We start from the raw sequence: 56,365 nt of genomic DNA on the forward strand, positions 1-56,365 counted from the left end.
GCTCTTAGGATAAGCATGTATTGAGGGAATATGCGTCTAGGCGTATGCCAGGGATTGACTTTTCCTGAAGACTAAAGTATGATCTAAGTGTATTACTTGATATAGTACACGTAATTCTTTGTGTACACTTATCCAAAGCAAGGAACGTTTGATAAGGAGTGGATGGATTGAGAACCTCAAACATTAAGATTTTGGCACATCTTAGTGCATTTTTTGCCCCGGTCATTCTTCCGATTGTTTTTCTGTTTCTTTTTCGTGACGAAGAAGTAAAAGTGACCTCATTACAGGCATTGATTTTTCATTTTTTAATCGGAATTGCCATATCCGTTTCCCTTGCACTCTCCATTATTTTAATAGGTATTCCTTTTTTGATTTACTTCGCTTTTCTCTATGTGTTTGTTCCTATCAAAGGAGCGATCGAATCATCCAGGGGAAACATGTATTACTATCCATGGATCGGACGATTGTTTCAATAATAAGCGACCCAAGCGCTAGTTTTCAAAGTAGCCCTCCATGCCGCAAGCGGCGCCATCAGAGGATGAAAAGTGTCTTTGGGTGGGCGTAATGTTTTGCGTGAGACAGCGACTTTGGAGGTCGTCTCGCTTCCTTTTTGGTATGGGGTATATGCTTTGCGCGTAATAGCGACTTTGAAGGTCGTCTCGCAACATTTAATTATAATTCCATGCGAGACGACCTTCACGGAGCATGAGCGCAAAGCATAGACCCATTGAGACGACCTCTACGGAGCGCGAACGCAAAGCATACGCAAACCAAACTACACATTTTCAAGATAGGAGGTGAATGCATGTGGCTTGACGTGGATCCACGATCAAGTACTCCCATCTATCAACAAATCGTGGATCAAATCAAAGAAGCGGTGGCACGGAAAGTCCTTCAACCTGGTGATAAATTGCCTTCAGTCCGGGAGCTATCGGCGATGATCACGATCAACCCGAATACGATCGCGAAAGCCTATCAGCAATTGGAGAGGGAGGGGGTTCTTGAAGTGCTGCGGGGAAGAGGGACATTCATCGCCGAAAGGATTGTTCACGTAAACAGGGAAGAAAGGCTACGCCAGATACGGGAGACGATGGAGAAACTGCTCATCGAAGCGCATTATCTTCAATTGACGACGGATGATCTGATGGAACTCTTCAAAGAGGTCATTCGCCAATGGAAACAGGGGAAGGAGGAACGTTAAATGTCCACATATGCGATCGAGACGGAACAACTGTGCAAGCGATTGGATGGAAAATGGTTGGTCGATCATCTGGATCTGCGTGTGCCGGAGGGGAGTATCTTCGGTCTGATAGGTCCTAACGGTGCGGGTAAAACAACAACCATCCGCATGTTGATGGGGATTCTGAAACCTACGTCCGGCAAGGCATGGGTCTTGAGTCAGGATATCAGCGAACCTTCGGGAACATACCGGACGAGAGTTGGGTACGTATCCGACTTTTCAAATTTCTATCCCCATTTTCGCGCAGGTTAATTATTAGAATTTTGCAAACGGGTTTATCGTTATTGGGATCAAAAACGATGCCGGGCGCTGATCGATGCGTTTGAACTTCCTGTTGAAAAGAGAATCCGTACGTATTCCAAAGGAATGAAAACACAGTTAGCTCTGATTATCGCTTTATCGATCAGACCTCAACTCCTCATCATGGATGAACCGACGAGTGGGCTGGATCCGGTCGTGAAACAACAATTTTTGCAACTGATCATGCAAGAGGTGGCGGATGGGAATACGACCGTTTTTTATTCGACACACCATCTGCAGGATTTGGAACGAATCGCAGATTACGCGGCAGCTATCTATAAAGGAAAAGTATTATTTTCAAGGTCGTTGGAGGAGATGAAACAAACGACCCGGAGGATACAAGTCGTTTTTCCTAACGGTTTGCCTGCGGAGATCCGATCTCTTCCTCAAATCCTGCACATTGAAGAACAAGGGAAAATCTATTCCCTGATCGTGAGTGATCACTTCCATGAAACGATGGAACGGATTCGTTCGTTTGATCCTCTTTTCGTTGAAGCGTTGGATCTCAATTTTGAAGAACTTTTTGTCTATACGATGAAGAAGGAGGGATATGTTCGTGAGCGTATCGTTCTTGAATAAGGCGCTTCTTTGGAAAGAATGGCGACAGAACCGTGGATATTTTTGGATGTTGTTTCTCGTGATGGCTTGGGTACCCATAGGTGTGACATTATTTTCAATTGCGATGCAACCTTTTACAGATCTGGCGTGGGGAGGAGATCCGCATAAAGCGTGGTCACGCATCATCTCCTCGCTGGTTCAAGGTCATGCCTCACCGTTTTGGGCTTTTTGGAGCAGTTTCTTTCTTGGAGCCACCTTGCTTGGCCAGGAACGAACGGGAAACACGATCGAATTCCTCGTGACGGCTCCTGTCAGCAGAAGGGCGATCGTCTCGGCCAAATTTTTCATGGGAACGGGAATGATCCTTCTGATCATGCTGCTCATCGGCCTGTTTATGATCATTATGCCGCTCTTTCTACCTGCGCACTATACGTTTCATGATGTTATTGCCTGGTGGTTACCGACAACATGCGTTCAGCTTGCGATCTTCGGGGTCTGTTTTGCAGTATCTACCCTGTCGGGGAAAGCCATAAGTAATTATTTATTATCAATGATCGTCTTATGTCTTCCCCTATGGATTGGGAGTGGAGTCGCATCGATCCTGCGTAGCATTTATCTGAATAGCTATAAGTATGCTTCCATTGTAAGTATATTCGAGCATTGGGGCACCATGATGTTTCTTCCCTCCTACTTGTTTATACCAGGAGCTACAGAGAAAACAGGATTCCTGCATGTGCTTGCATTTCTTTTGGTCACAGTCGTATCCTATATCCTCTCTTGCTGGCTGTTTGAACGAAACCCACTTGAGAAAAATGGTCAAACACTCATATTCGGAAATTTCCTTCGAGTTGCACAAATCGGTTCAGCAATCTTCATCGCATTCTTTTTGGGAGAAAAACAGACTCTGATCCTGCAGGGCGGCTGGGATATCTTCTTTCTTTTCGCTTTGATCGGATTCTTCGCGACGTACTTCATCTGGAAGGTGATTTTCCTCTTGATGAGAAGATGGGGATATGATGAGATATCCATATGAAATGAAATCAGCGAGATATGATAGAGGCTGTTCCCAAAAATCACAATTGATTTTATTTGGAACAGCCTCTTCTGTTATTGATTTTTTGTGAGTGATGAAGCTCTTTTGTTTTAAATATATTTTCGGGCTGCCGGAAGAACCTAAATACCCGATCACGAAAATCATACAACGAAAAATATTTTATTTTAAAAATAATATTAATTATTTAATATAGAATGAAGGTTTCCATAATATATGATATTATATATGAAGAGGGGAGGAGTGAAAAGAATGAGGAAAGTGAAGATCAAATTTCGTGGAATGTTGCAAGTGATCGAAGCTGGTGTGAACACGGCAAACCATATCGTTGAGTTGCAAGGGAAACGTTATGACGCTGACAAGCTCCCTTTGGATGCCCCCGTGTCGGGAACAATTTATGGTGTCCTCCTGAATTACAAGGGGGCACTCGCCACACTTGGGAATGCTGTCAATGAACCCCCTTATAAGGTAGCACCCAAGGCACCTGTCTTATATATCAAACCAGCAAATACGGTCATAGGTTACGGTATGCCTATCCCGTTACCTGATCATGTTCCGGCACTAGAGATCGGTGCAACCCTGGGCGTTGTGATCGGCCGAAAGGCTACTCGTGTGAGTGAGGAACAGGCGTTAACTTATGTAGACGGTTACACCGTGGTCAATGATGTCAGTATTCCGCATACGAGTTTGTACCGACCGGCTGTAAGCCAAAAATCTCGTGATGGCTTTTGTCCGGTAGGACCCTGGGTGATTGAACGCGATGCCGTCGTAAATCCAGATGCATTAAGGGTGCGCGTGTACATCAACGGTGAGTTGCGGCAGGAAAATACCACCGCTAACCTGATCCGTCCAATCCCGCGATTGATTGCTGAAATTACGGATTTTATGACGCTGAACATTGGAGACACGCTTTTGGTGGGGGTTCCTGAAGATGCACCGCTTGCGAAGGCGGGTGATCATGTGCGCATCGAAATCGACAACATTGGTATTTTGGAAAATACGGTTGTGCATGAACGCGAACTCTACAAGGAGGCTAAATGATGAAACGAGCGCGAATTGCCTATCTGGGCGCGATCCATGAGGCTGTTGAAATGGACGGTCGCCTCAAACTGGATGATGGTCGTATTGTGGAGGAACATCAAGTGGTTTGGTTGCCACCCGTGCAACCTCGTACGGTGTTCGCCCTCGGTCTGAACTATGCGGATCACGCAAAGGAACTGTCGTTTAAAGCTCCAACTGAACCGCTTGTTTTTCTGAAAGGGCCTAATACGTTCGTCGGTCATCGGGCCCATACCCGTCGTCCGTCGGATGCGACTTACATGCACTATGAGTGTGAACTGGCTGTCGTAATGGGTCGTACGGCCCGTCATGTCAAACGCGAAGACGCTTATGATTATGTATTGGGTTATACTGTGGCAAATGATTACACCATTCGCGATTATTTAGAAAATTACTATCGGCCCAACCTGAGAGTCAAAAACCGTGACACATGTACGCCGATCGGACCATGGCTGGTAGATGCCAAAGATATTGCCGATCCGATGAATTTGACCTTGCGTACTTATGTGAACGGAAAGTTGACACAAGAAGGTAACACACGGGACATGATTTTCAGCATTCCCGTTCTGATCGAGTATTTGAGCAGTTTCATGACGCTTAATGCCGGAGATATCATTTTGACCGGAACTCCCGAAGGATTGATCGATACAAAAGTCGGTGACGAAGTTGTTACGGAAATCGAAAGCATAGGGAGATTGGTCAACACGATCGTTGGGGATGAATCTTTTAATGAAACTAACATGTAAAGGAGTAAAGTCATGCCACATTTTATCGTCGAATATACCAATAATATCAAGGCCGAAGCGGATATACCCGGTCTTCTCAAAAAGATCAATGATGTTTTCATCTCATATGACCATATTTTCCCAATAGGTGGAATTCGCTCGAGAGCCATCGAACTCAAAGATTATTGTGTGGCCGATGGAGCAGAGGACGATGCGTTTGTCCATGCTACTTTAAAGATTGGCGCAGGTCGATCCGCAGAAGATAAGAAGGCAGTCTGTGATGATCTCTTCGAAGTTATGAAGGAACATTTTGCAGACTTATTCTCTAAACGTTACTTGGCATTGTCAATGGAGTTGATCGAATTTAGTGAGTTCGGTACTTATAAACACAACAATATCCATGCTCGTTTCAAAAAATAGGTTCCGTCATTACGCTGCTGTTCAATTTTCAAGCAAACTTAGATGAACTGAAATGATGGATACCACAATCGCGCCGTACCGGGACTCTCGGTACTATCGATCCTACACGAATAATCAAAGATGTTTGCCATACTCATAAGTTAATTTGCAATGAAGTCTGGTGTTGTGCGATTGTGGTTCAATACTTTTTAAGATTTTATTATCCATCAATATACCTTATTTTCGGAAATGATAATTAATACAATAATTTCGAATAGTCTATTGACAATCATATATGATTTTATATATTATATTCACAGGGTTATTAAATAAGGCTAAAATCGAGAAGGAGGCTAAGAGCTTGGACGATTGAACTTATAGAAACTTTATGGGTAGATTGCTATTGATGTAACCGTTATCACGAGAGTGGTAGACGAAGAAGTACTGGTATGACAGCGAATGCATGTATGTATCGCTGAATCCTAAAAGAATTTTGATATCAATTGTTCGTTAAATCTTTGTACAATTTACAATAGACGTGATAGTATCATTTGGAGAAAAAACGATGTATTGAATCATATATTATTTCATATACTTTTTCGGCATTAAGAAAACGTTTCAAAAACATCAAGCAATGAGTAGGTGTTAATTTAGATGAGCAAGGTTAGAGTTGATCGAGTTCTTCACTACATTAACGGACAATTTGTTGAAGGAGTTTCGGGCAAACGTTTTGAGAATATGAATCCGTTTAACAACCAGGTGTTAAATGAAGTGGCAGAGGGTTTCAAGGAAGATATAGATTTAGCGGTACAAGCGGCACGAAAGGCTTTCGACCAAGGGCCATGGGGGAAGATGAGCGTCACCGATCGGTTAAAATATATTCTCAAGATTGCAGATTTGATCGAGACCTACAGTGAAGAATTATCGTATCTCGAATCGCTGGATACGGGTTTACCAATTAGCCAAACCAAGAAAATGGCGGCTCGTGCGGCGGAAAACTTCCGGTTTTATGCGGAAATGGTGAAGAGCCGGATGGTGGGAGAGGCTTATCAAGTGGACGGAGATTTCATCAATTATACGATTCATAAACCCATTGGAGTTGCAGGTTTGATTACTCCCTGGAATGCTCCCTTTATGTTAGAAACTTGGAAAGTGGCTCCTGCATTGGCTACAGGTAATACCGTTGTTTTAAAACCAGCTGAATGGTCACCGCTTACGGCGAATAAACTCGCTGAAATCATTCATGAAGCCGGACTGCCGGAAGGCGTCTTTAACGTTGTACATGGTTTTGGGGAAACGGCTGGAGCATCTCTAGTCGCACATCCTAACGTTCGCTTAATCTCTTTTACTGGAGAAACGACAACTGGATCGGAAATTATTAAAAATAGTGCGGATACTTTGAAGAAAATTTCTATGGAGCTTGGTGGAAAATCACCGGCGATCGTCTTTGCCGATGCCGATTTAGAAAGTGCATTGGACGCAGTGGTATGGGGGATTTTCTCCTTCAATGGTGAACGTTGTACCGCAAATTCGCGTCTCTTCTTGCAAAAGCCCATTTATGATACGTTTGTTGAAGCATTAAAAGAACGTGTCTCCAATATCGTTGTCGGTGACCCTATGGATGAGTCTACAGAAGTGGGACCTTTAATTCATAAAAAACACTGGCAAAATGTGATGAACTATATTGACATTGCCCGTGCGGAATGTGCAGAAGTGTTCAGCGGATCGATTCCAGATGCATATCGAGCGGGTAATTATGTAGCGCCAACGCTTCTTTTAAATTGTCATAATCAAATGCGTGTAGCGCAAGAAGAGATCTTTGGACCGGTCATGGCTGTAATTCCTTTCGATACGGAAGAAGAAGTATTGCAGATGGCTAATGATGTAAGATATGGTCTGGCCGCTTACGTTTGGACAAGTGATATTAAACGTGGACATCGCTTGGCACAAGCGATAGAAAGTGGAATGGTATGGATCAATTCACAAAATACAAGGGATTTGCGGATTCCTTTTGGAGGAACCAAACATAGTGGAATCGGGCGTGAAGGTGGACACTACAGCTTTGAATTCTATACAGAAACCCAAGTGATTCATGTCGCTATTGAGAACCACCATATCCCTAAATTCGGAAAAACAAAAAAGTAAGAAATATTAATAACAAATAGTAAAAATCAGGGGTGATCAAAATGCCGGCTAAGACAGGACAACAATATATTGAACGAGTGGACAAAGCGCGATCCAATGTGTGGATTGATGGAAAGAGGGTAGAGGGGAAGATTTCTGAACACCCTGCATTCAAAGGGGTCATGAAAAGCCAGGCTGCTCTCTACGACATGCAGCATGATAAAGATAAACAGGATTTTATGACTTATAAATCACCGACAACAGGTGAACGAGTAGGAACATCTTTCCTACAACCCCGGACCAAAGAGGATTTGGAAAAACGCCGCAAGATGATTCAAGAATGGGCCCGTTTCAACGGAGGGATGATGGGGCGTTCTCCAGACTATATCAATGCCGGATTGATGGCTTATGGAGCGGCAGCGGAAATGTTCGGAAAACAGGATCCCATGTTTGCCGAAAACATGCGGAATTATTATGAATACGCCCGTGAAAACGATTTATCGTTAACGCATACGCTAATCCAGCCTCAAGTCAATCGGGCAGTCAATTCGGCACAGCTTCCGGATCCGTATATCGCGGCGCGTATCGTTAAGAAAAATTCGGAAGGGGTTGTTATTCGGGGAGCACGCTTGCTGGCGACACAAGGGGGAATCACCGATGAAATCATGGTGTTTCCTTCAACGGTTTTGAAGCAGTCAGATGATGAAAAACCATACGCATTTGCCTTCTGCATTCCGAATAATACACCCGGATTGAAATTTATTTGTAGAGAATCGTTTGATTACGGGAAATCCGCTTTCGATCATCCGTTGGGTTCCCGTTTTGAAGAAATGGATACGATTGTAGTCTTTGATGATGTAACTGTTCCGTGGGATCGCGTTTTTGCCCTTGGGGATGTTGAAATTTGCAATCGGGCCTATATCGAAAGTAACGCTCAAGTTCACATGACTCACCAAGTCGTATCTAAAAATATTGCGAAAACGGAGTTCATCCTTGGCATTCTACAGTTAATGGTAGAAACCATTAATATTGGTCAGTTTCAACATGTACAGGAAAAAATGTCTGAGGTCATCATTGTCCTTGAAATCATGAAATCGTTGATGATTGCAGCAGAAACGAATGCCCAAGTAGATAAGTGGGGAATTATGACACCGGACTTTAAACCTTTAAATGTTGCCCGAAACTATTTCCCCAAAATGTATCCCCGGTTTATGGAGATCATGCAATTGCTTGGAGCGAGCGGTTTGATGGCGATTCCAAATGAAGCAGACTTTAACTCTGAACTTCGTGCAGATCTGGATAAGTATTTGCAAGCCGCAAATTCGGATGCTTATAACCGGGTTAAACTGTATCGATTAGCATGGGATACATGTATGAGTGCTTTTGGGTCGCGCCAAACGCTGTATGAGCGCTTTTTCTTCGGAGATCCCGTCCGTATGGCTAGCGCTTTATACAACTGGTATGGTAAACAAGAATACGTGGATCGTGTCAAGGAATTTTTACAGCGTTCTGAAGAACTCGTGTTGAAGGGATAATTATCTATATATAAAAAATTCATAATAATTAAAATTAATTGGATTTAATACAAATGAGAAATCTATTCCACTTCGTTCAACAAATAAAACGATTGAACCCAAAGCTATAGGAAGATGTAAAAAATGAGTAAAAGGAGAGAGGTGTGTTATAAATGAAATTTGACATTATTCGTTTAGCGCATGCCGAATTCAATGTAACTGATTTAGAACGAGCGAGGGATTTTTATGTCAATGCGCTTGGATTTATTGAAACAGAATCAGATTCTCATCATATTTATTTACGTGCTATCGAGGATGCCAATCATCACTGTCTTGTCTTGACGAAATCAGATGTACCGAGTGTGAATCATATCTCCTTCCGAGTCGGAACGGAAGAAGAATTAGATCGATTGACCCATTTTTTTGCTACCCAAAACTTGCCGATTCGTTGGCTTGAAAAAGAAGAAGAAAGGGGACAAGGGAGAGCCATCCGAATCCAGGATCCCGGCGGTATTCCTGTCGAGTTCTTCTGTGAGATGGAAAAGGCTGAATGCATGCTTCAGAAATTTAATAAGCACTATGGAGCGAAAATCAAGCGCATTGATCACGCGAATTGTAACGTTCGCGACATTGATAGGGTGAATCAGTGGTATACAGAGAATTTGGGATTCAAGTGTTCCGAATACACGGTTACAGGTCCGATCGACAATGAACGGTTATGGGCTTCCTGGTTGCATCGTAAACCAAGTGTGCATGATTTAGCTCTGATTCATGAGAAAGGACCGCGCATTCATCACATTGGGTTCTGGATGGAAGATTCGAAATCGATTCTCGATGCTTGTGATTATTTATCGAGTTGCGGTTATTATTCGAGCATCGAGCGCACTCCGGGGCGTCATGGCACCTCTAATGCATTCTTTGTTTACCTTCGTGACCCTGATGGCCATAGATTGGAATTATACACCAGTGACTATTTCACAGGTGATCCGGATTGGGATCCGATTAAATGGCATCTAAGCGATCCGCAACGTGCGACTTTATGGGGAGCAGAGCCCCCTATAAGCTGGAAAAAGGAAGCGATGCCTGTTCAAAATATCTTAACCGGTGAATTAATGGAAATCGGTGAGCCCATGATATACAGCGAAATTAGAAATTAAACAGTTTCATTCCTTACCGACAGTCAGTTGGACGATCTCATGTAACCCAAAAACCAAGATCAGATCCTCCCTTGAAGAAAGGGAGGCCAGACTTTAGACAAAACTCCCTCTATTTTTGTGGCAACGAGGGAGTTTTGTCTGCAATCTGAAACACCCCCAAGGGGGTATTCTTTTTAAGGGGAACTTAGCCAATACGTTTTTCAATCATTTTCACTTTCCGATTCATTCCCCATCTTTTTTTGGAATGCCTTTGCAGTAGCCATAAAATGTTTCCTTACTAGCTCTTCGATTTCCCTTGAAGGGGCTTTTTCCTTAATCATTTGTATGATAAGGGCATGTTCCCCAATGGATTCCCGAGCACGATGAGGTACATAGGAAAAACCATATTGACGAAATCGCGGCATGAGTTCCCAAGTAGACTGAATCCTTTCTATGAGTAAAGCATTACCGCTATGTTCAACAATAATCCCATGAAATCTACGATTTAAAATTCCAAATTGATCAAGTTCAAAATGAAAAAGAGCCTCCTTCATTTCTTCATTCATCTGCTCGAGAAGTTTAATGGATTCTTCCGTGATGGATCGGGAGCTCAGAGCGGTTGCAAACCCCTCTAAGACTGCTAATACCGATAAATTATCCAAATATTCAGACTCATTTACGGTACTCACAATTGCTCCACTGTACGGTTTATACTGAATCAAGCCGTCGGCTTCTAATTGACGAATCGCCTCCCTTACGGGAATGGGACTTAATTGTAGTTCTTTAGCAATCTGATCAATAACAATGCGATGACCTGGTCCATAGATTCCGTCTAGAATGCGCGAACGTAGAATTTCATAGGCATATTGCTTTTTACTAATGATGTTCTTTTTCTTTTCCATGACTGAATCATATATTAAATCATTTATGATATCAAGTGGTTTATAAACAAGTACATCAGCTTAATAAGATGCAAATCAATTCATTGGTGCAGGAATATATGTTCGCATGACGAATGATTAGGTTAAAGATAAGAGGTGAGAAAAATATGGGAGTCGCATTTCGCTTTGTTCATACAGCGGATTTGCACTTGGACAGTCCGTTTATAGGAATCGGGCAATCCTCCCCCGTCATTCAAGAAAGATTACGGGAGGCAACATTCGCGGCGTTTCACCGCATCGTCGATCTGTGCATTCGTGAAAACGTTGATTTTTTAACGATCGGCGGGGATGTGTTCGACGGAGCTAACCGCAGTTTGCGAGCACAAGTGCGCTTTCGTGATGAACTGAAGCGTCTGGGTGAGGCGGGTATACGCTCATTCGTTATTCACGGGAACCATGACCATCAAGGTGGGGAACGGATACGTCTGGAGTGGCCCGAGTTTGTGCACATCTTCTCCGCCCAATCGGTGGAAGCCGTTCCGGTCTTTCGTGAGGGACAGGAAATCGCGCGCATCTATGGGATCAGCTATCCGCACGCGGAGGTTACGGAAAATTTGGCAAAACGGTTTAAAAGGGATGCGGACGCACCTTACGCGATCGCGCTTTTGCATACAAACGTGGGGAGCGAAAATGAACATGCCAATTACGCCCCCTGTACGCTCAGTGATTTGAAAAAATCGGGGTTTGATTTTTGGGGACTTGGTCATATTCATAAACGCGCTTTGTTGCACGAGGAACATCCAGTCATTCTTTATCCGGGCAATCCCCAGGGACGCCATCCGAATGAAACGGGGGCACGTGGATGTTATCTGGTCGAGGTAGACGAGAATGGCCATACGGTCTGCACGTTTCATGAGACGGACGACGTCCGCTGGGTCATTGAGGAAATCACGATCGACGGACTGACAAGGGAAGAGGAATTGTACGCTCGATTATTGGAACAAATGGATACGGTTTATCGACAACACCGGGGGCGTACCGTGATCGTGCGCATACTGCTCAAGGGTCGGGGGCCCCTCCATTCTTACGTCAAAGTACGAGACATGAGGGAAGACCTTCTCGCAGCATTACGCGAAAACGCCCCGGTCGATGAGGATACATACATTTTCTGTGAATCGATTCAAACCCGAACAAAACCTCTCATCGATAAAGAGATCTTTCGCAATGATCCAGGTCTGCTTGGAGATGTTCTGGCATTGGCTGAATCTTGTCGCACGGAGGAAGGAAGACTTGATTTCTTGAGGAAAGCGATTCAACCTCTCTTCGAATCGGCTTCGGCGAGGCAGGTACTGGAACAACCAAGCGATGAAGAACTTCTTCAGTGGTTAGCGGAGGCTGAAGATGTATTATTGGAACTGTTAGGGAAGGAAGAGGATTAATGCGAATCATCGATTTGCACATTGACGGATTCGGCCATTTTCAAAATCTGCGAGTGGAACTGTCTCCCGGGTTCATGGTGATCGAAGGACCGAATGAGGCGGGAAAAAGTACATTGCTCGCTTTCATCCGCGGACTTTTGTTCGGTTTGGACAAATCGCTCGTACGCCGGTACGAACCGCTTGGAGGCAAATCTTATGGTGGAAGGATGAGGGTTTGCGACCACAACGGACACACCTATACATTGGAAAGAACATTCGGCCGCAAAGGGGAACCGGTCATCTACCTTCCGGATGGAACACGCGAGGGAAAATCTTTTCTTCCCATACTGACGGGTCCCATTCATTCCTCTGTCTTTTACAACGTGTTTGCTTTCGGACTCAACGAATTAGAAAAGCTGGAAAGCCTGCAGCATCAAGAGATCCATGAGAGGATATACAGCACAGGTATGGGGCTAAGTTCGGTCTCACTCGCGGATCTTTTTCGCTACCTGGAAGGAGAGATGGAGAAAAGATACAAACCTCGGGGCAGTACGCAAGTGATTGCCGAATCATTGCGCACATTAAAAGAATTGCAGAAGAAAATCAGAAGCTATCAAGATTTACCAGAATCGTATAACCGATTGCAAGAGGAATGGCGCGAGATTGAAATACAATTGTCCCGGCTTGAGAGAGAAAGAAAAGAGAAAGAAGAAAGCATCGCGCACGCAAAGATTTTGCTAGAATTGCGACGCGTGCTGGATGAACGAAACGAAATCGTTGCGCGTCTCCACTCGTTGCCGCAAACCGGTCGTTTTCCCGCCGACGGACTTACACGTTTGGAGCAGATTGAACAAAGGGAAGCGGAACTACGTGTGGAGGAACTTCACTTACAAGAAGAACGGCGTGAGTGGAATAGCAAATGGGACAAACTTGCTTCCCCATCCGTTTTTCTGGCGCACGAGAGGGATTATCTCCGCCTCCGTTCCCTGCGCGAATCCCTGGCAGCCGATCTCAATGAACGTGCTGCCAAGGAAGAATCTCTCGCGATGATGAATCGCGAATTGCATGTACTTCTTGACAAGCTAGGTGATCGACGTTCTCTCGATTGGATTGAGCGACTGGATACATCGCTGCCGCAGCGGGAGTGGATTCGCATCCAGGAAAAGCTGCTGTCAACTGCAGAACAGGTAGTTAAGGACGTATCTGAACGTTATGAACGGGCCAAAGAAGAATATGATCAAATACAAAACGAATATACGGAAAAGCTGAATGAAATCCGTGCTTTTGAGTCTTCCTCCCCCTACACGAAAGAGCAGATCGAAGAAAGGGAACTCCTCTTGCAAAGAGTCAGCGAACTGCGACAGGATATTACGATGTTGCAAAAGGATGAAGCGCAATTGTGTCGTTCACGGGAGGAGCGGACGAAGACACTTGCTCTTTTGATGAACAATGGGAAGGAAACAAGTTCCGCGTATCGTTGGATCGGTATAGGCCTGACGTTTGTGGGAGTGTTTAGCATTCTCTTGGCCTGGTGGTTTTCCGTTTCAGTCGTTGCTGGACTGGGAATCGGAGCGATTGCAGGCGGAGGATTGATCTTCTTCTTGAAACGAAAAGGTGAAGAACAATCATCTCCCCGGCAGTTTATATCGGAGACACAGAAGGAATTAGAGCGACTGGACCAGGAGATCGCCCACATACGAACGATTCTGGAGGAGAAAAGAGATGAAGCGCGGGACTGTGTGTACAGACTGACAGGTGAAAATCAGCTATCGGAAGAGAAAATGAAATTCCTTTTTAAGGAAATTAAAGAATTACGTGCAGCCTGGGCGCAACTGAATTGGAGAAAAGCGGCACTCGACGATTTGACAAAAAAGAAGCTGCAATGTGAGCAGAGGATCCGCTCACTTGCAACTTTATTGGAAAAAGAACAGAGGGAACGGGACAAACGATTCGCTGAATGGGACGCATGGCTGACGGAGCAAGGGTTGCCCCCGGGGCTGACGGCGATCAGCGTATTGGAAGTGTTTCATGTGATCGAACAAGCCCAACAGCTCGTGAAGCGGAAGCAAGAAGTGAGCAAAATTCTGAAAGAAATAAACGCGAGGATCAAGGAGACAAGGGATCTTTTGCAAACGTTTCTTGAAAATATAGGAAGAGCACCTATCGATGAAGGGCAGGAACTCGTTACTTTCGATTCTTTAGAGCAAGAGTATGTGCAGGCAAGTAAGAATGAACAAGAGAGAACACATCTTCTCACTGAATGGGAGAAGTTGGAGAAAAGGTTGCACATTTGGGAAAAGCAAATGAATGATCTGCGAGAAAAAAAAGAGAAGCTGTTCGGAGTGGCGGGTGTGAAGGATGAAGAATCGTTTCGAAGGTGCGCCCAACTATGGGCAGAGAGATGTTCACTAGAAAAAGAGTTGACGATCATTGATGCGCGACTAGAAACGATTGCGGGGTCAAAAGCACGATTAGAAAAACTTTTGCCATCATGCATGGAAGACGAGATCATGACGCTTCAGTCCCGGATTGCCAAGTGGGAAGAAGTAATCGAAAATGAACGGATCATGGTTTCGCAGTTGCAACAACGCAAGGGGGAGTTAAAACAACAGAGAGAAGAGATGGAAAACAGCCATGAATTAGCCGATTTGCGACTGCAAGTCCAACAATACAAAGAAAAAGTGAGAGTGGAGGCACACGAGTGGGCGGTCTTTGCGATTGCCAGAGCTCTTTTACAAGAAGCGAAAGAACGTTATGAGCGGGAAAAGCAGCCTTCCGTGTTGCGCAAAGCGTCTGTCGCATTTCAGACGATCACGCAGGGGCAATTTCGACACATCTGGAGCCCTTATCATGAGCAACAGCAGATCGAGGTGGAGACGGCGGAGGGAAGGCGTCTGGAATTGCAAATGTTAAGCAGGGGTACGGCCGAACAATTGTATCTCTCGATGCGGATTGCCCTCATTCAAGAGATGGCGGAACAGGGAATCGAACTGCCTGTTGTCATGGATGATATATTTGTCAACTTTGATCCGATGCGTCTCCGCTCATCGCTCGCTGCATTGCGTGAATTGGCGAAAACGCATCAAATCCTGTTTTTTACTTGCCATCCGCATATGGCTTCTCAAATGGTGCAGGAGATCCCTGGGGCTTCGCGCCTTTGTCTTGAAGACCGTCAATTGACCCCCGCACGGTAAGAATGTTATTTAACTGCTTGCATGCGATAAAAATCAAAACCCTCGGCTTCTCTTGGGCCGAGGGTTTTTGAGGACAGCTTCACGTAACGGCTTCGCTCAAAGATCATTTGATTTTTTTGTTGTTTTTTCCTTTTCTTTCTCCTTCTCCTTGTTTTTATCTTGAGCCGTTTTCGCTTGATCCTTCTTGGGCTCTGTCTCTTGTTGCGGTGGTTTGATATAAGGAGTAGGACCGGTTGCGAAAGATTCCGGAGGGAGGTCGGCTTCAACGCGGCTGATCACTTCGCGGAAGAGACGAGCCGGAATCTCACTTCCCCCGCGGTTTAAATAATGATCGATATCTGTATGATCAAACCCCATCCAGACCGAAGCGAGATAACGCGGTGTATATCCGACAAACCATGCATCTTTGTTGCCTGATTCCGTTTCGATCATCTCTGTCGTTCCCGTCTTGCCGGCAACAGGGCGGCCGGGAATACGCGCATTCGTTCCTGTTCCTTCATTCACAACGACTTGTAATAATGAAGTCATTGCGTCAGCCGTCGATTCTTTCATTACCTGTACAGGTTCCGGCTTGTTTTCATAAAGAGTTTTATCGTCATCCGTTGATATTCGCTCAATCACATGTGCAGGGATACGGACTCCTTTATTATCGAAGGCGCTGTACGCATCTGCCATTTCTATAGGGGAAACGCCTTGTGTCATACCTCCGATGGCGAGTGCCAGTCCCGTATCCCATTCATGAAAATGAATGCCTGCCCGTTCCGCGAACGCTTTGCCTGTTTCCACGCCGATCTGGTTTAGGAGAGAAACGGCAGGTATATTCCATGACATGCGTATGGCGTCTCGCATCGTGACTTGGCCTCGTTCCTTCCGATCCCAATCTTGGGGCGTATATCCGCCAAAGCTAATCCTTCTATCGTTTAGAATGGATGCCGCATTGTAACGTCCAGTGTCGATCGCCGGTCCGTAGACCATCAGAGGCTTAAAGGATGAGCCCGGTTGCCTCTTAATTTGATATGCACGGTTTAAACCAAGAAATTCGTGAGGACCGCGACCGCCCATGATTGCCAAGATAGAACCAGTCTTCGGGTCTTCCACTACCATTCCCGCTTGCACAGGCGTGCCATCCGCGGCGTTCGGATGAAAGTTGTTCGGATCCTGAAACGCTTTCTCCATAATGTTCTGAATGCCAGGGTCAAAATCCGTGTAGATTTTGTAACCCCCTTTAAATAGGTTTTCTTCGGGCATGTGCAAACGTTGTGCGGCCTCATACAAAACGTACTCCACATAATAAGGGGCGTTTGGTGCAGGCGGTTTTGGTTTTTCTTTCAATACATATAACGGTGCCTGTTTCGCTTGATCGCGCATGACAGGAGTTATGTAACCGTTACGAGCCATCGCATCAAGTACGAGATTACGCCTTTTCAACGCCATATCCGGATGGACGAAAGGATTGTAGTCGGTAGGAGCTTGCGGCAATCCCGCCAAGAGTGCACATTTGGCCAGGCGTTCAAGGGGCGGATCTTTCTTCATATCCTCGATACTTTGGCCAAAATAGGTTTTTGAAGCCGCTTGGATTCCTGTTGACTCAGCGCCGAAGAAGACATGATTGAGATACAACGCAAGGATTTGCTCTTTGGTATACCTTTTTTCCAAATCGGCTGCCAGAGAAAGTTCTCTGACCTTTCGTTCATACGTGCGGTCGGAACTCAGATACACGCCTTTCACTAACTGCTGGGTAATCGTACTCGCGCCTTCGACTGTTTCTCCATGGCTAAAATTACGATACGCGGCTCGTAAAATGCCTTGGATATCAAATCCTTTATGCTCATAAAAATTCTTGTCTTCAATTGCAATCAAAGCTTGTTGCAACTCAACGGGAACGGAACTTAAAGGCACCGGTTCCGCCTGGTTTGGTTGAATCTCGGCGATCACCTTCTTATTGCGGTCATAAATGATCGTCGAGATCCGCTTCTGAACCAGCTTGTTGGGATCAAGCGGCGGAATCGAAATCGCGGCTTTTACAGCATAAGTAGCAGAAGCTGAAAGAACGACAGCGATTCCGATGCTGAATGCAAACCGCTTCCACATGAAACACACGCCCCCTTCTATGAAGTCGTATGGAAGTTTTTGTGCTTCATTCTCGATATACAATTCCAGTCTATGTATCCCTCTGGAAAACTAGGTCTGAAAATTTGTTAATACAAGTATAATCGAAAGAGTTATACCTGTCATGAAACGGAAGTCCCTTTTTAAGCCCTCCGATCTCCTTCTCTTTGGCTCGCTAAAATATGTATCGATTGAATCTTTTCTCAGCATAGAAAAAGGCATGCTTGTCATGAAACAGCATGCCTATATATAGAAAGTGGGAGATTGCCATTTTAGGGAATTTCACGATGGTCGAACGCTAGATTTTTACAGGTTCTTTTTCACACATGGTTCCTTCTTTTGCATAGCGAATATGCCAGGAAAATGCTTCTTCCAATATATGAGGTGTTTGACCGCCGCGTTTACATGCGGCGATGAAATAATCGTTTAAAGCATCTCGGTAGATCGGATGTACACAGTTATTGATAATGGCCCGCGCCCGTTCCCGTGGTGCCAAGCCACGAAGATCCGCGAGACCTTGTTCCGTTACGACGATATCCACGTCATGTTCCGTATGGTCAACATGTGCGACCATCGGTACGACGCTGGAGATCGCTCCGCCCTTCGCAGTTGATGGGGTTACAAAAATACCCAGCATTGCATTTCGGGCAAAGTCGCCAGATCCCCCGATACCGTTCATCATACGGGTCCCCAACACGTGTGTTGAATTGACATTCCCGTAGATATCAAATTCTAATGCTGTATTCATACAGATTAAGCCAAGACGACGAATCAACTCAGGATGATTCGTAATCTCTTGCGGACGAAGAATCAGCTTGTCTTTGTAACGGTCAATATTTGGAATGACATCCGCTGCACGTTTCGGCGATAAGGTAATCGAACACGCAGATGCAAACGAAACCTTGCCCGCATCGATAAGATCGAAAACGGCATCTTGCAGCACTTCGGAATAAACCTGTAAATTCGTGAATTCAGATTCCAAAAATCCATGAAAGACCGCATTGGCTACAGAGCCGATCCCCGATTGAAGAGGGGTTAGATTTTTAGGGAGACGACCCACTTTTATTTCATGCCGGAAAAAGTCCAGAAGGTGACCTGCGATTTGTTTGGTTTCCATATCGGGTTCGGTGATCGGTGACGTATGGTCAAGTTTTTCGGAAATAACGACAGCTTTCACTTTTTCCGGATCGACCGGGATATACGGCGTACCGATACGTTGATCGACTCTCGTTAAAGGAATGGGTTGGCGATTGCCGCGTGCTCCCGGATCATAGATATCGTGAATGCCGACCAATCCTAACGGTTGGGCGATATTGAGTTCAATGATGATCTCTTTCGCGAATTTGGCGAAAATGGCAGAGTTCCCTACGGAGGTGGTGGGTACAATCCCTCCTTCTTCCGTAATGGCAACCGCTTCTATAATCGCTACATCGATAGAGGGCAAGTAACCGCTTCTGACGAGTTCCGCTGTATGGGATAAATGCTGATCGATAAAAAGAATATCACCGCTGTTAATTTTGCTGCGCAATTGTTTATCCGCTTGAAACGGTAAACGTTTGTGAATGAGATTCGCTTCGGCGAGGACGCCATCCACTTCATCACCGATGGATGCTCCGGTAAAAAGATTGATCTTGAACGGACGTTCGGAAGATTTTACGCGTTCGGCTAATGCAATCGGGACGACTTTTGCATCACCTGAACGCGTGAAGCCGCTCAGTCCGATAGTCATACCGTCTTTTATCAAAAGAGAAGCTTCTTCAGCCGATACAATTTTATTTAAGAACGATTGATTGCGAATTCTTTGCTCGTACATATCGTTCACCTCGTGGGCAGATGATAGCGTTTGCAGAAAGAGTAACATAATTTTTAGACTTTTACCCATCGATGACGATAAACGACAATTTTTGCTGATAAAACAGAAAAAATGAGGTTGAGTGTTCAGAAACCAAGTGCGCGGCGAAAAGCACTCGCATATTTCTGGCTAACAGGGATACGGGTCTGGTTTTTGTCTTTCATGAGAAGGAGGAAGGTGGAATGAAAATCCCGGTGTATTTCTTGGATATAAGACACATTTACAAGGAATGCACGGTGGCAACGAACGAAAAGATGGGGTGGCAGACTCCATTCTAATTCTTGTAAGGTGCGTCGGATACGATATTTTTCGAGCTTCGTGTACATATACGTCTGTCCTTCTTCACTCGTGAAAAAAGCCACTTGCTCGTAATGCACGGGCACAAATCGATCTTCCGTTTGCCCTATTAGAAACTCATTTCTCGGCAACGGTTGAAACAGATTTGCTTGTTCAGGGGGAAGGATCAATGTGACGGAACCGATCGGTTTCCCCTGATCGTCAAATATGGGCGTCCCCAGTCCGAAATAAGGAACGCCAAAAACGTTTGCAGGCACATAGTTCATGACTTTTTGTTTTTCGAGCAGTGCTTGTTGTGCGATGGATCCTTTTTTCAAGTGTTCACCGGGGGATATTTTCAAGTCGATCGATTTGCTAGGTTTATAGATCAAATAATGTTGACGGTCGGAAATTGCAATCGACGTTTCGTATGGAAAGAATTCACGGAACGATTGAATCAACGAATCAATAAGTTTCGATTCCACAAGTTTTCTCTCCTTAAACAGTCTTCAACTCCTATTGTAGCATGTTTTGCTGTTTTTCAATCGACTTGGAAAAGAAAAACCCCATCCGGTCTGAAGAACCGGATGGGGATATATATTAACCGCGAGCAGCCGTATAACGCTTGTTGACTTCTTCCCAGTTTACAACGTTCCAGAAGGCTGCGATATAGTCCGGACGCTTGTTTTGATACTTGAGATAATATGCATGCTCCCAAACATCGAGTCCCAGAATCGGTGTCTGACCTTCCATCAGCGGGCTGTCTTGATTCGGTGTGCTGGTGATTTTCAGGTTGCCTGCGTTGTCAACAACCAACCATGCCCAACCGCTTCCGAAACGGCCTGCAGCCGCTTTGGAGAATTCTTCTTTAAACTTATCGAAGCTGCCGAAAGTGCTGTTGATCGCATCAGCAACCGCACCGGTCGGTTGTCCGCCGCCGTTCGGGCTCATGATTTGCCAGAAGAGCGTGTGGTTTGCGTGTCCGCCGCCATTGTTGCGTACCGCAGTACGGATCGACTCAGGAACGCTTTCGATCGATTTCAACAGATCTTCAACGCTTTTGTTTTGCAGATCTGCATGTCCTTCCAGAGCGGCATTCAGGTTATTCACATAAGTAGCATGGTGTCTGTCATGATGGATGATCATCGTTTGTTCATCGATGTGGGGCTCGAGAGCATTGTAAGCGTATGGAAGTGGCGGTAATTGATGTGCCATGTAAAAACTCCTCCTATGTAGATAGTTTGAGATCGTACTCCATTATTCTATCTCATCCAGGATAAAAAATACCAATTTAGTTTTTATACGTAACCATGCGAAAACTTGTTAAAATAGCTCCGATTTGGCAACATATTCGGATATTCATTCACGAGACGAAAATGCGCGCAAAAATGAAAAACAGGAGTGAATTATCTGTTATCTAATTCAAATATTATATGATAATAATTTTAATCTGATGGGTATAAAACAAATTCCGGGTGAGCTTCATGCTATATGTTCGTGGAGACGTATGAAAAATTTTTGAAATACATTCATGTCCTCGAAGGGACATGCTTTTTTGTATTATAATAAAAACAAAAGAGATTTCAGAAGCATGCATTTCCTTGTGATGAAAACGAGGAGGTACTTGAACATGAAGAAGTTGATTGGATGGCTTTTAGCCCTGGTTATAGCTTTTGGAACGATTGGAGCAAGTTCCGCATATGCGGCGAGCACTAAAGGTTCTTTTAGTGGCAGCATCAAATCGCCCTCCGTATCTCAGTTCAGTTCGGGTTCAAAGACATACAGTTCCGGAAAGAGATCGCCTTCCGGCAATGTGACGCAATCGCCTAACACCCAAAACCCATATTCATACTCACAGCCGCAGCCCCGCTCTTCTTTCTTCGGAAGCGGCATCGGTCATTTCCTGGGCGGTATGGCTGCAGGTGCGTTGGTCAGTTCCTTATTCTCCCATATGCTGCATCCTTTCGGCGGTTTCGGTCATGGCTTCTCTCTTTGGGGACTCTTGTTCGACGCATTGATCGCTTTTGTGCTCTATAAACTGATTCGCCGTTTCGTTTGGAGGTAATGTATGAAAATCTTTTTCGAAGAACAGGATCTAGTCGATTCCGTGTGTGTGTTCACGGCAATACGCCACGGATTGAGACCGGAGAATCTGCAAGTCGAGCTCTTTTTCGAAGAACAAAAAGGTTTTTCCGCCGTCGCCACAAGCGGGAATGGAATGCTGCAATATCGTTTGAACGAACAGGATCTCATCGACTCCGTTGCGGTTTATCTCAGAGATTATCATCGATTTGATCCACACCGACTGACCGTAGAGTTGTTCTTTGAACCGGACAAGGGATTTTGGGCGATCGTTGAACAGGCTTACAGATAGTTGGCGGGGTGCTTCGAAGCGCTTAAAAGGTTCTTCCTTCACAAAGGCGGAACCTTTTTTATTGAGGCACCCCCATAATTGCTTGTGAAATAATCGGATGATGTGGTAGGTGTCTTTGGGCATGAACAAAAGCCGCCTTGTACGGGCGGCATTTTTAGAATGGGAGGGGTATACTCGTTGGGCTGTGGTATTCCTTCTCCTTATTGAACTAGCTCTTTTCATTTGCTAGATTTACTAAGATTATATGTAGCTCGATCAAAAAGAGTGCGGCCAAGCTCTCCGCGATCGCATATTCTTTTAACAAACGATTGAAAAAGAGGTGATCGCCGACTCTGCGGGTATGAAAACGAAAAGCATTCGTTCTTGTAATCGAATGGAAGGAATAAAAAATGAAGCAGTCGACTATAGAATCGTTCATCCGCTATAATAAACAATAAGGGTAACGTTTCAGTACGTGAAATCAGGTTTCATAAAAGGAGCTATTGAACATGAACGCATTTAAAGAAAGTATGTTAAAACTAATCATTGAAACATCAACGAATCTTCCTTCCGATGTGCGTCGTGCCATCGCGCAGGCACAATTGAAAGAAGAAATCGGAACTCGTGCGTCACTGGCATTCTCGACGATCGCGACGAATATTAAAATGGCGGAAGAAGGAGAGGCTCCGATCTGTCAGGATACAGGAATGCCGACTTTCTTCATTCATTGCCCTGTAGGCGCCAACCAGATCGAAATGAAAAAAGCGATTCGAGAAGCTGTCGCAGAAGCAACGAAACTGGGCAAACTGCGCCCCAATTCAGTTGATTCGTTAACGGGGAAAAACTCTGGTGATAACCTGGGAGAAGGTACGCCTGTCATTCATTTTGAACAATGGGAAAAGGATTACGTGGATGTACGTTTGATCCTTAAGGGTGGCGGTTGTGAAAACAAAAACATCCAGTATTCATTACCCTGTGAACTTGAAGGTTTAGGAAAAGCGGGACGCGACCTGGATGGAATCCGCAAATGCATTATGCATGCGGTTTATCAGGCTCAAGGACAAGGCTGCTCCGCCGGCTTTATCGGTGTAGGTATCGGAGGGGATCGCACCACCGGGTATGAGCTAGCGAAAGAGCAACTCTTGCGCCCTGTCGATGATGTCAATCCGAACGAAGACCTGCGCAAGCTGGAAGAATACATTATGGAGAATGCCAACCGCCTGGCAATCGGTACGATGGGTTTTGGCGGTAACGTAACTTTACTTGGATGCAAGATCGGAGCCATGAACCGATTGCCCGCTTCGTTCTTTGTCTCCGTCGCTTACAACTGCTGGGCTTTCAGACGCCTCGGCGTAATTATCGATCCTGAAACCGGAAAGATCAAAGAATGGCTTTATAAAGATGAAGTTTCCCCTGAGGAGAATCCTGTAGAAGCGACATCTAACGAGACGGCAAAGCCAGTTGTTTTACAGGCGCCGATCACCGAAGAGCAAATCCGTTCTTTGAAAGTGGGAGATGTTGTCATCATCAACGGCTCTATGCACACGGGACGTGACGCTTTGCATAAGTATCTGATGGATCATGACTCACCCGTTGATCTGAATGGACAAATCATTTACCACTGCGGTCCTGTGATGTTGAAAGACGAGAACGGCAAATGGCATGTAAAAGCGGCAGGTCCGACGACTTCCATCCGTGAAGAACCTTATCAAGCGGACATCATTAAGAAATTCGGTATTCGCGCCGTCATCGGAAAAGGCGGAATGGGCAAGAAGACGCTGGAAGGACTGAAGGAATTCGGTGCCGTGTATTTAAATGCCATCGGCGGTGCGGCACAATATTACGCCAAATGTGTAAAAGATGTCGAAGGCGTTCACTTCCTGGAAGAATTTGGTATCCCGGAAGCGATGTGGCATTTACAGGTCGAAGGATTTGCAGCGATTGTCACGATGGATTCCCATGGCAACTCGTTGCATGCTGACGTAGAAGAAATTTCTAAGAAACGTTTGACTGAGTTTGCTGAACCTGTATTTGTATGAGAGTGTAAACGATAGATGGAAGGCTCGTATTTCCCATACGGGCCTTTTTTGGAGTGATTTTATGAGAAAAGTAGGTACGTTGACCAGTGGTTTAACGTTATTGACCCTTGGGATCGTCATCTTGATCGATGTGATTGGAAAAAAACAATGGTTCTATAAAATCATTCCATTTTGGCCGGTCATTCTTGTAGGGTTAGGTTTGGAAATCCTCTGGTACCTTCTCACGATGAAACGTCATGGCGTTACGGAAGCGATTCGCATCGATGCCCGCAGCCTTGCTTTGTTAAGTTTGGTTGGAGTGTTCGCGATCGCTTTCTATACGACGTCGATCCAGGCGGGACAAGTTCAGCTCTCCGTCGCTGCCATGAAGAATGTGATTCAAGAATCTTTCGGGGAAAAAGTCATTTCTTTGCCAGACCTTCAATACCCCGTTGAGAATACCAAACGGATCGAGTTGAACAACCGGGTAGGGAAAGTGAACGTAGTAAGCACAGATAGCAAACAGGTTAAAATACGTATCAACGTTCATGTCAAAGGACTCGAAAGTGATGTTGCACAACAGGAAGCAAAAAAATGGATGCCTCAGATCACACAGGGGACATCCTTGCGAATCGAAGAAGATCCATCCATTTTTAATAACCAATCGAAAATTTCCGGGATCGATTTTCAATTGGAAGTTCCTAAAAATTTGACATTACAGATCGTTTCCTATTCGGGGGATCTGTCTGTAACAGACTATACGGGCGATATCATCGTGATGAATCAAATGGGGAAAATTTCTCTCGAACGCGTCCGAGGGAATATACAGATTTCCGGTGAAGATTCGCAAGTGGCTGTTCGCGGAGTTACCGGCAATGCGGTTGTCAATGTTCGATCAAGTTCGATCGATGCGAATGATATCACAGGTGCTTTCAACGGGACATCCCAATTCGGGGATATCCAAGTTTCAAAGATTGGCGGGAACGTTTCCGCCGAAAGCCAAAACGGTCGGGTGATCCTGAATGATATCAGTGGCGACGCATCGGTAAAAACGCAGATCGGGGATATCCAGGCAAATGGGATGAAGGGTGCGTTACAATTATTTGCGGAAAACGGGAATATTAACATTGAGAGTGAAGTTCGAAACAATTGGAATGTAACGGCTACGCGCGGAATGATCTCTTTAAAGATCCCTAAAGACTCGAATATCCAATTTTCCGGTGAAACCAAGCGAGGGATCGTCAAAGGCCCTACAAAAACGAACGCTGATGCAAACGGCGCCAGTGTTAGCGAGAAAATGGGCGCGGGAACCTATTCCGTGAAAGCACATTCGGACGACGGGGCTATCACGGTTACTACTTCATAAAAGTGTTGTTGCACACCCCCTTAGGGGTGTGCAACAACATTTACTCTTTCACTGCATCGATGACCGTCTGAGCGAGCTTGGCCATGTCGGTATTTCCACCAGAATTGCGGCGGCGCATCATTTCCCAGGCAGTGATGCCGATACCCGCTCCAAGGAGCATTGCTGTCATGGTGCCCATTCCGCGGTTTCGCCTGCGTGGAACCATGTCCATCACTTCATCGACAAATCCCCACATGAACAACACCCCCTCGATGAATAGTGTGCACAAAAGTTTTTCAACGATGCGATGATAGCCATGTGGTAATATGCTACAATTAATGTAACCAATGATAAAGATAGTGTGGGGATCTATAATGTACTACTCAGAGAATGAGCTACACCTAAAAATTGTCCGATCGATCTTTCGAATTCATAATATGCTGATTCGTCACGGAAGCAGTGACCGGTTAGCCGGCGCTTTCGGGCTGTCCCAACAGCAGTGGTCTCTGTTATCCGTACTTGCCGACGCGCCCGATGGGATGAAAATGACCGATTTAGGCAAGCTGCTGATGGTGACAAAAGCGAATATGACAGGTATGATCGATCGCTTGGAAAGAGACGGCTATGTGAAACGGGTTCCCGATCCCAATGACCGTCGTGTGACCTATGTCGTCTTATTGGAAAAAGGACGGGCGTTTCTTGCCGATATTAAAAAACCGAAAGAAGATTTCATGCATGAGGTTTTTTCATCTTTTTCCACAGATGAGAAGATACAATTTCATCATATGTTAGAACGCATGTTCCGAACACTGGACGAACTGTAGGATAAGTAGACGGCGATGGAGAGTATAAGATCTTATCAAAAGGAGATGTTACAATGCTCGACTCCCGTGTGGAAAAATTAGCCGAATTATTAATCAACTACTCAGTGGAACTTAAACCTGGAGAAAATGTTTTAATCGAAGGGTTTGGCGTAGATCCCATGATCATCCGCGAATTGGTACGCAAAGCTCATCAGGCTGGAGGTCATCCCTTCGTACATATCAGAGATCATTCCATTATCCGACAATTGTTGCTTGATGCCTCAGAGGAACAAATCGATCTCTGGGCGGCGCAAGATCGGGCGCTCATGGAACGCATGCATGCATACATTGGAGTGCGCGGGGGCAGCAATGTCTCCGAGTTAAGCGATGTGCCGGCAGATAAAATGAAACTCTATATGGAACGTTACAACCATGTGGTTCATAGTCAAGTCCGTGTAAAGAAAACCAAATGGGTTGTTTTGCGCTGGCCTAGCGGTTCGATGGCACAATTGGCGAATATGAGTACGGAAGCGTTTGAAGAATTTTATTTTCAGGTATGCACACTCGACTATAAGCGCATGTCGGAAGCGATGGATTCGTTACAAGATCTCATGAACAGGACGGATCGCGTGCGTATTGTAGGACCGGGAACAGACTTGACTTTCTCCATCAAAGGCATTGGAGCCGTCAAGTGTGATGGCCATCGTAACATTCCGGATGGTGAAGTGTACACGGCTCCCGTGAGGGATTCGGTCAATGGGGTCATTTCTTTCAATACGCCTTCTCCTTATCACGGGTTTACATTTGAAAATGTCCGCCTGGAGTTCGAAAACGGCAAGATTGTGAAAGCCAGTGCTAATGATACGAAACGGCTCGAAGACATTCTCAATACGGATGAAGGGGCTCGGTATATTGGCGAATTCTCCATAGCTGTGAATCCGTTCATACGCAAGCCGATGAAAGATATACTCTTCGATGAAAAGATTGACGGATCCTTTCACTTCACTCCCGGACAATGTTATGACGAGGCGTATAACGGCAATCAATCCGCAATTCATTGGGACATGGTTTGCATCCAGCGGCCGGAATACGGGGGCGGAGAGATTTGGTTCGATGACCGCTTGATCCGCAAGGATGGACGCTTTGTCATCCCGGAACTCATGGCTTTGAACCCGGAAAATTTGAAGTGATTCACGAAAAAGTCCCGGTTGGATAACAATCGGGACATCGTTCATTTTGAAAAAGGAGATTGATAAATTGATACAGGAACAAATCCGGAAGACACACAAAAAATTAGGGATCAAACAACTGTTAAAACGTCTGTTTTTCATTACCTTGGGAGCCGCATTCGTTTCAGTGGGATTGGAATTATTTCTTGTCCCAAATAAGATCATCGATGGCGGCATCGTCGGGATTTCGATCATATTCTCTTATCTCATAAATCTTCCTCTTGGAATTTTCACTTTTCTATTAAATTTGCCTTTTCTTTTTGTCGGTTACAGGCAGATTGGCAAAACGTTCGCGATATCTACATTGGTCGCAGTAGGATTGATGTCGTTCGGGACTTCTTTGTTACATCCTATACCTGTTTTTACCAATGACTTGTTACTAGCTTCCGTTTTTGGAGGGATCATCCTCGGGATGGGCGTGGGTCTCATCATCCGCTACGGGGGATCTCTCGATGGTACAGAGATCGTGGCGATCCTGTTAAACAGGAAATTGCCCTTTTCCGTCGGAGAAATCGTCATGTTTTTCAATATTTTTATCCTGGCCAGTGCCGGTTTTGTTTTTGGCTGGGATAAGGCGATGTATTCCTTGATCGCTTATTATGTAGCGTTCAAGATGATCGATCTGACGATTGAAGGATTTGAGGAGTCGAAAGCGGTTTGGATCATTTCCGACAATCCCAATGAGATTGCCGATGCGATCCTTGCAAGATTGGGCAGGGGTGTCACTTATCTCTACGGGCAGGGGGCTTATACGGAAGAGGAAAAGAAAGTCATCTATTGTGTGGTCACCAGGCTGGAAACATCCAAATTGAAAAGTATCGTCGAGGAAATCGATCCCGGATCTTTTGTCAGTATCGGAAACATCCACGAGACGATGGGCGGGCGTTTCAAGAAACGTGCGATCCACTAGGAAATTCTTCTCAGTTTTGTCAGGCGGGAGACAGACCCCACGAAGCCCAAGCGCAAAGAGGTAATTGTCAGATGTTTCCGCCAAACCACAAGTTTTTCAGGAACGATGGGTATCTGTCCATTGCAGTCTCCATCCATGGGCATACGATATAGGGATACAAACCCATGGAAGGGAGTAAGAAAAGGTATGGATAGGCGATGTAGAAAAAATTTCAATCACAAATTCGATGATAAGTACCCTGAACTTGCCTTAGGCGATCAGGGGAATGCCGTCATTCTCCTTCAATATCTTATGCAACAGTTGGGTATATACCAAGGGCAGATAGACGGGATCTTTTCTAAAGAAGTATACGATGCGGTACGGCGGCTTCAGGAACGGTATCGATCACCGGTAACGGGAACTGTCGATAAAGACGTTTGGCGATTGGTGCTTGAGATCGCTGTAGAAAGGGGATATTTGCTGACTGTGCCTGATCCCCAATGGGTAAACCGTTTTCAAACTTCCTATATTCCCTTGTTGCCCAATCCGCCAGGTATCAGACGGGAAACAGAAAGCCCAGCGGGGATACAGAAACAATCCGTGTCTTTGAAGGAAAATCCGTTCTCTGATTTCCCCGGTCAATCGAAAACAATGCAGCCCTCTAGGGTATCGGAGGAACAATCGCTGATGGATCAGCAGCGAGTGAATCTCACATGGCCGTTTATTTTGGGACCTCATGTGGCTCCTTATCTTACCGCTCCGGCTATCGGGAAAGCTTTTCCCCGTTACTTTCCAATCAATCCTTACGTGCCGTGTTTTCAGCACTATATATGGCAAACGATTCATCCCTTAGGAAAGTATTTCGTTCCGCAACCGCCATTCTATCCACACGATTGCGAATGGGATCGATAAGAACCGTATGATCACCCGTCGTTCGACGGGTTTTTTCTGTGGTATAATATTTTGGGAAAGGAGTCATCATCTTTTTTATGAAAAAAAGGTTGGCGGCAAACACTAAGATAGCAGATGTGTCATATCAAGAAGCCGCCCTGATCGGGCAACGATTGCTTACATGGTATGAAGAGAAAAAACGGGATCTCCCATGGAGGCGCACGCGGGATCCCTATAAAATTTGGGTGTCCGAGGTGATGTTGCAACAAACGCGTGTGGAAACAGTCATTCCCTATTGGGAACGTTTTATCGATAAGTTTCCCACGATACAAGCATTAGCTCATGCACCAGAGGAAGAAGTGCTCAAAGCCTGGGAGGGGCTTGGTTACTACTCGCGAGCACGGAATTTGCAAGCAGCTGTACGAGAAGTGGAAGAGAGATATGGAGGCCAAGTCCCTGATACGCTTGAAGAAATCTCCTCTTTGCCGGGAGTAGGTTCTTATACGGCAGGTGCCGTTCTCTCAATCGCCTATGATGTGGATGTGCCTGCTGTGGATGGAAACGTGTTACGCGTTCTCGCACGCCTCTTTCTCATCGAGCAAGATATCATGAAACAGCGCGTGCGCAAACGTTTTGAAGAACTGGCCGAATTTCTGATTCCTCCCGGAAGAGCGGCTTCGTTCAATCAGGCATTGATGGAGTTGGGAGCGACTGTATGCATTCCCAAGGTACCTCGTTGTCCGCAATGTCCGTTGCAATCGTTATGCAGAGCGTATGCGGAAGGGATGCAAGAAGAGCTTCCCGTGAAAGGCAAGAAAAAACCGCCTCGCCCCGTCGATCTGGTTACAGGGATTGTACGATCGGGAGATCGAGTGCTGATCGTGAAACGACCCCTGCAAGGATTGTTAGCTGGCATGTGGGAGTTTCCCAGTTTGGAAATAAATGAGCGGGTGACGATCGAGGAGAACCTCCAGTCGCTCTTCGATCGATTGGGCCAAAGGATCGAGGTAGAAACGTTTTTTGCCAAAGTGGAACATACATTCAGTCATATCCATTGGAATTTACATGCCTATTTGTGCAAACCAATCCTGCCGCTTGTTCCGGAAACGGAAGAGATGCGATGGGTCAACGTCTACGAGTTGCATCAGTATGCATTCCCTGTTGCACATACCAAACTCATCCAAGCTCTCAATGGAATGGTTTAAAGACTTAAGGAGATAGGAATGTGATAACGATGACCACCATTCGTGGATTCTTCGAATATCGCGTGGATCCGGCAAAGCGGGAAGATTATTTGAAACTGGTTCCCAAGATTCGGTCTATACAAACGAAATACGGACTGACAGCATATGAAATCATCGAAAGTGTTCAAAGAGAAAATCAATTTGTCGAGACATTCCGTGTGGAATCGATGGAAGCGTATCGGAGGATCGAGGAGAAACAAGAACTTGATCCGGAATATCTCGCCTGTCAGCAAGAACGAGATGCCTGTATTCTTGGCGGAAGAGGTACAATGAAAGTATGGTTCTTCCGTGACATTGTTTAGTATGAAAACCCTGTCAGTCGAAAAAGGAGAGAAGATAATGATTCAGATCTCTGATCGTGCCGCGGAAGTGATCAAAGAGATTCGCGCGGAACAAGGTGATGAACACCTAGATGTGCGCATTTCGGTCGTACCTGGTTGAGGGGGCGTAAGATGCCGTTTGACTCTGGATGAGTCAACTGAAAACGATCAAATTATGGAACAAAAAGGGATTACTTTCTTGCTTGATTCATTCGCTGTCGCCTATATCGAAAATGGCTTGACCATCGATTATGACGAATACGAAGATAACTTCATTGTACAAATCAAAGGAATTAAGGATTCCTGTTGTTAACATGGTGAACGATTCTATCCGTGGATAAAGCGGCGTATACTGCGGATAGAATGTTGTTCGAAAAGGGGGACAAACAGGGGCGGGCAGTTCGGGGATTTTTACAGATATAAACAAGCTAGGGATCGCTTTGCAAATTGAATGATAAGTGAAAACCACCAAATTTATTGGGAAAGGCGGGGTATGCATATGTATCCGTCAGGTTATTCAAGTGGACGACTCGTTTCGCAGCGTATAATGCCTACCTTGTTTATTAGTTTGTTGATTGCCGGGGTTGGTGTCTATATCGGTCAATATGTACCACGGGCTTTGTTCTTACCTCTTTCCATCGTGGAGCTCATCATGATCATTGCGGCCGTTTTTATTCGAAAGAGCCGTGCAGTTGGTTATGGATTTCTTTACAGCTTTACGTTCATTTCCGGTTTAACGATCTTCCCGGCAATCGCACATTATATCATTCAAATCGGCTTAGATAATGTACTCAAAGCATTCGGCGTCACCGTATTTGCGTTTGGTGTCGCTTCCTTCTACGCGTCGCGCACGAGGGCAAACTTTAATTTTCTCTCGGGTTTTCTGTTTATTGGCCTTTTGGCATTGCTTGGAATGGGGATTGTGAATATCTTCTGGCCATTTTCTCGTACCGTCGAGATGGTTTATAGCTTGCTTGGGATCTTCATCTTTATCGGCTACACACTGTTTGACATATCCCGGATAACAAATTATGGCGTGGCTGAGGAAGATGTTCCTTTCGTCGTTCTCTCCCTTTATCTTGATTTTGTAAACCTCTTCCTGTTCGTCCTGCGTTTAATGGGAGTCAATGTAAGACGTGACTGATCGAACGTCAGACCTTCTTGGAGCGCCCAAGAAGGTTCTTTCATGCAGACTACCGCAGCAAAATTCTGACCTTTCAATTTCATAACTGATGAAAAGTTCCTTGGTTGTGGATACCACTTTGCAGCGAGGAAGCGAGCTTGAAAGTCGTCTCGCAAAACCTGCAATTTTTAAAAAGCGAGACGACTTTCACCGAGCCCGATCGCAAAGTGGTATCCACAAATAATCTACAAGTTTTTTAAAGTAGGTCGAATAAAAAATGAGGGGTAAACATTCACGAAAAATTTATCAACAAGTAGCGAAAGAAATCATTCATATGATCGAAACTGGGCGGCTGAATCCCGGAGACAAGCTCCCTCCGCTGGTTGAACTTGCGAAAATGTTTGGAGTCAGTCGCGCGACGGTACGGGAGGCGTTCTCCACTCTTCAAGGGATGGGGCTTATCGCTTTGCGCCACGGTGAAGGCACATTCGTGCAAAAGATTGAATTGCAAACCATGATCCAACAGCCTATGAACGCTGCTTTGTTGCTCGGACTCAATGAATTGACCAGTCTACATGAAGTGAGGGAACTTTTGGAGACGGGCGCTTGTAGAATGGCGGCCGCTCGCGCCACCCATGAAGACATACTCGCCATTGAAGAGGCGCTTCAAGCGTTCGCGTCAGTCGATGAAGATGAAGAAACTTTGGTACAGGCTGACCTTTCTTTTCACCTGGCAGTCGCGCAGGGAACGAAAAACCTTGTCTTAATCAACCTGATGCAAGTCATGGCGGAAGCATTGAAAAGTATCGTTCGCATGCAATTGGCGCTTGTTCCCCACCGTCTGATGGTTATGGATTATCGCGAGATTACCGACGCCATAAAAGCACGCGAAGGAGAGCGGGCACAGAATGCAATGGGTATCTATTTGCAACGGGTGAAAGAGGCGATTGATTCAAGCAAGAAACGACAGGGTAGCAAGTGAAAGACCGGGTTACCACTACCCGGTCTTTCCTCTTATTGTTTGCAGCCTCCACAGATTACCTCAACCTCTGCACAAGCTTCACGATACAATGATTCGAATTGATTGATCTCGTTTTCAACTGAATAAAATGTTTCGACGGTCAGGCGTCCCGCTTCGCCAAGGCGCGCACGCAACTCGCTATCAAGAATTAGTGTTCTTGCTTTTTCAGCAAGTTCGTCGGCATCACGGAAGAGCAAACCGTTTTTCCCATCTTCTATCAGATCAATATTTCCGGGTACGTGTGAAGCGAGAACAGGCTTACGCAAAGACATCGCTTCAAGCAAGGCATGTGAGAGGCCCTCTGACTTCGATGTATTCATGACGACATCGGAGACTTTCATCAATGCGGGCATCTCTTCATGAGGAACCTCGCCCAAATATTTCATCCATTCGCTTTCCGCAAGTTTTGTCTCCAGCAGTGAAAAGAGTTTCTCATCCATCCGTGGGCCGGCGAGGACGAAACGGATTTGCGGAAACTCTTTATGAATGCTGCTTAGTGGTTCATAAGCAAACAAAGGGTCTTTCACGGGCCGAATCCCTGCCGGAAGCAGAAAGATGAAATCATCTTGTCCGAAGCCGTACTCTTCACGGCTTTTCGTTGATCCCTGAGGGAGATCTACCCCAAGATTGATGACGACTGCTTTTCCTGCAACTTCCGGTAAAGCTTCGATCAATTCGTTCCGCGCGGAATGTGTTAAAACGATGATCCTTGAGGCATAGTGAAGTACATCAAGCATCATTTCATGGGTATCCGCCTGATAAAAATATTCATTCACATCCGTTCCCGTAATCGTCAGTATCATGGGTTTATGCAACCGCTTCAGATCAGGCAGCACACGACAGCCCGTGCGATATGCATTATAGACATGAACAAGATCGGCTTGAGCAAAATCGTTTTCCGTGACTTGATCGGCATTGACAATATGAATGCGGATCCCGCGTGGCGCCAAACCGCGCTTCAATCGATGGGAGTACGTGACGTTGCCGCCTGATGCGGGTTGCCCTGGGGGAAGGATCAAAAGAACGTTCATATAACCTCGTTCCTTTCCATGAAAAACCTTGAAAATGATCGGGGTGTACCCTCTGAATCATCAGAGAAAAACTTCATCCATGTTCTTCTCTTGCTGTCAAAAAGACAAGAATGTTATCATGATCAACAGACAGGCCATCAAGCACGATGAGGGGGGAATACGATGGCACAGCAAAGTCCGATGCCCGCAAAATTTCGAGTGATGTTTTTCATTCTCGCGCTCAGCGTGATGTCTTGCTTTGCAGCCGTTGGGATCATGTTCTCGGAACAACGTTATCCGCTTGTTCTTCTGTTTTTATTTCTCGGGTTGATGCTTGCTGGTTTCGGCTTCATGACTCGCAAGAAACTTTTGTTGCGGCTGGTAGGACCCAAGCCCAAAAAATAAAGGAAGAAAATTGGGGGAGCCTTTTCATGGGTTTCCCCATGCTGTTTGTAGCCGGTCTGACGTTATCCATACGCCTAATGTACGTACTTTATTGCTTAATCATGTATTGCGGCATTCTTATTGAAGATGATTGTCTCGTTGTATCGGAGTTTTGTCAAGGGATTTGCTGTGATAGGGAGGCGGTCGGATGGAAGAACGGAAACGTTTAATCTTCATTGTCGACGACGATGAAACCGTTCGTATGATCATGGAACGTTATTTACAAGCGGAGGGGTTTAGGGTACAAACGTTTGCTCTGGCAGAAGATGCCCTGGAGGCCTGGGAGCGGGAAGCGCCCGATATGTTCATCATCGATATCATGATGCCTGGAGTCGACGGATATGAGTTGTGCCGAAGGATTCGAGCCAGAAGCATGGTTCCCATCATCATGGTATCCGCGAAAGATGATGAGGTTGATAAAATTGTAGGTTTGGAATTGGGATCCGATGATTATCTTTCCAAACCGTTTTCCCCGCGTGAACTGGTGGTGCGCGTGAAAACGATGTTCCGTCGAATCGACGCCATGTTATCGGGAAAAGTTGAAACTGAAAAACAGCCGGTTTTGCAGATCGGAGATTTGAAATTGTATCTGGACGAACGAAGAATTACGAAAGAGGATACGGAGATTTCGCTCACAACAAAAGAGTATGACCTCTTCTCCTACCTTGCCACCAATCGAAACAAGGCATTTACACGTGAACAGTTACTCAATCAAGTATGGGGGTATGATTATATCGGCGACGAGCGGGCCATCGATGATCTCGTAAAGCGACTTCGAAAAAAATTAAGAGCTGCCGACTCATCCGTTGAAATCAAAACGGTGTGGGGTTATGGATATAAGTTGGAAGGGTAAAATGATGAAAAAGACGATCGGAAAAAAACTGGTTTATACGTATTTACTGTTGATCATCTTTACTCTCTCCGTTTCTGGCACATTATTCTATGCCATGATCAAACAATTCTTGGTCAATGAAGCGATGCGGACATTGCATACGGAAGCAAACAATTTGGTTAAAGTGTTCGGCAGTTCGGGTGTAGATGAACTGCCGATACGCAGAAAGGTGTTGTCGCTGATTATTGAAAGCGACTATTTGATCGTGGATAAAAGCGATCAAAGGATCGTGCAGTCAGGAAGGAATATTCCTAAGGGAATACGCTTTCCTGTGGAATTGAAAGACGTTTTCATAAACGGTGAAGAAATGGAAGGAATGAGCGTATTCAGAGGAGAAGACATCGTGTATGTCGCTTTGCCCATGTATTCGGAAAAAACGGGACAAGTGACGCGTGCGCTCGTTTTGTTGACGGATCTGCAACAAATTCGCAGCTCCACTCAAAACATCCTTTTCGTGTTACTCAAAGGTTTTTCCATTACTCTTCCCATCATGTTTGTGATTGCTTATGTGATGATGCGGTCACTCACGCGTCCGTTACAGGTTTTGCGTCAGGCGGTTGGCCGATTGGCGAACCGCGATTTTACCCCACCTGAAATCGTGAGAAGCGGTGATGAACTGGAAGCTCTCTCTCGTGAATTCAGAAGGATGACGTTTGCGCTCAAGCATTACGATGAAGCGCAACGGCGATTTCTACAAAATGCTTCCCATGAGTTAAAAACCCCGTTGATGGCTATTCAGGGCTATGCGGAAGGAATACGCGACGGTATCTTTCGTGATGAAGAAGCCGACAAAGGGCTAGAAGTCATCACGAGAGAGAGCAAGCGTCTGAAAAAGATTGTGGATGAATTAATCTACTTATCCAAATTGGAAACGATGGACGATATGTACGATCGGAAACCGGAAGATCTCAAGGAAATCATTCAGGAATGCGCAATAGGAGTGGAGAGTATCGCGCGGCAAAAAGGCGTGCATATCACGACACAAACAGAGGAATGTCCGGCCTTGTTGCTGGATCGGGATAAAATCTCTCAGGCGATCATAAACTTATTGGCTAACGGAATCCGGCACGCCCGCCAAACGGTAGCCATTCGCTTATCTCGTTTACCGCATGGGATCCGCATTACGATCGAAGATGATGGACCAGGTTTACGTGAAGAAGATATGAATCGCATATTTGAACGTTTCTTTCATGGAGATACCGGGGATACCGGTCTTGGACTGGCCATCACGCGTGCCATCATCGAAAAAAGCGGGGGGACGATCACCGCGGGAAATCGTGAAGAAGGAGGAGCGGTGTTTGCTATCGAGTTTCTGAACATCTAGGAAAGTCGAAGCCTTACTTACATGGGAGTGCTGAACATGGACAAAAATGGAGCGAAACAGAGCGGACGGGATGCGATGAAGCGATATCTCTTACAAGTGCTGGAGGTTGTTATCTTACTGATATTCGTAGCAATCGCGGGTTTTCTTTTTGCGAAAACACTCGATTATACGATGCCATTTGTCCTTGGACTCGTATTCGCCCTGCTGTTAAATCCGATCGTCGTGTTTCTTGAACGGCGGGGCTTTAAGCGATCGCTCGCGATTCTCACCTCTATGGTAATCACTTTTGGAGTTCTTTTCGCCTTGCTCAGTTATACGATTGTGAAAATCGCGCAGGAAGTCTTCCTCTTGACGGAGGTTATTCCTTCGTTTGTGAATCGAGTAAGCGATTGGATGACTTCCCGTTCAACGCAGAGCCAATTTTTACTCGGGCAATTGCCTCCGCAGATCGTCGATTCGATCAATAAGTCTTCTCTCGAGATTCTTGATAAGATCAAGATGGCTGCGATGTCAGTCTTGACGGAGATCATGCACGTGTTTGCCGCACTCCCCGAGTGGATCGTTATCATCGTTATCGGTTTGATCGCCGCTTATTTCTTTCTTAACGGGAAGGAAAAAATCATTAAAAATCTATGTGCGATTTTGCCTCCTACGTGGGATTCTAAAATCTCCATAGTCTTACGGGATGTCAATCGTGCATTTATCGGCTTGATACGTGCGGAAGGGATTTTGCTTGCGATTACGATCGTATTTGCTGTTGTCGGCCTTCTGCTGTTGCAAGTGAATTATGCCATTACCTTAGGCGTAATCATTGGTATCGCCGGTTTTGTACCTGTTGTAGGCACCGGGTTGATCATCATCCCCTGGGCAGGGTATGAATTCTTTCTCGGGGATTTATGGATGGCGGTGAAATTGTTGACGCTGCAAGCATTGATCGTTGTCGTGCGTCACGTAATCGAGCCGAAGATCTTTGCGGAAAACGTCGGTTTGGATACATTGTCGACTTTGTTTGCGATGTATGTAGGTTTGCGGGGGTTCGGGGTCATCGGATTGTTCCTTGGACCGATCATCCTCATTGGTATCCGATCACTTTTGCGTGCCCGTATTTTTGCCGACATCGTTCCAAGTGACAAAATCATCGAATGAGAAAAAGGAGGGAAGTGGCAATGACCGTTCATGTAACGGAACGTGCAAAAAAATCGCTGGAACACTGGCTGTCTCCGGAGCAACCGGTTGTATACTTGCGCGTAATGATGATCATGGAAGGCGGTTGAAGCGCCACGATGACATATGATTTGGTTCTGGATGAACCAAGACCGGATGATGATATTTTCGATTACGGCCCCATACATGTGGTCGTAGACCGCGCTTCGCGAATCTATATGGATGACACCGTCACCATCGACTACGATGAGGAAAAAGGCGGGTATGTATTGAAAAGTCCGAGTCAAATCATCCCGGGGGTATTCAGGTTATAGAAGACGAATGGTAAAGTTCTCTTCGTTAAAAATGGGCAGAACTTTATTACTCGTATACGTGAACGTTATCATAATGACTTCCTTCTCCATGTAAAAATGGAAAAAGGAGGTCTTTATTTTGGATAAACGAAAAGGTCGTAAGGCAATAAGACAGAGACAAACGGTAGTGTATAATAGCCCAAAATACACTTTGGATCAGGCGTTTAATCTTTATACTCACGCCAAAGTGACGGAAGGTTTAAGAGAGAGCACACTCAAAGATCACAAAAGAATGTTTGATTATTTTATGCGTTGGCTAGAAAAGTCTCATCATGAAATTCAATATGTGGATGAAATAACTACAAGTCTTTTGCGAGAATATGTGTATTACATGTTGAACGATCAACAATTATACGAGGGACGAATACACAAACCAAAGGTATCGAAAGTGGGATTAGGTAATCAGACGGTTAATTTACGCATTACCAAGCTGAAAGCGTTTTTCAATTTCTTAGTGAATGAAAACATCATATCTGATAATCCTGCGGAAAAAATAAAACGGCTGCGTGTAGAAGAGGATACAATCGGAGCATTTACAGATGAGCAAATTGATTTACTGCTTGCGCAACCTGATCGTAGAAATTTTGCTCAGAATCGTGACTACGTATTAATGCGCTTTCTTCTTGAGTCTGGCTGCCGTATCAATGAGGTCTTATCTCTGAAAATATCGAACATCGATTTTCAAACACGACTTATCACATTGCCCGGATCACAAAATAAGAATCGTAGAACGAGAGTCATTCCAATATCAAAAGACATGGTTAGGTTATTGATGGAATTAATCGCAGAAAATAAGACGTATTTTCCTGATACGGAATATGTATTTTTAACAAATTACGGTGAACCTATTTCACAAAGAACGATTGGGCGAAAAATTCAAGAGTACGGTAAAAAAGCCGGTATAGCGAATCAGGTGCGTTGTTCACCGCACACTTTTCGTCATACATTCGCCAAAAACTTCCTTATGGCAGGTGGCGATATTATCGCCTTACAACGCATTCTAGGTCATAGCACAATGGATATGGCGCAAATATGTACAGCATACGCCTGATGATTTATTGGCATCGCATGATCGTTACGTCATGAACTTGAAGATGAAACATAAAAAACGCTTATAGATCATATTCACCAGATCATCTCATTATCACCGCCGTTTGGCGGTATTTTTGCTTTTCAAGCAGGATAATACCCACCTTTACAGCGAATGAATTTGTGAGGTGGGGTTCGTGAAATGTAGGTTAAAGGAGATACTTGAGGAACGTGGCATCAAACAAAAATGGCTATGTGAACGCACTGGTGTTGGAGTTTCACACATGAGTCGAATCATAGGTGGAAAGATGATTCCAACACTCGAAGTTGCTTTTAAAATAGCCGCAGCATTAGGATTGACCGTTCATGATATTTGGGAGCCTGATTAGGCTCTTTTTCATTTGTATGAATTTTTTATTGTATAGACATGCAATTATGGCAAGCACATTGGCGTATACCTTAACCATCATCACGTAACGAATCCCCTTTTCCCTTTTTCCCACACATTGTACTCGTCCACGCATGTACTTCCCACGTCACACCTGACTTTGCGATGCGGATTCTGATCCTGTTAGATTCAGCGCTGATTCGAGGCGGATTCAACAAAAGGAGATGATTGTCCATGAACCCGATTTTCTTCTTCAAACTCGAAGAAATGGCACAAAAACTCGTTCAGTATTACATCGATAAGGGGTACTCTACCGGAAAAGCTGTGCGCCTTGCTCGCGACGTGTTCGACCAAGCGATAAGCAAGTTTTTTGATCTTGGATATGCCGTCGTTCATGATGGATTTCTTCATATCCTCCAAGCAATTGGGGGTATGTTCTAATGCCTATTTGGCCAGGACTTGTTTTCATCGGTGCGCTTGAAATGCTGAAAGACGAAGCGACAGCAAATGCGTTTTTTCACGGAGTTGGCTATCTGATTCGCTTGGCTATTGGGGGATGACACATGAACATCGTCCAAATCATCGGCCTGATACTACTGAGCATGTCCACCGGTGGATGGATCGAGAACGAGCGAATGACGCGTCAAGTTCACCACCAAGAAGAGGAGGTGTACGGTGATGGGCGCGATTAAATATCCTGGCGAACCACCGAATCAAAGCATTGTGCTGAATTTGCTTGATATGACAGCGAATCACCAACGTAAAACGATTGTTGTCGTGTTGTTGATTGGTGCGTGGTTCATTTTCAAGGGTGCGGACATATTAGCTCATTGGGTGGATCGATGGTTTTGGTTCTGAGCGTGAATGAGTATAAGCGACGTGTTGATTACGTTTTGAATCTATGTCTCAAGCACCCCATAGAAGCCCGCAAATGGCGCTGTGTTGACGTGAAGAAGACGCGATACATGGTTCAACTGACGTATGAGATACCGAGTAAATACTCAGCGCACGACGTACAAAAGCAGATTGATGCACTTGTGGCGACGTGTGGCGCTGATATCGAAATCGTTGATTATGCTGGCCGGGTTGGTATACGTATCTGCATCGAAGACTTGCCGAATAAAATCGACGTAGACCACGCCCTAATCGATAAAATGAAGGGTATGGATGTGTTGTTAGGGTATGACCGGAATCGAACTCCCATCATCCATACATTCAAGCATCCGCATATGATCATCGCTGGTGAGCCTGGATTCGGAAAAACGGAATTGTTGTTCTTCATCCTTTACCAATGGATCAAGCGCCTCACACCGAATGACCTCGAAATACACGTTATCGACCTCAAAGGTACATCATTCATCCCATTCATCGGAATCCCTCATCTCCACCCCATCGCAACCGATCTCGATAAGGCATACGAAACCGTAAAACGAGTGTATGACATCATGATCGACCGACGTGATAAGGTGCTTGAACGAGGTGACAAACAGCTTTTGCGACAACTCGCACGCAAAAAGCATCTACTCGTTATCGACGAGGCAGGAGTCATAGCACCAAAATTATGGGCCGGTGACGAGAGGAAGACGTGTCAGAAGATCGATGGATACTTATCGCAATTGCTCATGGTTGGCCGTGAATTAGGGATACACGTCTTCTATTGCCTACAATACCCGCACAGCGACTATGTGAATCCGCAAATTCGCGCCTGTGCAGGTGGAAGGCTCTCGTTTCATCTTAGCAAGCCGGAGTTTTCAGAAGTCGTGATAGGCGAACCAGGGGCAGAGAAACTATCCACACCAGGACGTGCGATATACAAGACGAATAAATCGATTACGATACATGTTCCGTACATGCACGATCTCGAAAAACGTTTGGAGGCGATGAAATGTGACGCGAGAAGAACGATGCGAAACGGTGCTACATGCGTTGAAGATAATGCCGATCATGTCCACCGATCAAATCAGTCGTTTCTTTCACTTCGACCGCTACCCGTCCAAACGCGCGAGTGAGGCGCTTGTGCATTTGCAGCGTGAAAAGTTAGTAGAGGGACAGAGCCGGGCGGTCGGCCAGTACAAGGTTTGGCGCTTGACGAAAAAGGCCCGCGAACTTCTCGGCGTTAAAAGGCGTCCTGTTCCGTTTACAGTGCAACTTGATCATTGGCTTGCGCTTGCTGATGCGTACACGACATTGAAATTAGCCGGTGGATTGCGCTATTTTATTCCGGAGTTGCGCGAGAAGATACCAGGAACGGATCGGATGTATTGTGGCGACGCATACGTGCATTTTCGTGATATGCAATTTCTGCTCGAAGTGCAGCGCACGCCTAAATCAAAAGAGGACTGGCGTGAAAAATGGGAACGGTTGCTCGAATGGGATCGCAAGGGAGGAGTTAAGCAAGCGAGTTTTCAGTGTTTATATAGAGAACCGATCAATCCAAGCGTCGTTGTTGTGACGTCACAAACGTATGATGTGGTGTCAGGCGGATTGATTGTACCGATTACGATAGTGAAAGATATACGAGAGTTAATATAATACTCACATTTCTTTAACATAAATTAAGTATTTAGTTGTTACAATTAAATCTGGTATGACGGCATTGCGGGTAATCACAGCCATACGGCCCCCGCCACAATCTCCTTAACAATTCAACCGCTCACATATCATCGTGAGCGGCCTTTTTTTACATACATCTATCAGTTAATAAATCTTAACAGATAGTCAATGTAGACTATACATTCATCAACTACAATAAGTATGGCGACGACAGTTCAACAACAACTCTCTCCGCTCTTCACATCACGTCAGAGGCACGCTAAAAATGCGTGTCTCTTCTATTTAACACTTATTTACAGTCCTATTATCGTTAAAGCGCAGTCGTTATGACCGCGCATCATCAGGGGGTAGAATGAAACATGTTGCCCAGTGTGCAATGGGGTAAGGGTGATATGTGTACAGTGTACATGACAAATGCGGAATAAGTATGTAATTCGATTTACACAAAATAAACAAAACACTCAAGCGTGTGGTCATTGTATAACGGAGGTATATACCAATTGTTCTGGCGGGAACTGATTAAAGCTGCAATCACATTAAAAACCACGCCTAAAGTGACGTGGTTTGTTTTTTATTTTGCTGCAGGTACATCAAAAGTGTACGGATTGAAATTAGTTTCGAAATCATCGGTATGTGCGCTGAGAGTGAGTTTCAATGGTTTATCCGGGGAAAGTCCTTTGAATACAATTACACCACTTGCAGATACTCCAGGCAACAGATCGCTTGGAATCTCTTTGTACGTTTCTTTGGCATCAATTTCATGATCACTAATCTTTGAATCCAATTGCTGTCCATCTTGAACTGCTTTAGCTTCAACTACGAAAAAATAAGCTTTATTTTGAGTACCGTTCTTGATTGTTAAATATACTCTTTGTTCATCCTTTGCAAAATCAATTTTATTTACGGTTAAACTTAGACCGTGTTGATCCAACGTTTTATCGACTTGAAGGCTTTTGATTGTCGGTGATAGCACACTCAAAGGATCGACTTTCTTCACAGATTCAAGCTGTATTACTGGAGCAGAAATTTTTGCACCAAATGCATTAGTGCCTTCCATCACACCTTGAACTTTTCCTGTAACTTCTACAAAGTCATTTTCATTGATATCCGCGTTTTTACCGTTGACATTTACGACTACATTATGATCATCAACTTGCATTTGAAAAGCGGTCATATCACCAATATTTTTAGTACCGATAAACACTTTGCCTTGCAATGTGGCTTCAGCACCCTTAAACTGATTTGCATCCTGTAAGAATTGAGCCTTATTTGCTTCCGTAACCTTTGGAGCATTAGAAGAACTAGTTGTTGCGTTACTTCCCCCACAACCTGTCATACTCAGAACAATTGTAGTAATGATGATTCCTGTTCCTACCTTACCCCATTTTCTCATTACAACCAACTCCTTATAATATGTAGAGAAATAAAATAACAAACAGATAAGTTAGATAGTTATGGATATTATACTATATTTTTCATTCAGTTATTAAAAAATTGTCGTTGTTTCAATATCAACAACACTTTTTTAAGCCAAAAATTAACCACTCACGTTCGGTATGCGAGTGGTCATTATTTATAACTTTAAATTAGATGTGATCAAAACTTATACTCGACAACATATTTCCTACAAAGTGCACCAATTTTTTTGTATTTTGGACGTGAGTGTCAGGCACATTGCTATCCGCTGCGAGTTCATAATACACCTCAAACGTCTGGACGAAAAGTTCGGCCAATTCGGCATAGTGAAGCAATCTCGTATCGTTCCGTAATTGAGGATCGACTTGTCCAATTGGCTGGATAAGTTCGTCGTTGTAATGGATGTTCATTATCACCACTCCTTCTTATATGGCTGTAGTCGCGCGGCCTACGGTTTTCGCAATACGCTCAACAAGTCTCTTCACGTGTAAAACAGAGTTGTCATCATTGCAATCAGCGGCTAGTTCAAGGTATGTGTTATACGAGTCCACCAAAATAGATGCAAGCTCCACACATCGATCTAGTTTGTCGTCTCTGCGAAGATTAGGTTCTGCTTGTCCGATCCATTCGTCGTTCACCCGAATCATACACGCACACCCCCATAGATCGTTTAGTTTTATAAATATTAGATTTAGTTTTCTAAACATATGATACAACTTGCTAATTATGCTAGTCAAGCAAAAAGTTTATTATTGCGAACATATGTTTACTTTGTTAAACTAAATGTTTATGATATTGTATTGATGGGAATCAACAAATGAGGGGTTGATTATATGTTTTCATATGCTCCATTGGCCGCAACATTACACAAAAAAGGGATTAGCCGAACAGAATTGAAAAGGATGATAGGGGCATCTTCTGCAACTATTGCTAAGATCGCCAAGGATGAACCGGTTTCAATGAAGGTCTTAGATGATATATGTACAGCGCTGGAATGTGAGATACAAGACGTGATACAGCACGTGAAAACTAAAGAACAATAAACGAGAGGGGAAACGGTGTCACACAAGTGGCACCTTTATTTATTGGGTGAATTTGGTAATATATGGTAATTGTGATTGGACAAATCCGTACGAAATCGCCGACATTTATAACTCACAAAATGCCGGAAATCCCAGTTGTGGCGCGGTTTCTCGGGTTTTTGGTGGTGCGTGAGTGTCCAATCGACTTTTTTCCGAAATCGGAAAATACTTTTTCGCGAGAATAGGAGAAGTCTCCTTCTTTAAGAAGGAGAGTTTTGCGCAACGTAAAAGAATACTCGAACACGTTGATCGTTGATGTGACGCGGTTTTTGAGCGATTACGTGTTACGCCAGCGTAACATGATTGTGTATGTGGTGGATAGGGGTGTAAGTTCAAGTTACACCCTTTTTGTTTGGTGGATATGGAGTAATGTTTCGCACAAAAGTGTGTAAAAGCGAAACTCTGCCGCCCGCTCGAACGGTTGCGCCAGAACCTCCGCACATGAAAAAGACGTGACCACTCGATCACGCCTTCTTTATAGGGTTAGGACGTATAGGATACACGAATATTTTATCACAAATTCACGCCTGCCGTTCCTTCAACGCTCGATACAACGTTGCTTTTGTAACGCCGGTCATTTCGGTTATTTCTGATACAGTATATTGCTGCGTGTCGTACAACTTTATTGCCTTCTCGATCTTCTTTTGATCCGTTTTCGGTCGGCCACCAACACGCCCACGTGCTCGTGCTGCTTCTAATCCCGCTTTGGTACGTTCGATAATGACATTTCGTTCAAATTCAGCAAATACCGCAAGCATACCAAACAATGCTTTTCCCGCAGCTGTCGTTGTATCAATCTTGTCATTCAAGCTCACAAATTCCGCGCCTTTTTTCTGAATCTCGTCCAATGTCATGATGAGTTTTACTGTAGAACGTGCAAGTCGATCTAGTTTGTAGACGACTAATATATCACCTTCTCTAAGATTATCTAATGCACGCTCCAACTCTGGTCTATCGTCCTTTGCACCGCTCTCCTTCTCTGTATAGATGCGCTCACATCCTGCCTCTTTTAACGCATCGATTTGCATATCCAATGATTGATCGACCGTTGATACCCGCGCATATCCGATTCTCATATGTACCGTCTCCTTTACAATTGGTTCGCTTAACCATATTGTATCATAAACGTACTTTTTTGCAACATAGATTTTGAGACGGGTTTTGGAACGGATTTTAAGCGAGAGAACCGCATAATTTGATGTGTCTCAGAAACGTGTCATATACGATGGTTTTTGAAACGATAAAATGTACGTATCGTGCGTGATAAGATCATTCGTTTCGTGTGTAGTAGGGTGGACTGTTCATCATCGTCCCTGTAGCCTGCCCATTCGTCCTGTTTATGTTGATTATCCCGATGCGAATATGAGACATTACAGAAAAAATGTGTTTCGCCGTGAAACACGCGCACAAGCCTATCCAGGCGATAAATTTATGTATCACAACATCACTTCCAAATTTTTACACATCAAACTTATACATGCGCTACCGATTTTCAAATCACCAATATATCGTATATACTATTTTTATTATTATATATTTTTTGAAAAAACGATGAAACGGGAGGGATGGATAATGGTTGCAGAAGATGATGATTTTATTATCACATACGGAGAAAGTGATGAACCGTACGATGAAGAAAAATTACGACGCGCATTAGAGTTCGTGTTACAAATAATGATGGAATATTATGAAAAGAAGAAGGGCAATGAATCGGAGGGGCTGAAATGATCGTGGAAGACGGGGAGTTTATTATAGAGTTCGTAAGGAGCGAGGATCAGTCTGAAGAAAAAAAGAGACGAGCAATAGAATGTGCATTTGAAATGATAATGGAGATTTACGAAAAGTATGAAACTAAGGAAAAATCCAATAGGAGTTGAGTGAAATGGCGGCTAAACGGGGAAGAAAATCACATGATTTTAAGATAATAGAAATATCTGGAAGTGATAAATCATTCGATGAACTATGTATGGAAAACAAATGGTTATTCGAGCTTACATTGGCATATGCACGGAAATTGAAGAGTGATAAGCATAACAACGGAGATGAAGAAAAGAAAACCGACTCGTGAAGTCGGCTTTTTTTGCTTATTCAACTACTCCGTGCTTGTTGATTCTCAATCGTTTTCGCTCATCGTCATTGATTCCAGCTACATTTTTACGTGCGATATTGAAGACCTCCAAGAACTTGTCGCGTTCGGCCTTCACTTCTTCATATTCACGATGCAACTTTTCCAATTGCCTCTTCAATTCATCGCGTTCACGAGTCACTTCGTCCAATTGTTTCTGTAGCCGTTCTGCATTCGAATCGACGATCTCAACGTTGCGCAAGAAACGAATCAATTCTCGCTGAGTCATTCGGATCGGTTCATCAGGATCATCTTTTTGTTGTCTTGATACGATAGGCAAATTGCGATTAATTTTGATACGCCTACGTTCTTCTAATGTACGATTCGCTCGTGCTTGTGCTCCTTGTGCTTTTGCAATTTCGTATTGTGCCGCGTATTTTTCACTGAGGATCGTGTTCCACTTTAGTCGGCAACTGGCCACTGATCTGAGTCCATTGCTCTCCTCAGAGAACTTTTCACACGCCTCCGTTACTGTACCGCCAGAAGCGACCGTTTCAAGCACCACTTCGGCCAAACGGTCAAACTCTTCTTCCGTCCAATCTACACGAGGGCCGCCTGGATTACCTGCCATGTATTATACACTCCCGTTTAGGTTTTATATCTATTGTACCAAACTATATCACGATAATAAACACCTATCAATTATATCAAAATATATTATTGACTAAATGATATTATTGATATAGTATAAAGACAGGGACATGATACGAAAAAATTCGAAGGGAAAGGCGGTAACGTTAATGTCAAACATACGTTTTAATCAAATCGAGGAGCAGTTTAAACAACTCGAAAAGCAAATGGCTTATTACGAATATTGCCGTCAAAAAACTATAGAGGACTTAGAACGAAGAAAAAAAGCATTCAAAGATCCTGAATGTCAAAAGATATATCACCAGCTCATTGAATATTGCGGCGGTGAAAAAGTTGTACGACCAGGTATAAGGGGGCGTGCAAAACAGTTGGCCATAAATTGCTTCTTAAAAAACCACCCCCCTGATTTTGATGCTTTCTTTGAGTCTGTAAAAATAGCAAACGAAAAAATCAAAAAATACAAAAAACAAAAAGTTAAGTAAAAGGAAGGTGAAACTGTGGCTCAGGAATACGTATTTTCAAAAGGTTATGAGCAAGCAAGAGCACAATTCAGGCGTTACGTTACAACAATGCGAAAAATGGTCGTGGAACGCAAAAAACAGAATAATCCTGTGCCACTCCGCGAACGCAAGCGTATGATTGAGGCATTAATCGACGCATGGGATCAAGCGTTTATCGATTACAAGGTTAAGGTATGGCCGCCACGATATTGGCTCGATGTACTATATGAGGTGCTTGATTACAACTACGCTGGTAGTAGAAATCCTAGAAAGCTCGGTCAAAAGAACGCGTACCAAACTATACGTCAAGAAGAGCGTATGTATGAAACAATATATCCCTACAACCCACGATACATAAGTAGCCCTCTAGAATCACCTGATGACGATGAAATGAACTATGACGATGAAGACGATGAAAAATTAGTTCCTGCGTATGCGCAACGAATGGGATTGTTTAAATTCAACTATTCATCAATTGATCCTCGCTCGATAGAGAAATATTCATGTGAATCAATCGTCATCGTACTCGAACACTATGACGAACTCAATTACAGAGCTATCTGGCGCGGTGATCATGTTGCTCTGGATATCCTGATCGATATTCGGAACGCACTTCAACAACTAACCGTAAAGCAACGTCTGTGTCTGGAATTGCACTATCTGCACGATTACACGTTTGTTGATATTGCAAAGAAATTGGGAGTGAGTGACGAGGCAGTACGTAAAAACACTGATGCAGCGATAAGAAAAATGTCCAAAATATTAAATTGATACTTTATATTATATGTTAATTATGGTATAATAAAAAATTTTATTAAATATAGGTTGGTTTTAGCGCGAATAAGTGGACTAATATATAGGCGCAGGTCATCCATGCGCTACCACTCCATACCTTTCTCTTTGTCGTATGTAGCTTGTCTATATACGGAAAATAGGGTCGCGTCTCGTCAACGCGGGCTCTTATTTTTTCGGAGGTTTGTTAACACTGTCTACATCTTGAAAGGGGGTGATTCAAATGCAAATCCAGCCAGAAACCTTTCGCTTTCTCAGACAGATGCTTGGAATAAGCGTTCGTGAATTTGCGAAAGCGGTTGGATACAGTCACAGTTACGTTGCGATGATCGAAACAGGGGAACGTCGTATGAGTGAAGAAGCACGCCGTCGATTTTTGAAGTTTTACATTGACTTTATCGACGCTGCTATGGATTGGCAACATGATTATTCAACTATTTCGAATTAAAGGAGAGATGATTATGACTGATAAGGAATTTGCACAAAAACAATTGCTCAAAAAGCTCATTGAAACTGCAGACGAGTATCGGAAGCTAACACGCGAAATCGAGGAGCTGAAAAAGACAACTCACTCAAAGTCTAGCACCACAAACGAACACATGGCTGACAAGATCGTTGAGAACGTGTCGAACTGGCAACGTGACCAGCAGTTGATGACGCGCTCGTTCCAGGGATATACCTTGGCAAAAGAAGAGCCGGTCAACGAATACATCACAAAAATGACGTTCGTAAAATCCGAATTTCACTCCAACAAAGCGGCGGCGCTTGATAAACCATGGAAGATTTAGAGACGGAGGGAATGAACAATGAAAGTATATATGCATCGACCATACACCAAGCTTCCAATGGATGAAAACAGGTACTATACCCTTTATTACAACGGCAAACAAATTAAGTTCTATTGCATCAACGATAATACAGTTCAGGTCGAAGAACTTGAACACATTCAAGCGCTGCTGGATCAAGGATTTATCGTAACGCATATCGATCCATACGACACAACTGGAACTCAATACCGGCTAATCAATCTCAGATCGCTTTCATTTTCACGTGACGAAGACGCCGAAGCATTGTTGCGTGAATTAGCCGACTGGAAACTAATCGGCGTACGTCAACTTCAAGCGCTCTATTACAAGGAGGGATGATATAGATGCAAGTAGTTTTACGAAACCAAGAACTTGCAGGTATGTGCGTTGCTTGGCATGGTACTTATCCATTCGACGCGAACGGGGTGGTGACGTGCTCGCATTTGGATGACATTGTGATGCTGGTTAAAGAGAAAGGATGCAAACCAATCCAAATCGTTGATGGAGGCGATGAGAAGATGAATTATCATATGGTGGATTTCGACAAGGTATTGAAACAAGGCGATGATCATTTACTGGAAGAGCTGAAAAGGCTGCACAATGAACACTGGAAGCCGTTTATCGCGAAAGATAAGGTTGTATTGTTCTTTAAACAAGGCTGATCCTTCGCGATCAGCTTTTCTCTACTACATACGACGGGAGGGAGAAGGATGGAGGCAAACAAAAAACACTCTATGCCAGAAGAGTGTTTAGATGATGCGAACTATTCATTTAAAAATATTATAATACAAATCGAGCCGATTGTAAAGGCGTTTCACCTATCAGACGTAGGAAATGCTGAGCGTTTAGCATACTATCATGGCGATAAATTGCGATACTGTCATAGCACTGGCAAATGGCTGTACTGGACAGGCAAACGGTGGCAAATAGATAGTGGGGGAACAGAAGTGTATCGTCTGGCCAAAGAAACGGTGCGGAATATCTACCGTGAAGCTGCATTGACTGACGATACTGATACACGTCAAAAGATCTCTAAACATGCGATTCAATCAGAGAAAGCATCATCAATTCGAGAAATGATTGCGTTGGCGCAAAATGAAGGAGATATACCAATCCACGCCTATGAATTAGACGCGGATCAATGGCTATTGAACGTAGAGAACGGAACAATCGACTTGCGCACAGGCAAATTAAGACCGCATTCACGCAAGGACTTGATCACCAAACTCGTTCATACGGAGTACGATCCAAACGCACAATGTCCGACATGGGAAGCGTTTTTGTGGCGCATCATGAACGGGAACCAGGAATTGATACGTTTCCTACAGAAAGCGGTCGGTTATGCGCTCACCGGTGACGTATCTGAACAGGTTATGTTTTTCCTATACGGATACACCGGCAAAAACGGCAAATCCACGTTCCTGAACACGATACGCGAATTGTTGGACGACTACTCAATCACCATGCAGCCAGACTCGTTCATGGTCAAGCAATCGGATCGCATCTCAAACGATATCGCACGTCTCAAAGGGGTACGTTTCGTATCCACTATCGAGGGTGAAGAGGGAAAACGTTTGGCCGAATCACTCATCAAGCAATTAACCGGCGGCGATACCATTTCAGCGCGATTCCTGCACCGTGAATACTTCGATTTCAAACCTACGCACAAGATATTTTTCGCAACCAATCACAAACCGTCGATTCGTGGAACGGACGATGCAATCTGGCGTCGTATTCGCTTGATACCGTTCGATGTAATAATTCCAGAGCACGAACGCGATCCTAAACTACCGGAAAAATTACGCGCTGAATGGTCAGGTATATTGCGTTGGGCCGTGGAAGGGTGCTTGCTGTGGCAACGCGAGGGGTTAGGTGTTCCTGGCGCAGTGGTCGAAGCAACGCAAGAATATCGCGAAGAAATGGACGTTATCGGCGCGTTTTTGGCTGATAAATGCGTCATCGGATCGGGTTATAAAACGCATTCGTCCGAACTGTACGAGGAATACAAAACGTGGTGCGCTGATAATGGCGAATACCAAATGACGCAATCAATGTTTGGACGAAAGTTGAAAGAACGGGGATTCGAGAACGTTAAATCTAATGGATATAAAGTTTGGAAAGATATCGGCTTAGCACGAAATATACCCGTCCCCTTTGCGCGTATATCGTAGGGACAGTTTCAGGGACACAGGGATGGTTTGATCGCATTTTTCCCTTTTTCTCTATAAATTTTTTATTTGTATATGAAAAACGGAAATTTTAATCCAAACTGTCCCTATCGTCCCTAAACCATCCCCTATTCACACGTCGCTCAATATTGGGCGGCTTATTTATTTTCGTGCGTGGATTGGAGGTGATTTAATGCGCAACGAAATCTGGCGATTGAATAGTGATTATCTCGCAGCCTACACAGAAGATCCCGATGTATGGCGTAAAATCAAACGATCATACGGATTCAAAGTGATGGCTGAATACTACCGCAACGGAAAACTGTTCGCGATGCAATATGTCGTACCGAACGAGAAGAAACGTTCCATTCGTCATCTTCTCGGCGTGAATGTGACGTGCGATAAAACGGCTGTGTAGTTTAGGTAAGGTAATTATATTACCCCCGTTTGAAAAATCGCTCTACGGGGCTGATTTCGCGAAAATCGTACCAAATATGCACTATTTTATCGACGTGGAGAGATGCTTGTGCGTATTGCGCTTGCGGTGAAGCTGAGTACCGTCAATGACGCTCACGTTGCATTGATTCGCCTGGTGGAATTGGGGAGCGGTTGGGTGATATCCGAAATGTGTCGCACATTCAGATGTCCGATAAGTTTCGCATATCGACGTGCTATTGAATCGGGAATGGCCGAGGCGAGATTGTTGGGTGTTGAGCGCTTGCTAGTGGACGTGACGACAGACGAGCATCCTGAACTCGAAACGCTCGGCGTTGAACGTCTCGCTTGAAAGGGGGTGATGTACAACGGTCATTCGCTATCAGATGCATTGGTTCGATGGCCACTGGAACGCTGATGTCGCGTTGGTTGATTCCAACGAAACAATTGACACGTTCACGCTGCATCATCTGGCAGACAAATTGAATCCGGCGATTGAAACCGCGCAGATGCACGCATCGCTGAAGGCGTGGCAAATGGGTTATCGCAGTTGTCGTCATGATGTGGATGTGCGTGGATTTGAAGTTTGTTATTTGATTCGTGATTTTTGGGAGGCTGAATTGGATGATCAGACAAACTATTATTCCGCAACATGGACAGGATGGTGATATAGATGGCAGCAAGCGCATACTCACTTGAAATAATGATTCGGGCCGTGGATCAGTTTACGGCGCCCATACGAGCAATGCAATCACAAATCTCAACTTTTCAACGATCTATATCCGAAACGACAAAACAAGTTGAGCAACTTAGCAAACGGTTTTCCCAAATTGGAAAAGTTCCTTTTGGCGGTGGGGGGCTAACATCTGAAACAACGAAACAGGTCGATCAGTTAAGTAAGCGTCTAACCGATATTAACAGATTGGCTGCCGGCAGCGGTCTACTATTTGGCGGTTCAATGTTAGCTAATGCGATGGCCGAGAATGTTAAACAGGCAGGTGACTTCCTAACCACTCTCACAATGATTCAAGACACGGTTGGTGCTACAGCCGACCAAATAAAACAAATCCAAAATGTGATTCAGCAAACAAGTGGGAAGACAATATTTAGTGTTCAAGACACGGCTGAAATCGCCAAGAGGCTCAGTAGTTCAGGTCTGGATGCGCAACAAATTACGCAAACATTGCCTATTTTTACGCAATACGCAGAGGTACAAAAGTTGGGTAAAGGTACGTCACCAGACGAAGCCGTTACACAGGCCATATCGAGTGCGCACATGGTAGGTGCTTATACACCAAAGGAACTCTTGAGTTTCCTAGATAAGTATAATAAAGCCACGTTCATGACTCCTGGTTCATCATCGGAATTTGCCGACACGTTCAAGTACTTGGCTCCATCGATGCAAGCATTGCATGCGTCTACAGATGACACTTTGTTATTAGCGGCGTTATCGAATCGACTCGGTATATTGGGTTCGATGGCAGGCACGAACGCGAGCGACATGATATTGAGAAGTATTAGTGGCCTGTTCGGTGGTCGTGGAAAAACGCCAAGCGCACAAATGCGCGGATTACATGCATTAGGACTCGATAACACAATCTTCGATAAAAGCGGAAACTTCTTAGGCGTTGCGAATTTGGTTGCGCAATTGCAGAGGGCCAGTCAAGGTCGCAGTCCGACTGAATTAGCAAAATATTACAAGGATATATTCGGCATGCAAGGTTTAAGGATCGCGCAATTACTCTCGTCTGAACGTGGTCAGGATGCGCTACAGTCGATTGTCAAACAAATGCAAAATATGAAGTCGATTTCTCAGATGCAAGAAGACACCAATAAATCACCGCTTGGACAGATACAACAGCTACAGACGAACCTACAAAATCTAAAATTGAATGTGTTCATCCAAATGGCGCAATTGTTGAATCCGATATTGCAATACTTGAATCAAATCGTAAGCAAAATTCAAGTGTTTGCGGATCAACATCCGAAGATTATGAAATATGTAGCGGCATTTGTCGCAATCACGGGCGGTCTATTGGCTTTATCCGCTGCTGTTGCCGGTGTGATAGTTTTATTCGGAACGCTTGGAGTTGGTGGATTAGCTGCAGTTGGCGTTATTACTGCTTTTGCCGTTGTCGCGACACTCATAATCAAATATTGGGGGCCGATCAAGTCGTTTTTCGTCAACTTATGGAACGGCGTAAAATCCACGACTCAATCAGCGTGGCAAGCGATTTGGGGCGCGATTGGGCCTGCGGTAATGTCTATCTGGCGCACAATCTTCAGCGCTTGCACACAGATAATAGCATTCTGGCGTACAATTTGGCCGATGTTAAAACAAATCATAATGTTTGTATGGCCAGCAATTAAGGATTACATTGCGTTCCAATTATTATCAGGACAATTGGAGCCGTTATATGGGCAACGCTGAAAGCGGTATGGCCGATTATTGTTGCTGACGTTAAATTTGCATGGACGATGATCAAAAATGTAACACAGCTTACATGGGATATTGTATCAGGCATCATCGTGGTCGGACTTGATTTATTGACCGGTCATTGGTCAAAAGCATGGACAGACATAAAATCATATGTCGGCAAAATTTGGCTGGATATCAAAACTGTGGTGTCTGATGGCTGGAACGGCATCGTCCAACTCGCATCAACTTGGTATTCTACCGCACTAAGTTGGGGCAAGAACGTGGTGCAAGGTATCATCGATGGTATTGTTTCGCTGGCAAGTAATCTGGCTAGTACTGTAGCAGATTTGGCGGATAGATATATCGTGCAACCATTCAAACATGCGGCTGGTATTAATTCGCCAAGTCGTGTGATGGCTGAACAAGGTAGATATCTACTTCTGGGCTTACATCAAGGTATGACGGATCAGTATCATCTCAATTTGATTGAACGCGCATCCAACCAGCTTGTTAATGCTGCCGTACCCGATACATTTGATCGGTACGGGTATGGTGGTTACGGTGGTGGTGACGTTCATTTTCACGGCGACATCATAATCCAAGGAGCCAATAAAGACGCTAAGCAACTGGCCGATGAGCTAATGCGCGAACTCGGTGTGCGCACACGCACCAACAACATGTCGCGACCAATTGGGCCGAACAGGTTGGTGTTCAATTAAAGGAGGTGTCACGTGCGCAGTTAATAATTGAATTGCTGCGCACGATCACTCCCGATCATTATTTTTTTAAAAAGAAGGTGAATACTTTGCAAAATGTTGATTTATCAAAATACAGAGTCATCAAGATTGGTAAATGTACATTTCTCTCCCCAAAAGATGCACCTCCGATCACAGACTTTTTAGAGGAAGAGTTTAAACGTATACACTATAAGAAGTACAAAGAAGAAATTGAGATAAAAATTAAAGCGAAAAAATTATATCCAGATATTTTTGGAAGAAGCAGTATCGATTAATTTAACGACATTCTTTATGCAATAAAAAAGCGATAGTTAGTTAAAACTACCGCAAGAGTGTGGGTATATTGTTGTTGCACACTTTGATTTTATCACATTATCGCTTTATATTGATATAACGTTTGTGCGTATTTTGTGAATTTTTGTCGAATTATAGGTGAAGTACTTAATAAGACTATATTTGTTCGCGGAAAATAAGATGCTTTATCAATTGTTTAACTATCTATTTCCTTTAGTTTTAAACTCAATAGTATATAACTATATTAATAAAATCTTCTGATTCACCATACAAACGCCAATTAACTCGTAAATCACTGTTTCTAGTTCGAACAGAAAACTCACCATCTTTAGGTGAGTAAATTGTTCTTATACTTGACACTCCTTCTCCATTGGGGCAATCCAGAAATGGAAGTAATTTAAGTCTATCTCTGTTCGGTGGTGGATTTTGTCCACTCCTTTGGCCAAGATGTAACAATTCATTCCACCCTAGTAAAGGTGACCAAGCAGCAATAAAGGCTCTTTTACCTTTATTACCGCTGGCAAATTCATTACACAGCCAATCGAAGTCGTCTTGAAATGCCTCACTCCAGACCTTTTTCTGTTTTCCAGTACCACCATACCAATATCTCCAGTATTTAACCTCAATTCTAAAATCCTTGTAATCAATCATTATGTCTTGACCTTTTGCTTTTAGACTATTCGATGAATAACGAACCATTTGTCTAAATGGGCCGCCTAGTCTATAGACAATATCCGCCTCGCAAAGATTGTTAATTGCATAATTCGTTTT

The 56,365-nt window shown here is 44.4% G+C and carries 66 protein-coding genes and 1 pseudogene (1 of these 67 only partly in view); 54 read left to right on the forward strand and 13 right to left on the reverse strand.

Annotated features, from left to right (window positions below; all coding sequences use genetic code 11):
* Positions 1-167 precede the first annotated feature (167 nt).
* From DNHGIG_RS12170 to hpaD, 10 genes and pseudogenes are all read left to right on the forward strand, one after another.
* The gene (locus tag DNHGIG_RS12170) at positions 168-476 is read left to right on the forward strand and encodes a DUF4870 domain-containing protein (protein WP_282199831.1); all 309 of its coding nucleotides are present in this window, start codon (positions 168-170) and stop codon (positions 474-476) included.
* A gap of 329 nt (positions 477-805) precedes the next feature.
* Positions 806-1,201 carry a GntR family transcriptional regulator gene (locus tag DNHGIG_RS12175; RefSeq protein ID WP_282199832.1) on the forward strand — a complete coding sequence of 132 codons (396 nt, stop codon included), beginning with the start codon at positions 806-808 and terminating at the stop codon, positions 1,199-1,201.
* Positions 1,202-2,119 (forward strand): annotated as a pseudogene (locus DNHGIG_RS21050) (ABC transporter ATP-binding protein). It begins immediately after the preceding gene.
* Positions 2,097-3,131: an ABC transporter permease gene (locus tag DNHGIG_RS12190; RefSeq protein WP_282199834.1), complete on the forward strand. Its 1,035-nt coding sequence runs from the start codon at positions 2,097-2,099 to the stop codon at positions 3,129-3,131. The pseudogene DNHGIG_RS21050 and the gene DNHGIG_RS12190 overlap by 23 nt, the downstream one beginning before the upstream one ends.
* Before the next feature lie 270 nt (positions 3,132-3,401).
* Positions 3,402-4,190 (forward strand): fumarylacetoacetate hydrolase family protein, encoded by a 789-nt coding sequence (locus DNHGIG_RS12195; protein WP_282199835.1) that lies wholly within the window; start codon positions 3,402-3,404, stop codon positions 4,188-4,190.
* Positions 4,190-4,954, forward strand: a complete 765-nt coding sequence (locus tag DNHGIG_RS12200; protein ID WP_282199836.1) for a fumarylacetoacetate hydrolase family protein — start codon at positions 4,190-4,192, stop codon at positions 4,952-4,954. Before DNHGIG_RS12195 ends, DNHGIG_RS12200 begins: the two co-directional genes overlap by 1 nt.
* A 12-nt stretch (positions 4,955-4,966) precedes the next feature.
* Positions 4,967-5,353 (forward strand): 5-carboxymethyl-2-hydroxymuconate Delta-isomerase, encoded by a 387-nt coding sequence (locus tag DNHGIG_RS12205; RefSeq protein WP_282199837.1) that lies wholly within the window; start codon positions 4,967-4,969, stop codon positions 5,351-5,353.
* Between the two features lie 633 nt (positions 5,354-5,986).
* Entirely contained in the window at positions 5,987-7,477 is a 1,491-nt protein-coding gene (gene hpaE, locus DNHGIG_RS12210) for a 5-carboxymethyl-2-hydroxymuconate semialdehyde dehydrogenase (protein WP_282199838.1), read from the forward strand.
* A 41-nt stretch (positions 7,478-7,518) separates the two neighbouring features.
* A complete protein-coding gene (gene hpaB / locus DNHGIG_RS12215) occupies positions 7,519-8,991 on the forward strand; it encodes a 4-hydroxyphenylacetate 3-monooxygenase, oxygenase component (RefSeq protein ID WP_282199839.1) in 1,473 nt (490 codons plus the stop codon).
* Positions 8,992-9,143: 152 nt separating this feature from the next.
* A complete protein-coding gene (hpaD, locus tag DNHGIG_RS12220) occupies positions 9,144-10,127 on the forward strand; it encodes a 3,4-dihydroxyphenylacetate 2,3-dioxygenase (protein WP_282199840.1) in 984 nt (327 codons plus the stop codon).
* 200 nt (positions 10,128-10,327) lie between these two features.
* Here hpaD and DNHGIG_RS12225 read toward each other — a convergent pair whose 3' ends face one another.
* Entirely contained in the window at positions 10,328-11,008 is a 681-nt protein-coding gene (locus tag DNHGIG_RS12225) for a GntR family transcriptional regulator (RefSeq protein WP_282199841.1), read from the reverse strand.
* 146 nt (positions 11,009-11,154) lie between these two features.
* Here DNHGIG_RS12225 and DNHGIG_RS12230 point away from each other — a divergent pair, with 146 nt between their 5' ends.
* Complete coding sequence (locus DNHGIG_RS12230; RefSeq protein WP_282199842.1) at positions 11,155-12,426, forward strand: metallophosphoesterase family protein; 1,272 nt, start codon at positions 11,155-11,157, stop codon at positions 12,424-12,426.
* Complete coding sequence (locus DNHGIG_RS12235) at positions 12,426-15,599, forward strand: AAA family ATPase (RefSeq protein ID WP_282199843.1); 3,174 nt, start codon at positions 12,426-12,428, stop codon at positions 15,597-15,599. The genes DNHGIG_RS12230 and DNHGIG_RS12235 overlap by 1 nt, the downstream gene beginning before the upstream one ends.
* A gap of 96 nt (positions 15,600-15,695) precedes the next feature.
* On the opposite strand, the gene DNHGIG_RS12240 is transcribed toward DNHGIG_RS12235, so the two are convergent.
* The 4 genes from DNHGIG_RS12240 to DNHGIG_RS12255 form a co-directional block, all read right to left on the reverse strand.
* The gene (locus DNHGIG_RS12240; protein ID WP_282199844.1) at positions 15,696-17,690 is read right to left on the reverse strand and encodes a transglycosylase domain-containing protein; all 1,995 of its coding nucleotides are present in this window, start codon (positions 17,688-17,690) and stop codon (positions 15,696-15,698) included.
* A 316-nt stretch (positions 17,691-18,006) separates the two neighbouring features.
* On the reverse strand, positions 18,007-19,521 hold the full coding sequence (gene scpC, locus DNHGIG_RS12245; RefSeq protein ID WP_282199845.1) for a succinyl-CoA:acetate CoA-transferase ScpC: 1,515 nt from the start codon (positions 19,519-19,521) through the stop codon (positions 18,007-18,009).
* 125 nt (positions 19,522-19,646) lie between these two features.
* Positions 19,647-20,321: a LytTR family transcriptional regulator DNA-binding domain-containing protein gene (locus DNHGIG_RS12250; RefSeq protein ID WP_282199846.1), complete on the reverse strand. Its 675-nt coding sequence runs from the start codon at positions 20,319-20,321 to the stop codon at positions 19,647-19,649.
* Positions 20,322-20,436: 115 nt separating this feature from the next.
* The gene (locus tag DNHGIG_RS12255; RefSeq protein ID WP_282199847.1) at positions 20,437-21,051 is read right to left on the reverse strand and encodes a superoxide dismutase; all 615 of its coding nucleotides are present in this window, start codon (positions 21,049-21,051) and stop codon (positions 20,437-20,439) included.
* Positions 21,052-21,466: 415 nt separating this feature from the next.
* Between DNHGIG_RS12255 and DNHGIG_RS12260 the strand changes: the two genes are divergently transcribed.
* From DNHGIG_RS12260 to DNHGIG_RS12275, 4 genes are all read left to right on the forward strand, one after another.
* Positions 21,467-21,901 carry a hypothetical protein gene (locus DNHGIG_RS12260; RefSeq protein WP_282199848.1) on the forward strand — a complete coding sequence of 145 codons (435 nt, stop codon included), beginning with the start codon at positions 21,467-21,469 and terminating at the stop codon, positions 21,899-21,901.
* Between the two features lie 3 nt (positions 21,902-21,904).
* A complete protein-coding gene (locus DNHGIG_RS12265; protein ID WP_282199849.1) occupies positions 21,905-22,210 on the forward strand; it encodes a DUF2653 family protein in 306 nt (101 codons plus the stop codon).
* Between the two features lie 488 nt (positions 22,211-22,698).
* Positions 22,699-24,228 (forward strand): fumarate hydratase, encoded by a 1,530-nt coding sequence (locus DNHGIG_RS12270; protein ID WP_282199850.1) that lies wholly within the window; start codon positions 22,699-22,701, stop codon positions 24,226-24,228.
* 61 nt (positions 24,229-24,289) lie between these two features.
* Positions 24,290-25,573: a DUF4097 family beta strand repeat-containing protein gene (locus DNHGIG_RS12275; RefSeq protein ID WP_282199851.1), complete on the forward strand. Its 1,284-nt coding sequence runs from the start codon at positions 24,290-24,292 to the stop codon at positions 25,571-25,573.
* Between the two features lie 40 nt (positions 25,574-25,613).
* On the opposite strand, the gene DNHGIG_RS12280 is transcribed toward DNHGIG_RS12275, so the two are convergent.
* Positions 25,614-25,808, reverse strand: coding sequence for a hypothetical protein (locus DNHGIG_RS12280; protein ID WP_282199852.1), 195 nt, complete (start codon positions 25,806-25,808; stop codon positions 25,614-25,616).
* A 118-nt stretch (positions 25,809-25,926) separates the two neighbouring features.
* Here DNHGIG_RS12280 and DNHGIG_RS12285 point away from each other — a divergent pair, with 118 nt between their 5' ends.
* From DNHGIG_RS12285 to DNHGIG_RS12325, 9 genes are all read left to right on the forward strand, one after another.
* A complete protein-coding gene (locus DNHGIG_RS12285) occupies positions 25,927-26,376 on the forward strand; it encodes a MarR family winged helix-turn-helix transcriptional regulator (protein WP_282199853.1) in 450 nt (149 codons plus the stop codon).
* A gap of 53 nt (positions 26,377-26,429) precedes the next feature.
* Complete coding sequence (locus tag DNHGIG_RS12290) at positions 26,430-27,545, forward strand: aminopeptidase (protein ID WP_282199854.1); 1,116 nt, start codon at positions 26,430-26,432, stop codon at positions 27,543-27,545.
* A 67-nt stretch (positions 27,546-27,612) separates the two neighbouring features.
* The gene (locus tag DNHGIG_RS12295) at positions 27,613-28,494 is read left to right on the forward strand and encodes a YitT family protein (RefSeq protein ID WP_282199855.1); all 882 of its coding nucleotides are present in this window, start codon (positions 27,613-27,615) and stop codon (positions 28,492-28,494) included.
* Between the two features lie 186 nt (positions 28,495-28,680).
* A complete protein-coding gene (locus DNHGIG_RS12300; protein ID WP_282199856.1) occupies positions 28,681-29,385 on the forward strand; it encodes a peptidoglycan-binding domain-containing protein in 705 nt (234 codons plus the stop codon).
* A gap of 77 nt (positions 29,386-29,462) precedes the next feature.
* Positions 29,463-30,569, forward strand: a complete 1,107-nt coding sequence (mutY, locus tag DNHGIG_RS12305) for an A/G-specific adenine glycosylase (RefSeq protein WP_282199857.1) — start codon at positions 29,463-29,465, stop codon at positions 30,567-30,569.
* 20 nt (positions 30,570-30,589) lie between these two features.
* A complete protein-coding gene (locus tag DNHGIG_RS12310) occupies positions 30,590-30,910 on the forward strand; it encodes a hypothetical protein (protein ID WP_369414709.1) in 321 nt (106 codons plus the stop codon).
* Between the two features lie 157 nt (positions 30,911-31,067).
* Positions 31,068-31,241 carry a hypothetical protein gene (locus DNHGIG_RS12315; protein ID WP_282199858.1) on the forward strand — a complete coding sequence of 58 codons (174 nt, stop codon included), beginning with the start codon at positions 31,068-31,070 and terminating at the stop codon, positions 31,239-31,241.
* Positions 31,242-31,427: 186 nt separating this feature from the next.
* A complete protein-coding gene (locus tag DNHGIG_RS12320; RefSeq protein WP_282199859.1) occupies positions 31,428-32,072 on the forward strand; it encodes a Bax inhibitor-1/YccA family protein in 645 nt (214 codons plus the stop codon).
* Between the two features lie 256 nt (positions 32,073-32,328).
* Complete coding sequence (locus tag DNHGIG_RS12325; protein WP_282199860.1) at positions 32,329-33,033, forward strand: FadR/GntR family transcriptional regulator; 705 nt, start codon at positions 32,329-32,331, stop codon at positions 33,031-33,033.
* 32 nt (positions 33,034-33,065) lie between these two features.
* On the opposite strand, the gene DNHGIG_RS12330 is transcribed toward DNHGIG_RS12325, so the two are convergent.
* Complete coding sequence (locus tag DNHGIG_RS12330; RefSeq protein ID WP_282199861.1) at positions 33,066-34,103, reverse strand: glycosyltransferase; 1,038 nt, start codon at positions 34,101-34,103, stop codon at positions 33,066-33,068.
* Positions 34,104-34,265: 162 nt separating this feature from the next.
* Here DNHGIG_RS12330 and DNHGIG_RS12335 point away from each other — a divergent pair, with 162 nt between their 5' ends.
* The 12 genes from DNHGIG_RS12335 (at position 34,266) to DNHGIG_RS12390 (ending at position 42,208) form a co-directional block, all read left to right on the forward strand.
* Entirely contained in the window at positions 34,266-34,487 is a 222-nt protein-coding gene (locus tag DNHGIG_RS12335) for a DUF5325 family protein (RefSeq protein ID WP_282199862.1), read from the forward strand.
* A 187-nt stretch (positions 34,488-34,674) separates the two neighbouring features.
* Complete coding sequence (locus tag DNHGIG_RS12340) at positions 34,675-35,379, forward strand: response regulator transcription factor (protein ID WP_282199863.1); 705 nt, start codon at positions 34,675-34,677, stop codon at positions 35,377-35,379.
* Positions 35,380-35,383: 4 nt separating this feature from the next.
* Positions 35,384-36,742: a sensor histidine kinase gene (locus tag DNHGIG_RS12345; protein WP_282199864.1), complete on the forward strand. Its 1,359-nt coding sequence runs from the start codon at positions 35,384-35,386 to the stop codon at positions 36,740-36,742.
* A gap of 36 nt (positions 36,743-36,778) precedes the next feature.
* Positions 36,779-37,888, forward strand: coding sequence for a sporulation integral membrane protein YtvI (ytvI, locus tag DNHGIG_RS12350; RefSeq protein ID WP_282199865.1), 1,110 nt, complete (start codon positions 36,779-36,781; stop codon positions 37,886-37,888).
* A 137-nt stretch (positions 37,889-38,025) separates the two neighbouring features.
* Complete coding sequence (locus tag DNHGIG_RS12355) at positions 38,026-38,220, forward strand: iron-sulfur cluster biosynthesis family protein (RefSeq protein WP_282199866.1); 195 nt, start codon at positions 38,026-38,028, stop codon at positions 38,218-38,220.
* A gap of 118 nt (positions 38,221-38,338) precedes the next feature.
* On the forward strand, positions 38,339-39,310 hold the full coding sequence (locus DNHGIG_RS12360) for a tyrosine-type recombinase/integrase (protein ID WP_282199867.1): 972 nt from the start codon (positions 38,339-38,341) through the stop codon (positions 39,308-39,310).
* Between the two features lie 175 nt (positions 39,311-39,485).
* The gene (locus DNHGIG_RS12365) at positions 39,486-39,677 is read left to right on the forward strand and encodes a helix-turn-helix transcriptional regulator (RefSeq protein ID WP_282199868.1); all 192 of its coding nucleotides are present in this window, start codon (positions 39,486-39,488) and stop codon (positions 39,675-39,677) included.
* A gap of 233 nt (positions 39,678-39,910) precedes the next feature.
* Positions 39,911-40,117, forward strand: a complete 207-nt coding sequence (locus DNHGIG_RS12370) for a hypothetical protein (protein ID WP_282199869.1) — start codon at positions 39,911-39,913, stop codon at positions 40,115-40,117.
* A 122-nt stretch (positions 40,118-40,239) separates the two neighbouring features.
* Entirely contained in the window at positions 40,240-40,368 is a 129-nt protein-coding gene (locus tag DNHGIG_RS12375; protein WP_282199870.1) for a hypothetical protein, read from the forward strand.
* A complete protein-coding gene (locus DNHGIG_RS12380) occupies positions 40,355-40,534 on the forward strand; it encodes a hypothetical protein (protein ID WP_282199871.1) in 180 nt (59 codons plus the stop codon). The genes DNHGIG_RS12375 and DNHGIG_RS12380 overlap by 14 nt, the downstream gene beginning before the upstream one ends.
* A gap of 107 nt (positions 40,535-40,641) precedes the next feature.
* The gene (locus DNHGIG_RS12385; RefSeq protein ID WP_282199872.1) at positions 40,642-41,685 is read left to right on the forward strand and encodes an FtsK/SpoIIIE domain-containing protein; all 1,044 of its coding nucleotides are present in this window, start codon (positions 40,642-40,644) and stop codon (positions 41,683-41,685) included.
* Positions 41,621-42,208, forward strand: a complete 588-nt coding sequence (locus tag DNHGIG_RS12390) for a replication-relaxation family protein (protein WP_282199873.1) — start codon at positions 41,621-41,623, stop codon at positions 42,206-42,208. Before DNHGIG_RS12385 ends, DNHGIG_RS12390 begins: the two co-directional genes overlap by 65 nt.
* A gap of 592 nt (positions 42,209-42,800) precedes the next feature.
* Here the strand turns inward: DNHGIG_RS12390 and DNHGIG_RS12395 are convergent.
* From DNHGIG_RS12395 to DNHGIG_RS12405, 3 genes are all read right to left on the reverse strand, one after another.
* The gene (locus DNHGIG_RS12395) at positions 42,801-43,622 is read right to left on the reverse strand and encodes a hypothetical protein (protein ID WP_282199874.1); all 822 of its coding nucleotides are present in this window, start codon (positions 43,620-43,622) and stop codon (positions 42,801-42,803) included.
* A 193-nt stretch (positions 43,623-43,815) separates the two neighbouring features.
* Positions 43,816-44,055 (reverse strand): hypothetical protein, encoded by a 240-nt coding sequence (locus tag DNHGIG_RS12400; RefSeq protein ID WP_282199875.1) that lies wholly within the window; start codon positions 44,053-44,055, stop codon positions 43,816-43,818.
* Between the two features lie 15 nt (positions 44,056-44,070).
* Positions 44,071-44,292, reverse strand: coding sequence for a hypothetical protein (locus DNHGIG_RS12405; protein ID WP_282199876.1), 222 nt, complete (start codon positions 44,290-44,292; stop codon positions 44,071-44,073).
* 186 nt (positions 44,293-44,478) lie between these two features.
* Between DNHGIG_RS12405 and DNHGIG_RS12410 the strand changes: the two genes are divergently transcribed.
* A complete protein-coding gene (locus DNHGIG_RS12410) occupies positions 44,479-44,688 on the forward strand; it encodes a helix-turn-helix domain-containing protein (protein ID WP_282199877.1) in 210 nt (69 codons plus the stop codon).
* A gap of 560 nt (positions 44,689-45,248) precedes the next feature.
* On the opposite strand, the gene DNHGIG_RS12415 is transcribed toward DNHGIG_RS12410, so the two are convergent.
* Positions 45,249-45,803, reverse strand: coding sequence for a recombinase family protein (locus DNHGIG_RS12415; RefSeq protein WP_282199878.1), 555 nt, complete (start codon positions 45,801-45,803; stop codon positions 45,249-45,251).
* Positions 45,804-46,299: 496 nt separating this feature from the next.
* Between DNHGIG_RS12415 and DNHGIG_RS12420 the strand changes: the two genes are divergently transcribed.
* The 3 genes from DNHGIG_RS12420 to DNHGIG_RS12430 are packed head-to-tail and all read left to right on the forward strand — an operon-like array spanning position 46,300 to position 46,795.
* The gene (locus tag DNHGIG_RS12420; RefSeq protein ID WP_282199879.1) at positions 46,300-46,455 is read left to right on the forward strand and encodes a hypothetical protein; all 156 of its coding nucleotides are present in this window, start codon (positions 46,300-46,302) and stop codon (positions 46,453-46,455) included.
* Positions 46,452-46,604, forward strand: coding sequence for a hypothetical protein (locus tag DNHGIG_RS12425; RefSeq protein WP_282199880.1), 153 nt, complete (start codon positions 46,452-46,454; stop codon positions 46,602-46,604). Before DNHGIG_RS12420 ends, DNHGIG_RS12425 begins: the two co-directional genes overlap by 4 nt.
* Before the next feature lie 5 nt (positions 46,605-46,609).
* Positions 46,610-46,795, forward strand: a complete 186-nt coding sequence (locus DNHGIG_RS12430) for a hypothetical protein (protein WP_282199881.1) — start codon at positions 46,610-46,612, stop codon at positions 46,793-46,795.
* A gap of 16 nt (positions 46,796-46,811) precedes the next feature.
* Here DNHGIG_RS12430 and DNHGIG_RS12435 read toward each other — a convergent pair whose 3' ends face one another.
* Complete coding sequence (locus DNHGIG_RS12435; RefSeq protein WP_282199882.1) at positions 46,812-47,423, reverse strand: hypothetical protein; 612 nt, start codon at positions 47,421-47,423, stop codon at positions 46,812-46,814.
* Between the two features lie 169 nt (positions 47,424-47,592).
* Here DNHGIG_RS12435 and DNHGIG_RS12440 point away from each other — a divergent pair, with 169 nt between their 5' ends.
* From DNHGIG_RS12440 to DNHGIG_RS12500, 13 genes are all read left to right on the forward strand, one after another.
* Positions 47,593-47,925, forward strand: a complete 333-nt coding sequence (locus tag DNHGIG_RS12440) for a hypothetical protein (RefSeq protein WP_282199883.1) — start codon at positions 47,593-47,595, stop codon at positions 47,923-47,925.
* Between the two features lie 15 nt (positions 47,926-47,940).
* Entirely contained in the window at positions 47,941-48,714 is a 774-nt protein-coding gene (locus DNHGIG_RS12445; protein ID WP_282199884.1) for a sigma-70 family RNA polymerase sigma factor, read from the forward strand.
* A gap of 244 nt (positions 48,715-48,958) precedes the next feature.
* Positions 48,959-49,183 (forward strand): helix-turn-helix domain-containing protein, encoded by a 225-nt coding sequence (locus tag DNHGIG_RS12450; protein WP_282197791.1) that lies wholly within the window; start codon positions 48,959-48,961, stop codon positions 49,181-49,183.
* A gap of 13 nt (positions 49,184-49,196) precedes the next feature.
* The gene (locus tag DNHGIG_RS12455) at positions 49,197-49,523 is read left to right on the forward strand and encodes a hypothetical protein (protein ID WP_282197790.1); all 327 of its coding nucleotides are present in this window, start codon (positions 49,197-49,199) and stop codon (positions 49,521-49,523) included.
* An 18-nt stretch (positions 49,524-49,541) separates the two neighbouring features.
* Positions 49,542-49,880 carry a hypothetical protein gene (locus DNHGIG_RS12460; RefSeq protein ID WP_282199885.1) on the forward strand — a complete coding sequence of 113 codons (339 nt, stop codon included), beginning with the start codon at positions 49,542-49,544 and terminating at the stop codon, positions 49,878-49,880.
* Between the two features lie 5 nt (positions 49,881-49,885).
* Positions 49,886-50,203 carry a hypothetical protein gene (locus DNHGIG_RS12465; RefSeq protein ID WP_282199886.1) on the forward strand — a complete coding sequence of 106 codons (318 nt, stop codon included), beginning with the start codon at positions 49,886-49,888 and terminating at the stop codon, positions 50,201-50,203.
* A gap of 48 nt (positions 50,204-50,251) precedes the next feature.
* Positions 50,252-51,712 (forward strand): DNA primase family protein, encoded by a 1,461-nt coding sequence (locus tag DNHGIG_RS12470; protein ID WP_282199887.1) that lies wholly within the window; start codon positions 50,252-50,254, stop codon positions 51,710-51,712.
* Between the two features lie 190 nt (positions 51,713-51,902).
* A complete protein-coding gene (locus DNHGIG_RS12475) occupies positions 51,903-52,127 on the forward strand; it encodes a hypothetical protein (RefSeq protein ID WP_282199888.1) in 225 nt (74 codons plus the stop codon).
* A 108-nt stretch (positions 52,128-52,235) separates the two neighbouring features.
* A complete protein-coding gene (locus DNHGIG_RS12480) occupies positions 52,236-52,496 on the forward strand; it encodes a hypothetical protein (RefSeq protein WP_282199889.1) in 261 nt (86 codons plus the stop codon).
* Positions 52,497-52,530: 34 nt separating this feature from the next.
* Positions 52,531-52,812, forward strand: coding sequence for a hypothetical protein (locus DNHGIG_RS12485; protein WP_282199890.1), 282 nt, complete (start codon positions 52,531-52,533; stop codon positions 52,810-52,812).
* Between the two features lie 5 nt (positions 52,813-52,817).
* The gene (locus tag DNHGIG_RS12490) at positions 52,818-54,575 is read left to right on the forward strand and encodes a phage tail tape measure protein (protein ID WP_282199891.1); all 1,758 of its coding nucleotides are present in this window, start codon (positions 52,818-52,820) and stop codon (positions 54,573-54,575) included.
* Between the two features lie 47 nt (positions 54,576-54,622).
* On the forward strand, positions 54,623-55,282 hold the full coding sequence (locus DNHGIG_RS12495; RefSeq protein ID WP_282199892.1) for a phage tail protein: 660 nt from the start codon (positions 54,623-54,625) through the stop codon (positions 55,280-55,282).
* A gap of 86 nt (positions 55,283-55,368) precedes the next feature.
* A complete protein-coding gene (locus DNHGIG_RS12500; RefSeq protein ID WP_282199893.1) occupies positions 55,369-55,575 on the forward strand; it encodes a hypothetical protein in 207 nt (68 codons plus the stop codon).
* Between the two features lie 244 nt (positions 55,576-55,819).
* Here DNHGIG_RS12500 and DNHGIG_RS12505 read toward each other — a convergent pair whose 3' ends face one another.
* A protein-coding gene (locus DNHGIG_RS12505) for a hypothetical protein (RefSeq protein ID WP_282199894.1) crosses the window boundary here: on the reverse strand, positions 55,820-56,365 show its 3' portion. It continues 78 nt past the right edge of the window; the window shows 546 of its 624 coding nt (coding positions 79-624); its start codon lies beyond the right edge, outside the window; the stop codon is at positions 55,820-55,822.

Source organism: Collibacillus ludicampi, from assembly GCF_023705585.1.
GTDB lineage: Bacteria > Bacillota > Bacilli > Tumebacillales > BOQE01 > Collibacillus > Collibacillus ludicampi.

What these genes read in the sequence shown, in the direction of transcription:
- DNHGIG_RS12450 (WP_282197791.1), top strand. Translation starts at nt 48,959, where the DNA reads ATGCAAATCCAGCCAGAAACCTTTCGCTTTCTCAGACAGATGCTTGGA.
- DNHGIG_RS12465 (WP_282199886.1), top strand. Translation starts at nt 49,886, where the DNA reads ATGCAAGTAGTTTTACGAAACCAAGAACTTGCAGGTATGTGCGTTGCT.
- DNHGIG_RS12425 (WP_282199880.1), top strand. Translation starts at nt 46,452, where the DNA reads ATGATCGTGGAAGACGGGGAGTTTATTATAGAGTTCGTAAGGAGCGAG.
- DNHGIG_RS12380 (WP_282199871.1), top strand. Translation starts at nt 40,355, where the DNA reads ATGGGCGCGATTAAATATCCTGGCGAACCACCGAATCAAAGCATTGTG.
- ytvI (WP_282199865.1), top strand. Translation starts at nt 36,779, where the DNA reads ATGGACAAAAATGGAGCGAAACAGAGCGGACGGGATGCGATGAAGCGA.
- DNHGIG_RS12275 (WP_282199851.1), top strand. Translation starts at nt 24,290, where the DNA reads ATGAGAAAAGTAGGTACGTTGACCAGTGGTTTAACGTTATTGACCCTT.
- DNHGIG_RS12255 (WP_282199847.1), bottom strand. Translation starts at nt 21,051, where the DNA reads ATGGCACATCAATTACCGCCACTTCCATACGCTTACAATGCTCTCGAG.
- DNHGIG_RS12475 (WP_282199888.1), top strand. Translation starts at nt 51,903, where the DNA reads ATGCGCAACGAAATCTGGCGATTGAATAGTGATTATCTCGCAGCCTAC.
- DNHGIG_RS12325 (WP_282199860.1), top strand. Translation starts at nt 32,329, where the DNA reads ATGAGGGGTAAACATTCACGAAAAATTTATCAACAAGTAGCGAAAGAA.
- DNHGIG_RS12280 (WP_282199852.1), bottom strand. Translation starts at nt 25,808, where the DNA reads ATGTGGGGATTTGTCGATGAAGTGATGGACATGGTTCCACGCAGGCGA.
- DNHGIG_RS12200 (WP_282199836.1), top strand. Translation starts at nt 4,190, where the DNA reads ATGAAACGAGCGCGAATTGCCTATCTGGGCGCGATCCATGAGGCTGTT.
- DNHGIG_RS12460 (WP_282199885.1), top strand. Translation starts at nt 49,542, where the DNA reads ATGAAAGTATATATGCATCGACCATACACCAAGCTTCCAATGGATGAA.
- DNHGIG_RS12455 (WP_282197790.1), top strand. Translation starts at nt 49,197, where the DNA reads ATGACTGATAAGGAATTTGCACAAAAACAATTGCTCAAAAAGCTCATT.
- DNHGIG_RS12395 (WP_282199874.1), bottom strand. Translation starts at nt 43,622, where the DNA reads ATGAGAAAATGGGGTAAGGTAGGAACAGGAATCATCATTACTACAATT.
- DNHGIG_RS12225 (WP_282199841.1), bottom strand. Translation starts at nt 11,008, where the DNA reads ATGGAAAAGAAAAAGAACATCATTAGTAAAAAGCAATATGCCTATGAA.
- DNHGIG_RS12355 (WP_282199866.1), top strand. Translation starts at nt 38,026, where the DNA reads ATGACATATGATTTGGTTCTGGATGAACCAAGACCGGATGATGATATT.
- DNHGIG_RS12410 (WP_282199877.1), top strand. Translation starts at nt 44,479, where the DNA reads ATGTTTTCATATGCTCCATTGGCCGCAACATTACACAAAAAAGGGATT.
- scpC (WP_282199845.1), bottom strand. Translation starts at nt 19,521, where the DNA reads ATGTACGAGCAAAGAATTCGCAATCAATCGTTCTTAAATAAAATTGTA.
- DNHGIG_RS12265 (WP_282199849.1), top strand. Translation starts at nt 21,905, where the DNA reads ATGAAAATCTTTTTCGAAGAACAGGATCTAGTCGATTCCGTGTGTGTG.
- DNHGIG_RS12230 (WP_282199842.1), top strand. Translation starts at nt 11,155, where the DNA reads ATGGGAGTCGCATTTCGCTTTGTTCATACAGCGGATTTGCACTTGGAC.
- DNHGIG_RS12440 (WP_282199883.1), top strand. Translation starts at nt 47,593, where the DNA reads ATGTCAAACATACGTTTTAATCAAATCGAGGAGCAGTTTAAACAACTC.
- DNHGIG_RS12375 (WP_282199870.1), top strand. Translation starts at nt 40,240, where the DNA reads ATGAACATCGTCCAAATCATCGGCCTGATACTACTGAGCATGTCCACC.
- hpaE (WP_282199838.1), top strand. Translation starts at nt 5,987, where the DNA reads ATGAGCAAGGTTAGAGTTGATCGAGTTCTTCACTACATTAACGGACAA.
- DNHGIG_RS12495 (WP_282199892.1), top strand. Translation starts at nt 54,623, where the DNA reads ATGATCAAAAATGTAACACAGCTTACATGGGATATTGTATCAGGCATC.
- DNHGIG_RS12330 (WP_282199861.1), bottom strand. Translation starts at nt 34,103, where the DNA reads ATGAACGTTCTTTTGATCCTTCCCCCAGGGCAACCCGCATCAGGCGGC.
- DNHGIG_RS12370 (WP_282199869.1), top strand. Translation starts at nt 39,911, where the DNA reads ATGAACCCGATTTTCTTCTTCAAACTCGAAGAAATGGCACAAAAACTC.
- DNHGIG_RS12290 (WP_282199854.1), top strand. Translation starts at nt 26,430, where the DNA reads ATGCTCGACTCCCGTGTGGAAAAATTAGCCGAATTATTAATCAACTAC.
- DNHGIG_RS12175 (WP_282199832.1), top strand. Translation starts at nt 806, where the DNA reads ATGTGGCTTGACGTGGATCCACGATCAAGTACTCCCATCTATCAACAA.
- hpaD (WP_282199840.1), top strand. Translation starts at nt 9,144, where the DNA reads ATGAAATTTGACATTATTCGTTTAGCGCATGCCGAATTCAATGTAACT.
- DNHGIG_RS12205 (WP_282199837.1), top strand. Translation starts at nt 4,967, where the DNA reads ATGCCACATTTTATCGTCGAATATACCAATAATATCAAGGCCGAAGCG.
- DNHGIG_RS12435 (WP_282199882.1), bottom strand. Translation starts at nt 47,423, where the DNA reads ATGGCAGGTAATCCAGGCGGCCCTCGTGTAGATTGGACGGAAGAAGAG.
- DNHGIG_RS12320 (WP_282199859.1), top strand. Translation starts at nt 31,428, where the DNA reads ATGTATCCGTCAGGTTATTCAAGTGGACGACTCGTTTCGCAGCGTATA.
- DNHGIG_RS12485 (WP_282199890.1), top strand. Translation starts at nt 52,531, where the DNA reads ATGCATTGGTTCGATGGCCACTGGAACGCTGATGTCGCGTTGGTTGAT.
- mutY (WP_282199857.1), top strand. Translation starts at nt 29,463, where the DNA reads ATGAAAAAAAGGTTGGCGGCAAACACTAAGATAGCAGATGTGTCATAT.
- DNHGIG_RS12415 (WP_282199878.1), bottom strand. Translation starts at nt 45,803, where the DNA reads ATGAGAATCGGATATGCGCGGGTATCAACGGTCGATCAATCATTGGAT.
- DNHGIG_RS12240 (WP_282199844.1), bottom strand. Translation starts at nt 17,690, where the DNA reads ATGTGGAAGCGGTTTGCATTCAGCATCGGAATCGCTGTCGTTCTTTCA.
- DNHGIG_RS12490 (WP_282199891.1), top strand. Translation starts at nt 52,818, where the DNA reads ATGGCAGCAAGCGCATACTCACTTGAAATAATGATTCGGGCCGTGGAT.
- DNHGIG_RS12270 (WP_282199850.1), top strand. Translation starts at nt 22,699, where the DNA reads ATGAACGCATTTAAAGAAAGTATGTTAAAACTAATCATTGAAACATCA.
- DNHGIG_RS12390 (WP_282199873.1), top strand. Translation starts at nt 41,621, where the DNA reads ATGTCCACCGATCAAATCAGTCGTTTCTTTCACTTCGACCGCTACCCG.
- DNHGIG_RS12195 (WP_282199835.1), top strand. Translation starts at nt 3,402, where the DNA reads ATGAGGAAAGTGAAGATCAAATTTCGTGGAATGTTGCAAGTGATCGAA.
- DNHGIG_RS12420 (WP_282199879.1), top strand. Translation starts at nt 46,300, where the DNA reads ATGGTTGCAGAAGATGATGATTTTATTATCACATACGGAGAAAGTGAT.
- DNHGIG_RS12470 (WP_282199887.1), top strand. Translation starts at nt 50,252, where the DNA reads ATGGAGGCAAACAAAAAACACTCTATGCCAGAAGAGTGTTTAGATGAT.
- DNHGIG_RS12400 (WP_282199875.1), bottom strand. Translation starts at nt 44,055, where the DNA reads ATGAACATCCATTACAACGACGAACTTATCCAGCCAATTGGACAAGTC.
- DNHGIG_RS12345 (WP_282199864.1), top strand. Translation starts at nt 35,384, where the DNA reads ATGAAAAAGACGATCGGAAAAAAACTGGTTTATACGTATTTACTGTTG.
- DNHGIG_RS12385 (WP_282199872.1), top strand. Translation starts at nt 40,642, where the DNA reads ATGGTTCAACTGACGTATGAGATACCGAGTAAATACTCAGCGCACGAC.
- DNHGIG_RS12340 (WP_282199863.1), top strand. Translation starts at nt 34,675, where the DNA reads ATGGAAGAACGGAAACGTTTAATCTTCATTGTCGACGACGATGAAACC.
- DNHGIG_RS12285 (WP_282199853.1), top strand. Translation starts at nt 25,927, where the DNA reads ATGTACTACTCAGAGAATGAGCTACACCTAAAAATTGTCCGATCGATC.
- DNHGIG_RS12335 (WP_282199862.1), top strand. Translation starts at nt 34,266, where the DNA reads ATGGCACAGCAAAGTCCGATGCCCGCAAAATTTCGAGTGATGTTTTTC.
- DNHGIG_RS12405 (WP_282199876.1), bottom strand. Translation starts at nt 44,292, where the DNA reads ATGATTCGGGTGAACGACGAATGGATCGGACAAGCAGAACCTAATCTT.
- DNHGIG_RS12300 (WP_282199856.1), top strand. Translation starts at nt 28,681, where the DNA reads ATGGATAGGCGATGTAGAAAAAATTTCAATCACAAATTCGATGATAAG.
- DNHGIG_RS12260 (WP_282199848.1), top strand. Translation starts at nt 21,467, where the DNA reads ATGAAGAAGTTGATTGGATGGCTTTTAGCCCTGGTTATAGCTTTTGGA.
- DNHGIG_RS12235 (WP_282199843.1), top strand. Translation starts at nt 12,426, where the DNA reads ATGCGAATCATCGATTTGCACATTGACGGATTCGGCCATTTTCAAAAT.
- hpaB (WP_282199839.1), top strand. Translation starts at nt 7,519, where the DNA reads ATGCCGGCTAAGACAGGACAACAATATATTGAACGAGTGGACAAAGCG.
- DNHGIG_RS12430 (WP_282199881.1), top strand. Translation starts at nt 46,610, where the DNA reads ATGGCGGCTAAACGGGGAAGAAAATCACATGATTTTAAGATAATAGAA.